This window comes from Frondihabitans sp. 4ASC-45, from assembly GCF_049472575.1.
Taxonomy (GTDB): Bacteria; Actinomycetota; Actinomycetes; order Actinomycetales; family Microbacteriaceae; genus Frondihabitans.
In genome coordinates this window covers 228,381-286,051 of sequence record NZ_JBCEBN010000002.1, presented here as the reverse complement: position 1 = coordinate 286,051, position 57,671 = coordinate 228,381, and the positions used below count along the sequence as shown (strand labels likewise).

Sequence of the window (57,671 nt, the reverse complement as noted above, 5' to 3'; positions counted from 1 at the left end):
GCCTCGGCAGCTCTGCGGTGCGTTTCGCGCCGACCTCTCGGGAAAAGCAAAAACCCCCGACGAATCGGGGGTTTGTGGTGGTGAGCGATACTGGGATCGAACCAGTGACCTCTTCCGTGTCAGGGAAGCGCGCTACCGCTGCGCCAATCGCTCATATGTATTCAGTTGTCCGTCTGAGGCTTTGAAGAGACTCAAACCGGTGGATCTGGAGGTGGGGACGGGATTTGAACCCGCGTGAACGGCTTTGCAGGCCGGTGCCTCGCCTCTCGGCCACCCCACCCTGATCGGGTGAGCTTTCACTCGAGCGGATGACGAGATTCGAACTCGCGACCCTCACCTTGGCAAGGTGATGCGCTACCACTGCGCCACATCCGCAAAGTGTCTGACGTACGACACCTGGTTGTTGTTTCTGCCGCATCTCTGCGACCTCAGGAACTCTATCCGATGGTTTGCCCGAAGTACAAACTGAGATTGATTCGTGTCTCGACGAGTCTCCCGCGGGGCCGACGAATAGGTTCGAACTCGATTCATCCAGTAGTATCGACGAGTCCCACGGGCGATTGGCGCAGTTGGTAGCGCGCTTCCTTCACACGGAAGAGGTCATCGGTTCGAGTCCGGTATCGCCCACTGTATTTATTGTTCGCCCTCGAGGCGACACCTCTGTGACTTCTCCGGGCGAGGCCGCCATTTTGCGAGCGATCCGGAGTCGTAGGGCCCCGACACGCCGCAATCGTGAGGCAGGCGCCGCGGATCACTCTCAAATTCGCACCACACCGTTGCGAAAGAACACAGCGCTGCGCCAGACCACACCCACAGTCGCGTCACAGAGCGTCACACCCCGTCACCCCGCGACGTACAGCGGTGCGGCGCCTCGAGACGCTCTACCGTCGCCGCATGATCCGAATCGACCAGCTCAGCAAGGTGTACGAGCACGGTGGCACACGTTCCGTCGTGCTCGACCGCCTCGACTTCGAAGTCGGCCCGCGCGAGATCGCCGCCGTGGTCGGCAAAAGCGGTGCCGGCAAGTCGACGCTCGCGCAGTGCGTCACCCTCCTCGAACGACCCACCTCGGGGTCCGTCGTCGTCGACGGCGTCGACCTGACCGCGGCGTCGGAGAAGGGTCTCCGCACCGCCCGCCGGGCGATCGGCACGATCTTCCAGTCTGACGGCCTCTTCTCGCGTCGTACGGCCGCCCAGAACGTCGCGCTCCCCCTCGACTACCTCGGAGTCACCCCGGCTGAGTCGAAGGCGCGAGTCGCCGAGCTGCTCGACCGGGTCGGTCTCAGCGACAAGGCTGACCACTACCCGCACCAGCTCTCGGGCGGGCAGAGGCAGCGAGCCGGTGTGGCGCGCGCTCTGGCGCTCCGCCCCCGGATCCTGCTCTCCGACGAAGCCACCTCGGGCCTCGACCCCGAGTCGACCCGTTCGATCCTCGGGCTCCTCCGCGAGCTGCGCGACGACCTTGACCTGTCGATCCTGCTGATCACCCACGAGATGGACGCCGTGCGCGAGATCGCCGATACCGTCGCCCGTCTCGAGGTCGGCCGGTTCACCGAGTCGGGCCGGGTCGTCGACCTGCTTCAGGATCCGACATCCCGTCTCGGCGTCGACCTCCAGCCGCACCGCGCGTCGGCCCGTGCGGCCGACGACCAGGAGTCTCTCGTGGTCACGTACGGGCGCGCCGATGTGCCCACGGATTGGCTGGTGCGCGCGTCCGCCGAGCTCAGCGCCCCTCTGGCGTTGCTCGGGGCGGCGGTCGAGGTCGTCGACGGCGTGACCGTCGGAACGGTGACGGTGGGGGTGGTGGGCGATGTCGAGCGGGCCCGACGCGTGCTCGCCGAGCTGGGGCTGCTGCCCCGGGGCCCGGTCGGTGCCGCGAGCGCCGAGCCCGAGCGGGGTGCCGCCGGATCCTCGGCTTCGGAATCGATCGACACGGCGCCCGTCGACCCGACCCTGGAGGTCGTCGCGTGAGCAACTCGAATCTCGTTCCCGTCGATCAGATTGCAGGCCTCGTGCTGCCTGCCCTGGGCGACACGATCGTCATGGTCGGCATCACGATGGTGGTCGTCGTGGCCGTGGGGGTGCCGATTGGCGCGCTGGTGCACAACACCGGCCGCGGGGGGCTGTTCGAGCAGCCGCTCGTGCACACGCTGACCGGCTGGATCGTGAGTCTCGGGCGGAGTCTGCCGTTCCTCATCCTGATGGCCGCGATCATCCCGTTCACGCGGCTGGTCACGGGCACGAACATTGGCATCGCCGCGGCCGTCGTTCCCATGTCGGTTGCGGGCATCGCGTTCTTCAGCCGAATCGTCGAGAACGCGCTGCGCGGTGTTCCGCCCGAGTTCTCGCGGGTGGCTCGCGCTGCCGGGGCGTCGAGGCTGCAAGTGATCCGGACTGCACAGCTGGCCGAGGCGCTGCCCTCGATCGTCGGCGGCTTGACGATCAACACGATCGCGATGATCGAGTACTCGGCGATCGCCGGCACGATCGGCGCGGGCGGCATCGGCTACGTCGCCGTCACCTACGGTTACCAGCGCTTCGACACGCGGGTGATGCTCGCGACCATCGTGATCCTCGTCGTGCTCGTCGCCCTGGTGCAGTTCGCCGGCGATCGGCTCGCCCGTCGTCTGACGCCGCGGCTCCGATTCGCCAGCAGGGTCGCCCGCGACGCTTCTCCGGCCCGGCGTCCGCGCGTCGCCGCCTGACCCTCCCTTATTCACGCCCCTCTCACCCGAAAGCAGCACAGCCATGTCTTCCTCCGAGACCACTCCCCCCACGTCAGGCGGCCCCGACCACGGCTTCACCCTGACCAAGCGCCGCCGCTGGCCCTACGTCGCGGGAGCGGCCGTGGCCATCGTCGCCGTGGCAGCGGGCCTGACCGTTCCGCGCCTTCTCCCCGAGGCCAGCGCCAACGACACGAAGGGCGCCACGCTCTACGTCGCCACCGCCGAGGGCAACGCCGCCGAAGAGGCCCTCGTCGACTACGTCGCGAAAGAGGTCGCCCCCGACTACGGCATCAAGGTCGCCTTCAAGGGCCTCTCCGACTCGACCACTTTGAACCGCGCCGTCAGCGAGGGCGAGGTCGCAGGCACGGTCTACCAGCACAAGCTCTGGCTGAGCCAGGTGCTCAAGGCGAACCCCGACTTCAAGGAGACCGCGGCTACCCCGGTCTTCCGCTGGGGATTCGGCCTGTGGAGCTCGAAGTGGAAGACGGTCGACGCCATTCCCGACGGCGCGACGATCTCGCTCTACTCCGACCCCGCGAACGAGGCGCAGGGGCTCTGGATCCTCGACCGTGCCGGTCTGATCACCCTCAAGCCGGGTATCGACAAGGGCTACGCGACCCAGGACGACATCGCCTCGAATCCGAAGCACCTGAAGTTCACGCTGCTCGACTTCGCCGCCCAGTCGCGCTCGCTCGACGACCTCGACGCCGCCGTCGGCTACACCGAGTACTACCTCGCCGCGGGCATCCCGGTCTCGAAGCAGATCTACGCCCCCGCCGCCCCCGACCAGTTCGCCGGGCAGCTGACCGTCGGCACCAAGTACGCAAAATCGGACAACGTCAAGAAGCTGATCGCGGCGTTCAAGGATCCTCGAGTCCAGACCTTCCTGAGCACCGACTCGAAGGTCAAAAACATCCTGCTGCCGGTCGACGCGAAGTAGGCGCCCTGCGCGTGTGACACCGCGTTACGGACGCCCTGACAAACCGCCCCAACCCACGGAGGATGAGACCATGACCCGACAGATCCGCTTCAACGCCTTCGACATGAACTGCGTCGCCCACCAGTCGTCCGGGCTGTGGCGCCACCCGAGCGACCGTTCGCGGCACTACAACGACATCGACTACTGGACGAACCTGGCGAAGCTGCTCGAATCGGGCACGTTCGACGGCCTGTTCATCGCCGATGTGCTCGGCACCTACGACGTCTACGGCGGCAACAACGTCGCGGCGATCCGCAATGGGGCGCAGATTCCGGTCAACGACCCGGTGCTGCTCGTCTCAGCCATGGCGGCCGTCACGAAGCACCTCGGTTTCGGCGTGACCGCGGGCACGGCGTACGAGCACCCCTACCCGTTCGCCCGGCGCATGTCGACGCTCGATCACCTCACGAAGGGGCGCGTCGGCTGGAACGTCGTGACCGGCTACCTGCCGAGCGCGGCGCGGAACATGGGCCACGAGGATCAACTCGAGCACGACGCCCGCTACGACGTCGCCAGTGAGTACCTCGACGTGCTGTACAAGCTGTGGGAGGGGTCGTGGGAAGACGACGCCGTCGTCGAAGACCGCGAGGGTGGCGTGTTCACCGACCCCGCCAAGATCCACGAGATCGGTCACCGCGGCGAGAACTACACGGTGCCCGGCATCCACCTCTCCGAACCGTCGATTCAGCGCTCCCCCGTGATCTACCAGGCTGGGGCCTCTCCCCGCGGCGTCGCCTTCGCCGCAGACAACGCCGAGGCGATCTTCGTGTCGGCTCCCACGGCGGCCGTGCTCAAGGCGACGGTCTCGAGGATCCGCGACGCCCTGGAGAAGGCCGGCCGCGAACGCTACTCGGCCAAGATCTACACCCTGCTCACGATCATCACCGACGACACCCACGAGAAGGCCGTCGCCAAGCACGAGGAATACCTCCGCTACGCCAGCGAGGAGGGGGCTCTCGTCTTCATGTCCGGCTGGACCGGCATCGACCTCTCGGAGTACGACCTCGACCAGCCGATCGGCGACGTGCAGGGCAACGCGATCCAGTCGGTGATCGAGAACTTCAAAGAGTCGGCGAAGCTCGACGGCCGGGAGTGGACTGTGCGCGACATCGCGCGGTTCGGCGCCATCGGCGGACTCGGGCCGATCTTCGTCGGCTCAGGATCCGAGGTGGCCGACCATCTCGAACAGCTTGTCGCCGAGACGGACGTCGACGGGTTCAACCTCGCGTACGCCGTCTCGCCGGGCACGTGGGAAGACGTCATCGAGCATGTGATCCCCGAGCTGCGGGCCCGCGGCGCCTATCCGACGGAGTACGTGGAGGGGTCGCTTCGCGAGAAGCTGTTCGCGCGCGGCGACCGGCTGCCCGAGGAGCACCGCGGCGCGTCGTTCCGGCTTGGAGGCGCGCGCTCGACGTCGACCGGATCCGTGGCAGACAAGGCATCTGTCGACGCCTGACGCCTGACGCCTGACGCCAGCCGCGAGACGTCGTGCGGACCCACGGACGTGCCGCGGCGCGTCTGCGAGTCCGTGCGACGTCTCGCGGCGCCCGCGGCCTCAGGCCGAATGCACGTCGCGCGCCTTGCCCGACAGGTACCAGCTCGATCGCGCTCCGCTCTCAACGGGTTGCATGCCGACGACCACCTTGCCGCGCGAGTGCTTCTCGCCCAGGTCGGCGAACGCCTGCACGATGTAGTCGAAGGGGTAGAACCCGGAGATGAGCGGTTGGATCCTGCCCTCTTCGATCATCGTTGCGAGCTCGCTCAATATCATGGCCGGTTCGGTGTCGTCGCGGTCGACCGTGATGAAGCGCATCTCGGTCTCGAGGCGGTCTTCGCTCGACGAGAAGCGGCTGGGGATCACCTTCAGCGACTTCGCCAGGGCCGGGTTGTCGCCGCCGAAGTTGTCGATGAAGGCGGTGACGGGGCCCTTTGCGGCCTCGCGGATGCGCTCTTCGAGGCCGTCACCGTACGTGATCGGGATCACGCCGATCGAGCGGAGGTAGTCGTGGTTGCGCGGGCTGCAGGTGCCGATCACGCGGGCTCCGGCAACCAGAGCGAGCTGGCATTCGAGGTGCCCGACGCCGCCGGCAGCTGCGGTGACCACGAGAACGTCGTCGGAGCCGAGAGCGAGCCCGCGGACGACGTCGTAGGCCGTGGCACCGGCGAGGTACAGGCCCCCCGCGATCTCCCACGAGACTCGCTGGGGCTTCGGCACCACGGCGGTGCGGGGCACGGCGATGTAGGTGGCGTGGGCTCCTCCGCCGACGGCGTGGCCGATCACTTCGGCGCCGACGGACAGGTCGCGAACCGCTCTGCCGCGCTTCTTGACAATTCCGGCGAAGCAGGATCCTTGATTGGCCGGAAACGCCAGCGGCAGGCGACTCTGAAAGTCGCCCTGCCGGATGTAGTTCTCGATGTGGTTGAGGCCTGCGGCGACGATCTCGACCACCACCTCGTCGTCGTCGGGGGCTGGGAGCTCTTGGGTGACGAAGTGGAGCTCATCGACGTCGCCGTAGCGATCGAACTGAACCATTTTACCTGAGCGAGCCATCACGACCTCCTGGTTCGGCCCCTCATCGGGCCTTTGCTCGATCGTGCTCCTTTTCGGCTTCGAGTGCACACCGGGCCCTCAACCGACGAAATCGGGCAGATCTCCCGCGAGTGCGGCGGATCTGCCCGATTCGGCAGGCCGAGGGCCCGGCGGGGAGTGAGGGCTAGGCGCGCTCGTCGAGGAGCACGTAGCCCTCCTCGCCGTGCACGGCCGTGTCGATGCCGGCGACCTCGTCTTCGCTCGTGACGCGGAAGCCCATGGTCTTCTCGATCACGAGGCCGATGACGAAGGCGAAGGCGAACGAGTAGACCATGACCACGACGGCCGCGAGAGCCTGGACGCCGAGCTGGTGGAAGCCGCCACCGAAGGCGAGGCCGACGTCGTTCGCGAAGAAGCCGATGTAGAGGGTTCCGACGAGACCGCCGACGAGGTGGACGCCGACGACGTCGAGCGAGTCGTCGAAGCCGAGCTTGAACTTGAGGTCGATCGCGATTGCACAGATGGCACCGGTGAGGATGCCCAGCACGATCGCCCAGAACGGCGTGAGGGCGGCGCACGCCGGGGTGATGGCGACGAGACCGGCGACGGCACCCGATGCGGCACCCACGGAAGTGGCCTTGCCGTCTTTGACCTTCTCGACGATGAGCCAGCCGAGCACTGCGGCGGCGGGAGCGGCGAGGGTGTTGACGAACGCGAGGGCGGCGACGCCGTCGGCAGCGAGCTCCGAGCCGGCGTTGAAGCCGAACCAGCCGAACCAGAGGAGGCCGGCACCGAGCATCACGAAGGGAGGGTTGTGCGGCTTGTAGGCGCCCTTGGCGAAGCCGACGCGACGGCCGAGCACGAGTGCGAGAGCCAGACCGGCGGATCCTGCGTTGATGTGGACCGCGGTACCGCCGGCGAAGTCGATCAGGCCGAGACCGGCGAGCCAGCCGCCGTCGACGACCGAGCCGTCTTTGCCGAGGGTGAAGTTGAACACCCACGAGGCGACCGGGAAGTAGACAATCGTGGCCCAGACGCCGGCGAAGACCATCCAGGCGCCGAACTTGGCACGGTCGGCGATCGCACCCGAGATGAGGGCGACGGTGATGATGGCGAACGTCGCCTGGAAGGCGGCGAAGGCGAGCTGGGGGAAGGCGGCCTCCTGGCCGATCAGCGAGTTGAGGCCGAACATGGCCGGGTCGAAGCCGAGGAATCCGTCGATGCCGATGAACGTGTCGGTTCCGTTGGAGCCGGTTGGGCCGTTCGAGAAGGCGATGGAGTAGCCGTACAAGACCCACAAGACGGCGATGAGGCCGATTGCGCCGAAGCTGAGCATCATCATGCTGATGACGCTCTTGGCCTTGACGAGGCCACCGTAGAAGAAGGCGAGGCCGGGGGTCATGAGCAGGACCATGGCGGCCGTGATCAGGATGAAGGCGGTATTGCCTTGGTCGAGCATCTGGTGTCACCTCTCAGTTGTGCAGTGCAGGGTGTCCCGGACCGAACGTCGCTGGAAAGTGCAGGGGCGACGACCGGTGCTGACTCGGGATACGGCTCATACTGGCGTCCCGACGTTTCGGTTCGTGCGCACGTATGTTTCCCGGATGTAACACGGTTCGCCCGTTTGTAAACAACACGTTTCGCGAATCTGGCCTTTGGGCCCGAAGGTGCCGTGAGAGCGCGAAGCGCCGGGAAAGCGGGAGCCGGGGCCTAGAGAAGCGTGAGCGCGACCAGTCGCGACATGGCGCGGAGGTACTTCTTGCGGTAGCCGCCCGCCAGCATCTCGGCGCCGAAGACCTCGTCGAGCGCGAGCCCCGAGGCGACGACGCGCACCTGGGCGTCGTACAACCGGTCGACGAACGCGACGAAGCGGAGCGCCTCCATCTGATCATGGAGGGGGCCGACGTCGCGGAGAGCGACCGTGTCGATGCCGTCGATCAGCTTCACGTACTTCGACGGGTGCACTGTCGACAGGTGTTCGACGACGGCCTGGAAGTCGTCGACCGACACGACGCCCCGAGCGGATGCGATCGCACGGTCGAGCTCCTCCGTCACGATCGCGTGCGCCTCGATCTCGCGGCGTCGATAGTCGGTGCCGTCGATGCGCAGGGTGCGGAAGCGATCGCTCAGCGCCTGGATCTCGCGCAGGAAGTCGGCTGCGGCGAAGCGGCCCTCCCCCAGAGCGTTCGGCGGAGTGTTCGATGTCGCTGCGATCCGGGCTCCCTGGTCGGCGAGTTCGCCGAGGAGTCTCGTCATGATCATCGTGTCGCCCGGGTCGTCGAGCTCGAACTCGTCGATGCAGATGAGAGTCGCGCCTTCGAGCTGCGCTACCGCTCCGCGGTAGCCGACCGCGCCGACAAGGGCCGTGTATTCGATGAACGTGCCGAAGTATTTCGTGCCAGAGCCGGCTGCCCCCGGGGTCTGGTGCCAGAGCGCCGCGAGCAGGTGGGTCTTTCCGACGCCGAAGCCGCCGTCGAGGTAGAGACCGAGCTTTTTCGGCACGGCCGCCTTGCGGCGGAAGAAACCGGCCCGCGCGGGCGTGGCCTGGTCGCCGAAGGTGCGGACCGCTTCGACCGCCTCCGCCTGCGACGGGTAGCCGGGGTCGGGGCGGTAGTTGTCGAGCGAGGCGCCGTCGAACTGACGGGGAGGAACGAGGTGGGCGACGATCTCAGCGGCGGTGATGGAGGGAGAGCGGTCGGTGAGAGAGACGGTGTCTCGGATCCTGGTGTCCGCCTCGCCCGCGGTGGGGCTGCTCTCGTCGGTCATCCGGCAGCGCCGTCCTCTCCGTGTCAGATTTGTGTCAGAGTTTTGCGCGGGCTCCGCGCGGCATACATGGCGCCCGTCTAGCGTTGTCGACGGAGACGGCGAAAAAACACTGCTGCCGCAGACGGCGAAGTGAAACTCTACGCCGCACGCCGTAACCGTACGTGTCGCCTCCGGGCGACGTCTGGAGGAACCATGCCTGTCGATCGCGATCCGTCCGCTCAGTTCAGCGACTACGCCCACCCCGAGCGCCTCGTCTCGACCGAGTGGCTCGCCGAGAAGCTCGCCGGCGACCCTGCCGCACGGGCCGGCCTCGTCGTCGTCGAGTCCGACGAAGACGTCCTGCTCTACGAGACCGGCCACATTCCCGGCTCGGTCAAGGTCGACTGGCACACCGATCTCAACGACCCCGTGCAGCGCGACTACATCTCGGGGGAGAAGTTCGCCGAGCTGATGAGCGAGCGCGGCATCTCGCGCGACTCGACCGTCGTCATCTACGGCGACAAGAACAACTGGTGGGCCGCCTACGCCCTCTGGGTCTTCACGCTCTTCGGCCACGAAGACGTGCGCCTGCTCGACGGCGGTCGCGCGAAGTGGGAGGCCGAGGGCCGCGAGTACACCCTCGACCAGCCCGCGATCACCCCGGTCGAGTACCCCGTCCCCGAGCGAGACGACACCGGCATCCGCGCCTACAAAGAAGACGTGCTCGCCCACTTCGGCAGCCCGCTGATCGACGTCCGCTCCCCCGAGGAGTACAACGGCTCGCGCACGACCGCGCCCGCCTACCCCGAGGAGGGCGCCCTGCGCGCCGGTCACATCCCGAGCGCGCAGAACGTGCCGTGGGGAAAGGCCGCGGCCGACGACGGCACCTTCAAGCCCCTCGCCGAACTCGACTCGATCTACCGCGACGGCGCCGGGCTGAAAGACGACGACGAGGTGGTCGCCTACTGCCGCATCGGCGAGCGTTCCAGCCACACCTGGTTCGTGCTGCACCACCTGATGGGCTTCGAGAACGTCCGCAACTACGACGGCTCGTGGACGGAATGGGGCTCCGCCGTGCGCGTGCCGATCGTCACGGGTGCTGAGCCCGGTGAGGCTCCGGCGGCCACCACCCGATGAGCACGGTTCCGACGAGCAACGGCGAAGGATCCAGCCCGGCCCTCCCCGAGGCCCTGGCCGAGATCCAGCGCGACTTCCTCGACCTCTCCGTGAAAGACCGCCTGCAGCTCCTCCTCGAGTTCTCGAACGAGCTGCCGGGGCTGCCGGAACGCTATGCGGATCACCCCGATCTGCTCGAGCAGGTCGTGGAGTGCCAATCGCCGGTGTTCATCTTCGTCGAGGTGACGGATGGCCTCGTGCACCTGTATGCGACCGCACCGCGCGAGTCGCCGACGACTCGCGGCTTCGCGTCGATCATCGCGCAGGGCCTCGAGGGTCTGACGGTCGACGAAGCTCTCGGCGTGCCCGACGACTATCCGCAGACCATCGGTCTCGTGGAGGCCGTGAGCCCGTTGCGGATTCGAGGAATGACTGCGCTGCTCGGGCGGGCCAAGCGGCAGATTCGCGAGAAGACCGCCGCGTGATCCTGCGCCTTCTCCACCGGTCGAGAGAAGCCGGCCCCGATGTCGCCACGCGTCTCGAGGTCGGCGCCGACGACACGCACGAGGTGCTCAAGGGCTGGTACGCGCCACCGACGACGCCGTGGCTCCGGCTCAACCTGATCGCCGCCGTGTCGGGTGACGCGGCGGGTACCGACGGCACCTCCGACACACTCAGCAACCCGGCCGACCGGGCCATCCTGCGGGCCATCCGCGATGTCGCCGACGCCGTCATCGTCGGGGCGAAGAGTGTTCGCGCTGAGGGGTATCGGGTGCCGTCCACCGCAAAGCTGGTCGTCGTGACGAGCTCGGGTGACCTCAGCGGCCACCGCATCGACGCGGAGCGCGCCGATCGGGTCGTCGTCATCTGCCCCTCGTCGGCCGTGGCGCGCGTGACGGAGTCGCTCGGCGATTCGCTCTGCGGGCTCGCGACCATCCTGGTCGCCCCCGACACTGAGGGCCGTCTGGCTCCGGCCGCGATCGTCGAGCGCCTCCACGCCGAGGGGCTGCGCTCGCTCGTCTGCGAGGGCGGGCCGTCGCTCGCCGGGCAGTTTTTACACGACCGTCTCGTCGACGAGCTGTGCCTCTCGACCTCGCCGATCGTCATCGGCTCGGGCCTGCCCGTCTTCGGCACCGAGCGGTTCGATGCGTCAGCTCTGACTCTCGATCAGCTGCTCATCGACGACCAGTCGTCGCTCTACGCGCGTTGGAAGGTGCAAGCCTCCTGAGCCCGGGTGACGCAACCGACACGGCAGGGGTCGACGAGAATGCCCGGTCGTGCGCCGGCTGGCCATGAGCGACCGAGGTCACCTACGGCGTGCCTCGGAGCCACGGTTCTGCCGGGAGCCTAATCTTCATCTCGTGTCCGATACTCCCTCACGTCCTCAGGAACCGGCTGTGACCGGCCCCCGGGCCTTCGTCGAGGCCGTGGAGGCCATTCGCGCCATCGACGCGCGCGACGACCTCGTCGTGACGGAGATCCCTGCGCCGAGTGGGCTGGCCCCGTCGGCCTTCGCCCTCGCCGCCGACGTCGTCGGCGTCGGCGAGAACGCCGACCCCGAGCTCGGCACCGGACGTTTCATCGTCCTGTACGACCCGGAAGAGCCCGAGCCCTGGGGAGGACCCTGGCGCATAGTCAGCTTCGCCCAGGCCCCGCTCGAGACCGAGATCGGCCTGGACCCATTCATCGCCGACGTCGCCTGGAGCTGGCTGATCGAGTCGCTCGGTGCCAACGGCGCCGCCTACTCGTCGGCCTCGGGCACGGCGACGAAGATCCTGTCGAGCGGCTACGGGGAGCTCTCGTCTCAGAGCGACGGGGCGTTATTGGAGCTCCGCGCGTCCTGGTCGCCGAGCGATACCGACCTCGCCCCGCACGTGCGGGCCTGGGCCGAGCTCATCTGCACCCTCGCCGGTCTCCCGCCGACCGCGGAGGGCGTCACGCTCCTAGCCTCTCGAAGGGTCGGGCGTGACAAGTAGGATCGAAGAAGAAACCCCGCCCCAGGAGGCTCCCGTCGACCACGTTCCCGCCGCCGACGACGACCACGCGTTCGTCGACGTCATCACGACCCGCGAGGCCTACCTCGACGCCATCGACGCCATCGCGAAGGGGCACGGCCCTGTCTCCGTCGATGCCGAGCGTGCCTCCGGCTACCGTTACTCGCAGCGCGCGTATCTGATCCAGGTCTTCCGCCGCGGTGCCGGCGTGTTCCTCTTCGACCCGCCGGCTCTCGGATCCTTGCGCGAACTCAACGACGTCATCAAAGACGAGGAGTGGATCTTCCACGCCGCCTCGCAAGACCTCGCCTGCCTCCGTGAGGTCGATCTCGACCCGGTGCGGATCTTCGACACCGAGCTGGGTGCCCGCCTGGCAGGCCTTCCCCGAGTCGGGCTCGGCGCCGTCGTCGAAGAGCTCCTCGGCATCCACCTGGCAAAAGAGCACTCGGCCGCCGACTGGTCGACGAGGCCACTCCCCCAGAGCTGGCTCGTCTACGCCGCCCTCGACGTCGAGTTGCTCGTCGATCTCCGCGACGCGATGTACGACGTGCTCGTCGAGCAGGAGAAGGTCGAGATCGCCGAGGAGGAGTTCCAGGCGACCCTGCGACGCGAGGCCAAACCTCCCCGCCAGGAGCCATGGCGTCGCACGACGGGTCTCTCCACCCTGCGTGGGCAGCGTGCTCTTGGCCTCGTTCGCGAGCTCTGGGAGGCGCGAGACGACTACGCCCAAGAGGTCGACACCGCTGCTGGTCGCCTCCTTCCCGACTCGTCGATCATCGCGGCCGTTCGCGAGAACCCCGCCACGAAGCGCGATCTCGGCGCTCTGAAGTCGTTCGTCGGTCGAGCGAGCCGCACCGAGCTGAGCCGCTGGTGGGCCGCTCTCGAACGGGGCCGTGCGTCGACCGATCTTCCCTCGCTCCGCGGGCCGTCGACCGACCAGCTCCCCCCGCCCCGCTCGTGGGCCGACCGCAATCCCGAGGGTGACGCCCGCTACAAAGCCGCTCGGCCGCGCCTTCAGCACATGTCCGAGGCGATGTCGATCCCGGTCGAGAACCTCCTCACTCCCGACCACCTGCGACGAGTCGCGTGGGAGGCGCCCGAGGTTCTCGACCTGGCCCACATCGGCCAAGGTCTGCGCGAGGCCGGTGCGCGCGAGTGGCAGATCGCGGCCACAGCCCCCGCCATCCTGCAGGCCTTTGTCGAGGCTCACCAATCGCTCGCGCAGGGCTCCGAATCGGCTTCGTAGATAAGCGCAGTCGATTACTGGCCCACAGGTGCCGCTTCTAGGATCGAGCCGTTGGCGTCTGCAACAGGCGCAGTCGATTCAGGAGGCAATGTGGCCATCAGAACAGAAGTCGTCTTCGTCGACGGGGTTCGCACCCCGTTCGGGCGAGCCGGCGAAAAGGGAATGTACTGGCAGACCCGGGCCGATGATCTCGTCGTCAAGGCCATGCGGGGGCTGCTCGACCGCAACCCGGGGCTCGACCCGGCCGACATCGACGACGTCGCCATAGCCGCGACGACGCAGACGGGCGATCAGGGGCTCACTCTCGGCCGCACGACGGCCCTGCTGGCGGGACTGCCGCGATCCGTGCCGGGGTTCGCGATCGACCGCATGTGCGCCGGAGCGATGACGAGCGTCACCTCCGTCGCGGGTGCCGTCGCCTTCGGCGCCTACGACTTCGCGCTGGCCGGCGGCGTCGAGCACATGGGCCGCCACCCGATGGGATTCGATGCCGACCCGAACCCCCGCTTCGTGGCAGAGAAGCTTGTGAGCGGCGAGGCCCTCAACATGGGCAACACCGCTGAGCGCATTCACGATCGGTTCCCGTCGCTGACCAAGGAGCGCTCCGACCACTTCGCGTTCCGGTCGCAGCAGAAGCTCGCTCAGGCCTACAGTGACGGGCACATCCAACCCGACCTCGTTTCGGTCGCCGTCCGCTCCGCAGCCGGATGGGGGCTCGCCGACCGCGACGAGGCTCCTCGACCCGAGACGACTCTCGAGGGTCTCGCGACGCTCCGCACGCCCTTCCGTCCGCACGGCCGCGTCACTGCCGGCAACTCGTCCGGCCTCAACGACGGTGCCACGGTCTCGCTAATCGCGTCAGAAGACGCAGCCAAGCGTGCCGGTCTGGCGTCCAAGATGCGGCTCGTCAGTTTCGCCTTTGCCGGAGTCGAACCCGAGATCATGGGAATCGGTCCCGTTCCCTCGACCGAGAAGGCTCTTCGCAAGGCGGGCCTCACGATCGACGACATCGGCCTTTTCGAACTCAACGAGGCGTTCGCGGTGCAGGTGCTGTCGCTCCTCGACCACTTCGGCATCGACGACGACGATCCGCGGGTGAACCCGTGGGGTGGCGCCATCGCGGTCGGCCACCCGCTGGCTTCCTCGGGGGTTCGCCTGATGATCCAGCTCGCCCGCCAGTTCGAGCTGCACCCCGAGGTCCGCTACGGGCTCACGGCCATGTGTGTCGGCCTCGGTCAAGGCGGAAGCGTCATCTGGGAGAACCCGCACTTCGACGGAAAGAAGAAGACCAAGTGACCGACACCTCGCTCCTTCTCGACCTCTCGCGCGACGAGGTCGTCACGCACTCGTACGTGCGCGACGTGGCTCTGCCCTCCGGCGGCATCCTGGCCCTGGTCACTCTCGACAACGATCGCGACCACCGGCGCCCGTCGACGCTCGGGCCGGTCACTCTCGTCGAGTTTTCCGAGACGCTCGATGCCCTTCGGGCCCGTGCGGCTTCCGGAGAGATCCGGGCGATCGCCGTCACCGGCAAGCCCTACTTCCTCGCCGCCGGCGCCGACCTGTCGAAGGTCGGCCAGATCCCCTCGCGCGAGGCGGGCCGGCAGATGGCCCGGCTCGGCCACGACGCTCTCGGCAAACTTCACGATGCCGGGGTGCCCACGTTCGTGTTCATCAACGGGCTCGCCCTCGGCGGTGGTCTCGAGGTCGCCCTCAACGCCGACTACCGGTCGGTCGACTCGGCAGCACCGGCCCTCGCGTTTCCCGAGGTGTTTCTCGGCATCATCCCGGGCTGGGGCGGCGCCTGGCTCCTGCCGAACCTGATCGGCATCGAGAACGCCCTCAAGGTGATCGTCGAGAACCCGCTCAAGAACAACCGCACGCTGAAACCCGCACAGGCGCTCGAACTCGGAATCGCCGACGTGATGTTCGGCTCGGCAAGCTTCCTCGAAGACAGCATCCGCTGGGCGGACGGCGTCATCAGCGGGGCGGTCAAAGTCGCCAGGCCCCACGTGCCGGGCAAGATCGAGCGTGCCGTCAAATGGGACGCGGCGATAGCGATCGCTCGTAAGACGCTTCAGAAGAGGATCGGCACGGTCGCGAAGGCTCCGTATGCCGCGCTCGACCTTCTTGCCGGGGCGAAGAAGGCCACCCGCGATGAGGGGTTCGTCGCCGAAGACGAAGCGCTGGCCGATCTCATCTCGGGCGACCAGTTCCGTGCCTCGATCTACGCCTTCGATCTGGTGCAGAAGCGTGCCAAGCACCCGGCCGGCGCGCCCTCCCCCGACCTGGCCCGGAAGATCACCAAGGTCGGCATCGTCGGCGCCGGGCTCATGGCCTCGCAGTTCGCCCTGCTCTTCGTGCGCAAGCTCAAGGTTCCCGTCATCATCACCGACATCGACGAGGCCCGTGTCTTGCGGGGTGTCGCCGGCATCCGATCGTCCATCGACGAACTGCAGGCGAAGGGCCGCGTCTCGCCCGACGAGTCGAACCGCCTCAAGGCCCTGATCTCGGGAACAACCGACATCGCCGACTTCGCCGACTGCGACTGGGTGATCGAGGCGGTCTTCGAAGAGCTGGGTGTCAAACAAGACGTCTTCTCGCGCGTGGAGAAGGTCGTGTCGGAGTCGTGCGTGCTCGCGACCAACACGTCGTCGCTCTCGGTGTCGGCCATCGGATCGGTGCTCACTGAACCGGCACGCCTGGTGGGTTTCCACTTCTTCAACCCGGTGGCCGTGATGCCGCTGGTCGAGGTCGTGAACACCCCCTCGACCGACGACGAGACGCTCGCGACCGCGATGGCCGTGGCGAAGACGCTGGGCAAGAACGCCGTCATCACAGCCGACGCACCGGGGTTCGTCGTCAACCGCGTGCTCGCAAAGCTGCTCGGCGAGGCGATGCACGCTGTCGAGACCGGCACGCCCTTCGAAGTCGTCGATCGTGCGACGGCCCCGTTCGGACTGCCGATGACGCCGTTCGAGCTCCTCGAACTGGTCGGGCTGACGGTGGGCGCGCACGTGCTCGACACGCACCACGCCGCTTTCCCCGAGCGCTTCTTCGAGAGCGAGGCCCTGCACCGCCTCGCCGAGTTCGGTCACATCTTCGAGCGTGACTCGAAGGGCAACCGCAAGGGCTTCGACCCCAAGGCTGTCAAGCTGGTCGGCGGATCCAGGTCGGGTGAGAAGCGCGAAGCGCTGACCGAAGAGCAGCTCCGCATCCGCATCGAAGACGGCCTGGCCGACGAGATCGGTCGCATGCTCGACGACGGTGTTGTCGCGGCGCCCGAAGACATCGACCTCTGCTTGATCCTCGGCGCTGGATGGCCGTTCCAGATGGGCGGCGCGACACCCTACCTCGACCGGGTCGGTGCGTCCGAGCGTGTTCGAGGCCGGGCGTTCCACGACCCGCTCATCCGCGGGGTCGGTGCGGCCTAGGCACCTGGAGCCTCCAGTCGAAAGTGCCCGAATCGTCGCCGATCATCAGATCGGACGGCGATTCGGGCACTTTGGTGTGCGGGCTACTCGGCGTCGGCCGAACTGCGCTGGGCCGATGTGACCGAGGCCGACGAGCCAGTCGACGGCGACGCCCCCTCGGGTCGGGCGACAGGCAGCTTCGACCCCAGCACCATGGCCGTCACGTCGCGCGCGACGGCCTGGGCCGTGAGGCCAGCCGCGTCGAAGATCTGGGCGCGCGAGGCGTGGTCGATGAACTCGTCGGGCAGACCGAGCTCCGTGACCGCGGTGTCGACGTCGGCGGCGCGCAGATCTTGACGCACGCGCGTGCCAATTCCGCCGACCCTCACGCCGTCTTCGAGAGTGACGACGAGGCGGTGCTGGGCGGCGAGGTCGACGACGCTGCGAGGCACGGGAACGACCCAGCGCGGGTCGACGACCGTGGCGCCGATGCCCTGCGAGGCGAGTCGGGCTGCCACGTCGAGCCCCAGCCGGGCCATCGGGCCGACGGCCATGATGAGAACGTCGGGTCGGTCGCCGCGGGCGAGGACGTCGACGCCGTCGTCAAGACGCTCGACGGCGTCGATGTCGTCACCCGCCTCGCCCTTGGGGAAGCGGATGACGGTGGGAGCGTCGGTGACGGCAACGGCCTCGCGGAGCTCTTCGCGAAGGCGGGTGCCGTCGCGGGGCGCGGCGATGCGGATGCCGGGGACGACCTGCAGGATGGCGAGGTCCCAGATGCCGTGGTGGCTGGGCCCATCGGGGCCGGTGACCCCTGACCGGTCGAGCACGAACGTGACTCCGGCCTTGTGCAGGCCGACATCCATGAGTACTTGGTCGAAGGCCCGGTTGATGAAAGTCGCGTAGAGCGCGACGACCGGGTGCATTCCGCCGAAGGCCAACCCGGCGGCTGAGGCGACCGCGTGCTGCTCGGCGATTCCGACGTCGAGCACCCGCTTCGGATACTTCTCGGCGAAGCGATGGAGGCCGACGGGGCGCAGCATCGCCGCGGTGATGCCGACCACAGTACGGTCGCGATCGGCGATCGAGACGATCTCATCGGCGAAGATGCTCGTCCAGCCCGGAGCGCTCGACGTCTCGAGGGCCTCGCCGGTCTCGGGGTCGATGTGCCCAACGGCGTGGAACTGGTCGGCGACGTCTTTGAGCGCGGGCTCGAAGCCCCGGCCCTTCTGCGTGATGGCGTGCACGATGGCCGGAGCACCGTAGTTCTTCGCCTGCTGCAGGGCCTCCTCCATCGCCTTCTGATCGTGACCATCGATCGGGCCGATGTACTTGATGTCGAGGTTCGAGTAGAGGGCGTCGTTGTTGGTGAAGCGGCTGAGGAAGCCGTGGAGGCCGCCCCGGACGCCCCGGTAGAACGCGCGCGCCGGGGATCCTAAATGATCGAAAGCCGCTCTCGAGGAGACGTGCATATCGCGGTAGGCCTGAGCGGTGCGCACCGAGTTCAAGAACCGGGCCATGCCACCGATGGTCGGTGCGTACGACCGGCCGTTGTCGTTCACGACGATGATCAGGCGGCGGGTGTTGTCGTCGCTGATGTTGTTGAGGGCCTCCCACGTCATGCCCCCGGTGAGGGCGCCGTCGCCGACGACGGCGACCACATGGCGGTCGCCATGACCGGTCAGGGTGAACGCGCGTGAGATGCCGTCGGCCCAGGACAGCGACGACGAGGCGTGCGACGATTCGACGATGTCGTGCACCGACTCGCTGCGCTGCGGGTAGCCGGCCAGGCCGCCCTTGAGGCGCAGGTCGGAGAAGTCTTGACGCCCAGTGACGAGCTTGTGCACGTACGACTGGTGGCCCGTGTCGAAGACGAAGGCGTCTTTCGGCGAGTCGAACACCCGGTGCATCGCGAGCGTGAGCTCGACCACGCCGAGGTTCGGGCCGAGGTGGCCTCCGGTCTTCGACACCTCCGTCACCAGGAACCGGCGGATCTCGGCGGCCAGCACGAGCATCTGCTCGTCACTCAGCCCATCGAGGTCGCGGGGCTCGTGGATCGTCTCGAGGAGGCTCATGTGTCTCGCTTTCCGGGGGCACGGGTATAACCCCACCTGAAGTTTAGGCTTCGTCGCCTGGCAACGGACGAACGCCCCACCCTCCCAGAATGGGGAGTGGCGGGGCGTCCGTCGGGAAGACTACTGACCTACACCAGCGAGCGGAGCACGTACTGGAGAATGCCACCGTTGCGGTAATAGTCGGCCTCGCCCGGGGTGTCGATGCGAACGACTGCGTCGAACTCGACCACGGCCTTGCCCTCGGCGGAATGCGCCGTCGGCTTCGCGACCACGTGCACCGTCTTCGGGGTCGTGCCCTCGTTGAGGGCGGTGAGGCCGGAGATGCTGATCGACTCGCTGCCGTCGAGCCCGAGAGACTCCCACGTCTCGCCCGCCGGGAACTGCAGCGGCACGACGCCCATTCCGATGAGGTTGGAGCGGTGGATCCGCTCGAAGCTCTCGGTGATGACGGCTTTGACGCCGAGGAGCGATGTGCCCTTGGCGGCCCAGTCTCGCGACGAGCCGGAGCCGTACTCTTTGCCGGCGAGCACGACGAGGGGGGTGCCCTCGGCGCGGTAGTTCTCGCTGGCGTCGTAGATGAACGACTGCGGGGCGTCGGGCTTCGTGAAGTCACGCGTGTAACCGCCCTCGACGCCGTCGAGAAGCTGGTTGCGCAGGCGGATGTTCGCGAACGTGCCACGGATCATGACCTCGTGGTTGCCGCGGCGCGAACCGTAGCTGTTGAAGTCTTTGCGCTCGACGCCGTGGTCGGCGAGATACCGGCCGGCCGGGCTGTCGACCTTGATGGTCGACGCGGGGCTGATGTGGTCGGTCGTCACCGAATCGCCGAGTTTCGCCAGCACGCGGGCATCGGTGATGTCGACGACGGGGGTCGTCTCGATCGTGAGGCCATCGAAATACGGGGGCTTGCGAACGTAGGTCGACTCGCTGTCCCATTCGAAGGTCGCGCCCTCGGGCGTCGGGAGCGAGCGCCAGCGGTCGTCACCGTCGAAGACGGCGCCGTACTCGCGGGTGAACATGTCGGTGTCGATCGACTCGTCGATCGTCTTCTGCACCTCGGCGGCCTCGGGCCAGATGTCTTTGAGGAAGACCTCGGTGCCGTCGGATCCCGTGCCGAGCGCGTCGTTCTCGAAGTCGAAGTTCATCGAGCCGGCGAGAGCGTAGGCGATGACGAGGGGCGGCGACGCCAGGTAGTTCATCTTGACGTCGGGGTTGATGCGTCCTTCGAAGTTGCGGTTGCCCGAGAGCACCGCCGTGACGGCGAGGTCGTTGTCTTGCACCGCGGTGGAGATCTCGTCGAGGAGCGGCCCTGAGTTGCCGATGCAAGTGGTGCAGCCGTAGCCGACCGTGTAGAAGCCGAGGTCTTCGAGGTAGCTGGTGAGACCGGCCTTCTCGTAGTAGTCGGTGACGACCTTGGAGCCGGGAGCCAGGGTGGTCTTGACCCACGGCTTGGCCTTGAGGCCCTTTTTGCTGGCGTTGCGAGCGAGCAGCCCGGCCGCGAGCATCACCGAGGGGTTCGAGGTGTTGGTGCAGCTCGTGATGGCCGCGATGGCCACGGCGCCGTGGTCGAGCGTGAACTCGGATCCGTCGGCCAGGGTGACCGGCGAGGGCTTCGAGGCGTGCGACGGCGTGGCGGACGAGGCGTGCGTGTGGCTGTGCTCGTGCGCGGTGTCTTCGTCCTGGGGCGTGAGCCCGACGGGGTCGGACGCCGGGAACGTCGCCTCGACGGCCTCGTCGACGCCCGAGTGCGCTTCGGCGTCGGCGTAGTTGCCGAGGTCGATCTCGAACTGGCTCTTCGCGACGGAAAGCTCGATGCGGTCTTGGGGGCGCTTCGGGCCGGCGATCGACGGCACGACGGTCGCGAGGTCGAGCTCGAGGTACTCCGAGTAGCTGGGCTCGACCGAGGGATCGTGCCAGAGGGTCTGCTCCTTGGCGTAGGCCTCGACGAGAGCGACCTGCTCGTCACTGCGCCCGGTGAGGCGCAGGTAGTCGAGGGTGACGTCGTCGATGGGGAACATCGCGGCGGTCGAGCCGAACTCGGGGCTCATGTTGCCGATCGTGGCGCGGTTCGCGAGCGGAACCGCTCCGACGCCTTCGCCGTAGAACTCGACGAACTTGCCGACGACGCCGTGCTTGCGGAGCATCTGCGTGATGGTGAGCACCACGTCGGTTGCCGTGACGCCGGTCGGGATCGCGCCCGAGAGCTTGAAGCCGACCACCTTGGGGATCAGCATCGACACGGGCTGGCCGAGCATCGCGGCCTCGGCTTCGATGCCGCCGACGCCCCAGCCGAGCACGCCGAGGCCGTTGACCATCGTGGTGTGCGAGTCGGTGCCGACGAGCGTGTCGGGGTACGCGCGAAGCACGCCGTCCACGGTGCGGGTGAAGGTCACCTGCGCCAGGTACTCGATGTTGACCTGGTGCACGATGCCCGTTCCCGGGGGAACGACCTTGAAGTCTTCGAACGCGGTCTGGCCCCAGCGCAAGAACTGGTAGCGCTCTCCGTTGCGCTCGTACTCGAGCTCGACATTGCGCTCGAGGGCGTTCTCGCTGCCGAACAGGTCGGCGATGACGGAGTGGTCGATGACCAGCTCGGCAGGCGACAACGGGTTGATCTTGGTGGGGTCGCCGCCGAGATCCGCCATTGCCTCTCGCATCGTGGCGAGGTCGACGATGCAGGGCACGCCCGTGAAGTCTTGCATCACGACTCGAGCCGGGGTGAACTGGATCTCGGTGTCGGGGTCGGCCGACGGCACCCACGACCCGAGGGCCTTGATCTGCGACTCGGTCACGTTCGCGCCGTCTTCGGTGCGAAGGAGATTCTCGAGCAGGACCTTGAGGCTGAAGGGCAACTTGTCGAAGCCGGGAACCGCGTCGATGCGGTAGACCTCGTACGTCTTCTCACCGACGGTGAGGGTGCTCTTCGAGCCGAAACTGTTTACGTCTGACACGTGCCGTCTCCCTTGCGCTGACTCGCCCCATCTTCGCCGTGGAGCGAGGAGCTCCACCAGCAAGGCCAGCCTAAGTCCGTGCGTGTGGGGCGGACTGGCCGGAGGCTCAGAATCGAGCCCAACGATCTATCTTGATGTCAAGACAAATCTAGCACTCGAATCAGGATCCGGGCGCAGCGCCATCGGCAGCCACGTCAGCGGCCGACCGGGCCGAATACACCGTCCGCACCAGCAGCCACGTCACCCAGAGCATCGCGGCGTAGAACGGCACGCCGAGCAGGAGCTTGAGGGCACCGAGCAGCGCGACGTCGCCGGCGAGGAAGAGCGGCACCTCGACGGCGAGGCGGATGCCGAACAGGAGCACCCACAGCCACGTTGTCAGCGTCAGCACGCGGCGTTTTGCCCGGTCGGCACGCCAGGCCGAGCCCTCGTTCGTGAGGAGCCCGACGACGATTCCGATCAGCGGCCAGCGGGCGGCGAGCGAGACCAACAGCACCAGCGCCGACACGGAGTTGATCACGATGCCGGGAATGAAGTTGTCGATCGTGCGCCCCGAGATCAGGGCGAGAAGGGCGGAGAGCAGGATCCCGAGGAGCCCCGCGATTGCCTGAGGCACCGGGCCTCGCTGCACGGCCCTCACCACGACGAACACGACGCCGAGGGCGACGGGCGCCAGCACCGAAGGCAGGAGCTCGTGCGTGATCGTGTAGATGACCAGGAAGCCAAGACCGGGGAGGATCGACTCGATGAGGCCGCGGACTCCCCCGATGGCCGTCAGCAGAGCATGGCCGGTCGGCACCTCGCCCGGCGCGACCTTGCCGATGCCCGCTCGCTGCGCCGCGGCACGAAGCTGCTCGCTCAGCGTTGCCGCAGGAGCCTCGTCGGCACCCGTGCCGCTCGGCTCCGGCTGCACGCCGTGGGAGTCGCTCGTCACCGGATCAGACCGTGGTCGTGCCGGGGTCGCCCGGGGTCGACTTCGGCATGTGCAGCGGGATGAGGTCGCGGGGCGGCATCGGCTCGGTGCCGCGGACGACGACGACGCTGCGGAAGAGCTCTTCGATCTTCTCGGCGGCCTCCGGGTCGACTGTCGCGTCTCCGGCGATCACGCCACGGAGAAACCAGCGCGGGCCGTCGACGCCGACGAAGCGTGCGAGTCGAGTGGTCTGCCCGGGGACGGCGCCCTCGGAGCCGGCCGCAATCGGGATCTCGGCGCGGATCTCCGGCCCGAACGGACCGTCGACCTCGGCCGTCGTGCCACCCTGCTTGCGGATCTGGTCGGCGATCTGCTCGCGGATCTCGTGCCAGAGGCCCGTCGACCGCGGGGCCGCGAACGGCTGGACCTGCAGGGTCGACTTGGCGAAGTCGAGCCCAACGGCTACGACGCGCTTGGAACCCTCCTCGACCTCGAGGCGAAGATGGAGCCCCTCGCGGGGAACGATCTTGACGCCGCCCAGGTCGACGTATGGGCGCACCGGGTTGGCTTCGCTCTCGTCGAGCGGGCCCTCCTCGGCGCGGTCGTCGGGGGCGGACTTGTCTTCGAGGATGAGGTCGGTCTCGGCTTCTTCGGCCTCGACGAGGTCGACTACCTCGTCACCCTCCGTGACCTCGGTCGTCTCGAGCTCGACGGCGTCGACCGACGACGTCTCTCCGAGTGCTGCTGCCTCGCGGCGGCTCTTTCTGCTCACTTGGTGCCTTCCGTAGTCGTGTCGGTGGTGCTGCCGGTCGTGCCGGCGTCATTTGCCACACCGTAGGCCGTTGCGGCGACGCTGAACCCGCTCCTACCCGTCGAACCGAATCCGCCTTCTCCGCGGACGCTCTCGGGGAGGGTGTCGACCGGAACGAATGTGGCTCGGACGACCGGCATAACGATGAGCTGCGCGATCCGGTCTCCTATGGCGATGTCGAACGGCGTGCGGGCGTCGGTGTTCAGGAGGGTCACCTTGATCTCACCGCGGTAGCCGGCGTCGACCGTGCCGGGAGAGTTGACGACTGTGATGCCGTGCTTCGCCGCCAGACCCGAGCGGGGTACGACGAAGGCCACGTGCCCTTCGGGGAGGGCGATCGAGACGCCGGTCGAGATGAGCGCCCGCTCTCCGGGGAGGAGTGAGAGAGCCTCTCGACTGGTGAGATCGGCCCCGGCGTCGCCCGGGTGGGCGTAGAACGGGGCTTCGACCTCGCCCAGAGGGGCAAAGGGAACGTCGAGGCTCTGAGTCACGTGTCGAGGGTAGTGCAGAAGTCTGGTCGAATAGTCTCATGACCTCGTACCGCGAACGCCTCTCCCCGCCCCCGCAAGTCTTCGTGGCTTTACTGCTCGTGGTGCCGGCGTCGGTGCTGGTCTTCCTGCCCATCAACGTGCCCGTCGGCTGGGGTGTCGGAATCGCCCTCTTCGTCGGATTCGGGCTGGCGCTCTGGTTCGGCTCCCCCGTGCTGACGGTCGCGGAGGAGGGCTTCCGGGCCGGCCGGGCCATTCTCTATCCCGGTGAAATAGGAGCGGCCGCCGCTTTCTCGGGTGAGGAGGCGACGGCCGAACGCGGTGTGCGTCTCGATGCTCGTGCGTGGACCTTGTTTCGCGGCTGGGTCAAGCCGGTGATCAAGATCGGGCTGACCGACCCCAGCGACCCGGCTCCTTACTGGCTCGTCTCGACGAGACACCCGGAGCGGTTGTCGCTGGCGATCGATGCAATCAGGCCGCGCACTCCAGGCAGATAGGCCCGAGTTTGGTCTCGTGGTCGAGCTGCGAGCGGTGCTTCACCAGGAAGCACTCGACGCAGGTGAATTCGTCGGCCTGAGGGGGCAAGACGACGACCTCGAGGTCGAGGTCGCTGAGATCTTGCCCGGCGAGTTCGAAGCTCCCGGGGTTGTCGGCGTCGTCGACGTCGACCACACCTGACATCTTGTCGGGAACCCGCTCTTTCAGCGCCTCGATCGACTCAGAATCGTCGTCGTTCTTTCGAGGTGCGTCGTAGTCGGTGGCCATGCCCATCCAGTTCTGTACTCATATTCGCCCGAAGATCAGGGTCTGATACCCAAATCGGCGGGCACAGTTTGCACCAATCGATGATCAATAGCAAACCAGCCCGCGCGGCCGTCTTTGTCGTCTCACGCCGCAGCAAATGAACTTGCGGCGCGCCCGCGTTATTCCCCGGAATTCCGGGAGTTCCGTGGCATCCTCACTGGTGAATCGCGACGGCGGAAGGCGTGAGGCATGCAGGAGTTAAAGGTCATCGGAGTGGAGAGCGGCGCGCTGCTCGTCGCCACCGACGCCGGGAGCGAATTCCGGTTGCCCGTCACGCAGTCCCTGCAGTCGCAACTGCGGCAGGCCGGGCCCGACCAGGCGCCCGTCGTGCAGAAGGTCTCGCCCCGTGAGATCCAGTCGAGCATTCGCGCCGGCCGTACCGCCCAGCAGGTCGCCGACGAGACGGGTGCCGATGTCGTCTATGTGCGTCGTTTCGAAGGCCCCGTCCTCGACGAGCGCAATTTCGTGCTCGAATCGGCCCGATCCGTGCCGGTGAGCGTCGCCGGTGGCGTGGACGCCCTCGGTGAGTCCTCGCGGTTCGGCGAGGTCATCGATTCGCGCCTCGACGAGTCGAGTGCCACTGACCGCGAATGGACGGCGTTCAAAGACGCCTCGGTCGGCTGGATCATCCGTGTCACCTACACGACCAGCGAGGTGGAGCGCGACGCCGCCTGGCGTTTCGAGCCCAAGAAACAGTCTCTCGCCCCGCATGCCGGAGACGCCCACACTCTTTCCCGTCAAGACGCCGACCACTCGAGTCTCGTGCCCCGCCTCCGCGCGGTAGCAGCCCAGGCCGAGCCGCAGACCCGGGGTTCGGTTGACACCGACGCCGCGGCCGGCTCCGACGAGCACACCGGAGACACGGGGCGGTTCGACAGCGGCGCCTTCGAGCCTCTGCCGGATGTGCCCGAGACGGTCGTGCCGGATCCTTCGGTCGGTTCTGCTTCTGCGCGCGCCCGCGATGGCTGGAGCGCCGCGTCGGTGGCTGCGATGAACCGCGCCCCCGAGAGCGAGTCGTCTCACAATCAGACCGCCGACCTGCTCGAGGCCCTGCGTCGACGCCGAGGCGAACGCGAGGCCGCGCGCTTTGACGACGACTCTCCGTCTCGCGCCGCTCATCCGTCGACCGGCTCGATTCGGGTCGTGGACGTTCCGCTTGACGAGTTCGACGACGGTACCGAGTCCGAGACGTCGAGTGAGCCCGTGCGCCCTGCGGTTCTCCGCCCGAAGGTCGTGCCCGATGGACGACGAGGATCCGAGGCGCCGGCCCCGTCTTCGTCGCCCGAGCCTCGGCAGAAGTCGATCCAGTCGCGCGGCCGCAAGGGTCGCGCGTCGATGCCGAGTTGGGACGAGATCGTCTTCGGTGCCCGCTCGGACGACGACCCGGCCTGATTGTCCCCGGGTCGTCCTTTGGCAGGATGCCGACGTTGAGTGGCGTGCCTGCCAGTCGTGGTCGACTTCGTGTCTCCCTACGGTGAGGGCATGACCGATCTCCTCACGCCGCCTACGCCGATCGCAGCGGCTTCCCTCGATGTCGCCCGCCGCTGGCTCTCCCCCGAACTCGTGAACCACTCCGTGCGTTCGTGGGCCTGGGCATCGCTGTTGGCCCGCGCCGAGGGGCGCACCTTCGACGACGAGCTCCTTTTCGTCGCGGCCATGCTGCACGATGCCGGTGTCGCGCCGCACTTCGATGCGCACGAGGTCGCATTCGAGGAGGCCGGAGGTGCAGTCGCGGCGGTCTTCGGGACAGGAGCCGGCTGGTCGCCTGCGCGCTCGGAGCGGGTGCGCGAGATCATCGAGCGGCACATGTGGCGTTCCGTCGACCCTGCGCTCGACGTGGAGGGCTACCTGCTCGAACTCGCGACCACACTCGACGTGCGGGGAGACGGTGCCTCACGGTGGCAGAAGTCCGACCTCCGCTCGATCACGGCCCGGGTGCCTCGCCTCGACTTCGGTCGAGCCTTCGACGCGTCGATCGCCGCGCAGGCGGCGCGCAAGCCCGAAACGGCTGCCGTGCGGCTGCACGCGAGCGGTGGTGTGGCGGCGGGGACGGCGTTCTGGGACGCGTTCGCGGCGAGGTCGTGATCACCGACGCTGCGGACATGCTGTCGGAGCCGCTGTGTTCTAGGCGTCAGGATCCGCCCACCCGCCGCATCGCCCCGACGATCCGCACGAGCGCCTCGCGGTCCTCAGCTGTGGCCGCTGCCAGCAGCTCCCCCACGCCGCGATCCACTTCGGCTTCCAACTCAGCGCCCAGCTCGCGTCCGGAGTCGGTGAGTCGCACCGTCACCACTCGCGCGTCGTGCTCCGCTGTGCCGCGGACCACGAGCCCGCGCTTCTCGGCTCGGTCGATCAGGCCCGAGACCGACGAGCGATCGAGCCGAAGGTGGTCGGCCAGTTCGGCCATACTCGGGGTCCGATCGCGAAGGATCCCAAGGACCCTCAGCTGCGTTACCGACAGCTGCTGTGTGGAGGCGACGCGGGTGAGTGCCTCGTGGACGGCGAACGTGAAAACCGCGGCAGCGTCGATGAGTGAATCGGCCATGACCGAGATGCTACTTGACTTAGTTGGTAACACCACGCATATGATTGGCGGCACCAACTACTTCACATCAAGGAGACACCATGCACGCGGCACTCGTCACCGATTTCGACCACAATCCCCGATACGCCGATGTCGATGAGCCCCAGCCGGTCAGGCCCCACGAGGAAGTCTTGGACGTTCTCGCAGCCGCACTCCACCCACGGGTTCGATCGCAGGCCGACGGTTCGCACTACACGTCGACCGACGCGCTCCCCCTCGTGCCCGGTGTCGACGGCGTCGGGCGCCGAGCCGACGGCTCGCTCGTCTACTTCGTCGTCGGCGACACCCAGCTCGGAACCCTCGCCGAGAAGACGATCGTCGACCTGCGCCGATCGGTGCCACTCCCCGCCGACGCCGATCCCCTCCTACTCGCGGCTGCGATGAACCCCGCGATGTCGTCCTGGGTCGCTTTGACCAAGCGCGTCTCGTTCCGGCCGGGGCAGTCGGTGCTCGTGCTAGGTGCCACCGGGGCCGCTGGTCAGCTCGCGATACAGGTGGCCAGGCGCCTTGGTGCCGGCGACGTGGTGGCGGCCGGTCGCGATCGGGCCAAGCTGGCTCGCGCCGGATCCTTCGGGGCTTCTGCCACGGTCGACCTCTCGGCCTCCCCCGACGAGGTCGCGGCCGACCTGGCCGCGAAGGCCGCCGACGTGGACGTCGTACTCGACTATCTCTGGGGCGAACCGGCGCAGAACGCAGTTATGCCGCTGCTGCTCGCCCGTGCCGATCGCAGTCGTGCCCTCGACTGGATTCAGATCGGGTCGAGCGCCGGCGCCGAGATTGCTCTTCCGTCGGCGGCCCTGCGACAGGCGAATCTCCGCTTTCTCGGCAGCGGCCAGGGCTCAGTGAGCACCGCGGGCATTGTCTCGGTGCTACCGGATCTCGTGGCCGAGGTGATGCGCGGTGGTCTGACGGTCGAGGTCGACGAGCGTCCCCTCTCGGAGGTCGAGGCGGCGTGGTCGGCGACGGGGGCAGCGCGCGTGGTGTTCGTGCCGTAATGGCCGCCACTCCCTCCTTAGTGGTGACAGCGCACCTCAATTCAGGAAGCAGGCGATGCGCCGCTCACCGCCTTAACGAACTGTGCCGACCTACGCGAACGCCCCGAAACGCGCCAAGGGCACCTGCGACTCTTCCGCCGACCACGACCCGTGCTGCCCGACCATCCCGCGGCCACGCACGTCGGCGTCGGCGTAATAGGCGATGCCCTTTCGTGCGGCGACGAGCAGATCACCGATCCGGGGTCTCACCGAGGCATCAACCGGGCCGAACCATCCGGCCTCGATCGCCTCGTCGCGCGTGACCACCCACGAGCGGGCGTCCTCCGACTCGTGCCAGGCGGCAACGAGCCTCGAGCGAGCTTCGTCGTCGAGGCCTGGCTCGAAGTGCAGCTGAAGGCAACGCGGCTCTCCCGCGAAGTGCCGCACGCCCTCGACCAGCTCGGGGCGGTGGCCGTAGAGAACGTGCTTCGCCGGATTGATGTCGACCATGCCGTGGTCGGCCGTGACCACAACAGCCTGATCGCGCTTGAGGCCCGACACGAGGGTGCGTAGCTGCGAGTCGACGAGCTCGAGGGCGGCCGACCACTGCGGCGACTCCCACCCGTACTTGTGACCGGCGACATCGAGCTCGGGAACGTAGACGTACGACAGCGAGGGCGCCGCCTCGCGGAGCACCGCGCCCGCCGCCTCGAACCGTGCTTCGACCGATTCGGCCGAGCGGTATTCCGCGCCGCGCAGGATCGCCTTCGTGAGACCGGAGTGTGCGTAGCGGGAGGGGCCGATCGCGAACGCTCGGATGTTCTGCCCGGGCGAGCCGTCGGATCCTGCGCTCGTCTCCGTGCTCTTCTCAGCGGTCGCCCGCTCGAAGATGGTCGGCACGCGCTGCCAGGTCGCCGGATCCATCCGCGAATCCCAGCCCGACAGCTGCTTGACCACCCGATCGTGCTCGGGGTCGAGCACGCTGTAGCCGACCAGGCCGTGCTCGCCGGGCAGCACACCGGTGGTGATCGTGGCGATCGACGAGGCGGTGGTCGTCGGAAAACCACAGAAGAGAGGTGTTGCGGCCGCCGCGAGAGTGCGCGCGTAGCCGGCGCGCTGTTTCAGAGCCGAGGATCCGAGCCCGTCCACGATCAGCACGACCACCTGGCGCGCCGGCGCGAACCCCAACCTGTTCTCCACACCCCGGAGGGCCGCTACGCAGCTGGGGAGAACGTCGGCCAGGCTCCAGGCCGAGGGGTCTCTCGCCGGTACCATGGTGCTCATCGGCCCCAGTCTGGCACAGCGCTCGGCCGCCGGTTTCGCCCCCGATCCCCCTGCAGTGAGAGTTCATGACGACGACCGACAGCACCGGCTCCTCCCCCACGGGCGAGCGCATCGAAGAGATCGATGTCTCGAGTGAGATGCAGGGGTCGTTCCTCGAGTACGCATACTCGGTCATCTACTCCCGCGCCCTGCCCGACGCCCGTGACGGGCTCAAGCCGGTGCAGCGCCGCATCCTCTACATGATGAGCGAGATGGGCCTCCGTCCCGAGCGCGGTCACGTCAAGAGCGCTCGCGTCACCGGCGAGGTCATGGGCAAGCTCCACCCGCACGGCGACTCGGCGATCTACGACGCCCTCGTGCGACTCGCCCAAGACTTCACGATGCGCCTGCCGACCATCGACGGGCACGGCAACTTCGGTTCGCTCGACGACCCGCCCGCCGCCGCCCGCTACACCGAGGTTCGACTCGCGCCCGCAGCGATGGCGATGAACGAGGGGCTCGGCGAAGACGTCGTCGACTTCGTTCCCAACTACGACAACCAGCTGATGCAGCCCGAGGTGTTGCCTGCTGCATTCCCGAACCTTCTCGTGAACGGCGGCTCGGGTATCGCGGTGGGCATGGCCACCAACATGGCGCCGCACAACCTCGTCGAAGTGATCGGAGCCGCGCGGCACCTCATTGAGCACCCCGAGGCGACCCTCGACGACCTAATGGCCTTCGTGCCCGGGCCCGACCTGCCGACCGGAGGCACCATCGCCGGGCTGGCCGGAGTCCGCGACGCGTATGCGACCGGGCGCGGCAGCTTCAAGGTCCGCGCCAAGGTCTCGATCGAAAACCTCACGGCTCGCAAGAAGGGGCTCGTCTTCACCGAGCTGCCTTACATGATCGGCCCCGAGAAGATCATCGAGAAGGTCAAAGACGGCGTCAACGCGAAGAAGCTCACGGGCATCTCCGACATCAACGACTTCAGCGACCGCCACCACGGCATGCGCTTGATCATCGACATCAAGACCGGGTTCAGCCCCGAGGCCGTGCTCGAGCAGCTCTACCGGCACACGCCGCTCGAAGACGGCTTCAGCATCAACAACGTGGCGCTCGTCGAGGGGCAGCCCCGCACGCTCGGTCTGAAAGAGCTCCTCGAGGTCTACGTTGCGCATCGACTCGAGGTCGTCACCCGCCGCAGCCGCTACCGCCTGCAGAAGCGCGAAGACCGCCTCCACCTCGTCGAGGGCCTGCTCATCGCGATCCTCGACATCGACGAGGTCATCCAGGTCATCCGCACCAGCGACGACTCCGAGGCCGCGAAGACGCGGCTCCGCGAGGTCTTCGATCTCTCCGACCTGCAGGCCGAGTACATCCTCGAGCTCCGTCTGCGTCGCCTCACGAAGTTCAGCCGGATGGAGCTCGAGGCGGAGCGCGACGAGTTGCTGGCCGCGATCGCGTCGCTTCGCGAGCTGCTGTCCGATCCCGCCAAGCTGCGGGCGCTGGTGTCGAGCGAACTGGCCGACATCGCCGACGAATACGGCACCCCGCGCCGCACACTCCTCACCGAGGCAGCGCCGTCGGTCGCCTCGACTCGCAAGAACGCCCCCGTCGTCGAGGTCGCCGATCTCCCGACGCGCGTGTATCTGTCGACGACCGGTCGTCTTCTCCGAGTCGACCTCCAGGATCCCGCGGCCGCCGACACCGAGTCCGGCGCCGGGCCCGTCCCCCCGTCGCGCCGCACCAAGCACGACGCGATCCGGTCCAGCGTCACCACGACGACGCGGGCCGAGATCGGCGCGGTCACCTCGACCGGTCGTCTCATTCGCTTCTCGCCCGTCGACCTGCCGGCCGCTCCCCCGACGTCGGTGCAGCTGGGCGCGGGCGTGCCGGTCAAAGATTATCTGGGCCTCTCATCGGCGAGTTCTCCCGCCTCCGAGAAGGTGCTCGCCCTCGTCTCGCTCGACTCCGCCGACCCGGTCGCTCTTGGCACGGCTCAGGGCGTCGTGAAGCGAGTCACGCCGGGGGCCTGGCCGTCGAAGCCGGAGTTCCCCGTGATAGCGCTCAAGCCCGGCGACTCCGTGGTCGGCGTGGCACAGGGCCCCGACTCCGACGAGCTCGTCTTCGTCACCACCTCAACGCAGCTGCTGCGCTACCCGGCTGCCCTCGTTCGCCCCCAGGGCACGGCCGGTGGCGGTGTCGCCGGTATCTCGCTGGCGGCCCGGGCGACCGTGCTGTTCTTCGGCGCCGTCCCCGCCACGGCATCGGCCGTCGTCGCGACAATCTCGACGTCAGCTGCGACCATCGCCGGGGCCGACCCGGGCCGGGCCAAGATCAGCGACTTCGCCGACTACCCCGCGAAGGGTCGAGCCACCGGTGGCGTTCGGGCCCATGCTCTGCTCAAGGGCGAAGACGGTCTGTCCGTGGCGTGGGTCGGGGTGGCTCCCGCCATTGCGGTGGCCGCCGACGGCGGTGTCCGTAAGCTGCCCGAGACGCTCGTGCGGCGCGATGCCTCGGGCACACCGCTCGACACGGTTGTCGGATCGATCGGCGGCGCGGTCTCGTAGCTTCGGCTTCGCGTCGATTCTGCGCTGCAGCAGGGCTGCGCGCCGGGCGAGGTGACGTGAATCGGCCGGTGTCACACCGCCGCGGCGCGCGAGGTCGGCCGATTCGCGTCGGTTTGATGTGCGGCGGAGGTCGGCGCCGAGTGAAGTGACGCGGTTCGGCCTTTGCGACGTGGCGCGCCGCGTCGGGTTGGCCGATGCGCGTCGGGTTGGCGTGCGGCGGTGTTGGAGCCGCGCGAGGTGACGTGAATCGGCCGATGCACACCGCCGCGGCGCGCGAGGTTGGCCGATCCGCGTCGCTTAGCCGTGCGGCCGAGGTCGGCGCCGGGTGAAGTGACGCGGTTCGGCCTTTGCGACGTGGCGCGCCGCGTCGGGTTGGCCGATCCACGTCGGTTAGCCAGCCGCAGCCGCAGCCGCAGCCGCAGCCGCAGTCGCGGCCGCAGTCGCGGCCGCAGTCGCGGCCGCAGCCGCAGCCGCAGCCGCAGCAGCCGCACCAACCCCTACGTGTCGATTCGCTCCCGCGCCAGCCCGGCACCCTCGATGATGAACTCCTTGCGGGGCGCGACGTCATTGCCCATCAGCAGCTCGAAGACCCGGCCGGCGTTCTCGGCGTCTTCGACCTTGACGCGTCGGAGCATGCGGCCGGCGCGGTCCATCGTGGTGGTGGCAAGCTGCTCCGCATCCATCTCACCGAGGCCCTTGTAGCGCTGGATGGGATCCTGGTATTTCTTGTTCGTTCTCTTCAGGCCGGCGAGAACGCCCTGCAGCTCTTGCTCGGAGTACGTGTAGATCGTCTCGTTCGGCTTCGACCCGGGGTTGATGACGACGACGCGGTGCAGCGGGGGCACGGCGGCGAAGACTCGGCCGGCCTCGATCATCGGACGCATGTAGCGGAAGAAGAGGGTGAGTAGCAGGGTGCGGATGTGGGCGCCGTCGACGTCGGCATCGCTCATGATGATGACCTTGCCGTAACGTGCCTGGTCGAGGTCGAACGAGCGACCGGAGCCGGCGCCGATCACCTGGATGATCGACGCGCACTCGAGGTTCGACAGCATGTCGCTGACGGAGGCCTTCTGCACGTTGAGGATCTTGCCTCGGATCGGCAGGAGGGCCTGGTATTCGCTGTTGCGGGCAGCACGGGCTGTTCCGAGCGCTGAGTCGCCCTCGACGATGAAGAGCTCGCTGGTGCCGACGTCGTTCGAGCGGCAGTCAACCAGTTTGGCTGGCAGCGACGACGATTCGAGCGCGTTCTTGCGGCGCTGGGTCTCTTTGTGGGCGCGCGCGGCGATGCGTGACTTCATCTCGACGACGATCTTGTCGAGCACGGCCGCCGTCTGCGTTTTGTCGTCGCGCTTGGTCGAGGCGAACAGGTCGGCCATCGCCTTGGCGACGACGTTCGACACGATGGCGCGCACGGCCGGGGTGCCGAGCACCTCTTTCGTCTGGCCCTCGAACTGCGGTTCGGGCAGCCGGACGGTCAGCACAGCGGTGAGCCCCGCCATGATGTCGTCTTTCTCGAGCTTGTCGGTGCCGACCTTGAGGCGACGGGCATTGGCGTCGACCTGCTGCTTGAGGAACTTCAGCAACCCCGCGTCGAACCCGGCCTGGTGCGAACCGCCCTTGGGCGTCGCGATGATGTTGACGAAGCTGCGCGTGACCGTTTCGTAGCCGTCGCCCCAGCGGAGAGCGATGTCGACCTCGCACTCGCGTGCGACCTCGGTCGACACCATGTGGCCCTTGTCATCGAGCACCGGCACCGTCTCGGTGTATTTGCCGGTGCCCTGCAGTCGCCAGGTGTCGGTGATCGCCTTGTCGGTGGCGAGGAAGTCGGCGAACTCCGAGATGCCGCCCTCGTACGAGAACAGCTGCTCGACGGGCTCGCCGTCTTCGGTGGTGGCCGTCGTGATCGGGCGTTCGTCGCGAATGCGAATCGCGAGGCCCGGCACGAGGAACGCCGTCTGCTGGGCCCGGCTGACGAGGTCTTCGAGTCGGAACGCCGCGCCCTTGGTGAAGATCTGACGGTCGGCCCAGTAGCGCACCCGAGTGCCGGTCGCCCCCTTGGCGGCCTTACCGGCCACCCGGAGCACACTCCCCTTCTCAAATGGCGCGAAGGGGGCGTCGGGCGCGGGGGCGTTCGTACCGTCGTCGAAGGTGCCGGGCTCGCCCCGATGGAACGACATCGCGTGCGTCTTGCCCCCACGGTCGACCTCGACGTCGAGCCGCTCCGAAAGCGCGTTGACGACGGACGCGCCGACCCCGTGCAGACCACCGGACGCTGCGTAGGATCCGCCTCCGAACTTACCGCCGGCATGAAGCTTCGTGAAGACGACCTCGACGCCCGTCAACCCGGTCTTCGGCTCGATGTCGACGGGGATGCCTCGCGCCGTGTCGCGGACTTCGACGCTGTCGTCGGCATGGAGGATCACGTCGATCGACGAGCCGTGCCCACCGAGCGCTTCGTCGACGGCGTTGTCAATGATCTCCCAGAGGCAGTGCATGAGGCCGCGCGAGTCGGTGGAGCCGATGTACATGCCCGGCCGCTTGCGAACGGCGTCGAGGCCCTCGAGCACTGAGAGGTGACGGGCGGAATAATCGGATGCAGCGGCGGCCACGGGACTCCTTCTGGCGACAACGGCACGCGGCCCGAAAAGAAAAGACCCGGACACGCACCGATTCAAGAATACGGGGCTCAGTCTTCTCTCACCCTCCGACACCCCCTCCGACGCGGTCTGGGGGCCGCCCCCGGATTGGGGAGAAGAGATTCGCTTCGCGGCGAGCGAAATCGGCCCGAATCTCGCACAAACGAAACGTTCGCGTGTTTTGATGGCATCTACCTACCCACGCACCACCGTTCTGGAGGAGCATCACATGTCTCAGATGGCCACCGACCACAACGCCGTCGATGAGCTCGGCCCCCAGTACCAGCTGTCCGGCGCCGACCGTTGCGACAGCTGCGGAGCCCAGGCGTACATTCGCGCGACGATGGCGACGGGTGAGCTTCTGTTCTGCGCTCACCACGGCGCCAAGTTCAAAGAGAAGCTGCAGCCGAACGCGCTGGAGTGGCTCGACGAAACCGCCAAGCTCACCGCCCACTAGTCTTCGTTTCACCAAGAAGGCCCGCTCTCCTCTTCGGAGTGCGGGCCTTCTGCCGTGATCGACTCGACGCGAGCTTGCCGTTCGGCTACATCGCCTTGAAGGCGCGCTCCAAGTTCTTCTCGATCACGAGACGTGATTGACGGGCGTACTCGTCGAGGGTCGCGTGCGCGGGCCCTGCGTCATAGACACCGCCGATCCGCGAGACGGCCGAGGCGAGAACGCGATCCGTCAACTCCGGGTGGAGCGGGAGAACGGGGCCCTTCAGCTGGGTTCCGAACGAGGATCCGCGCGACACCCCCTCGGTACCGTCGCCGTTGCCGCCACCGGTGACGACTGTGCCGAACGCTGAGGCGCCGGCCGCGAGCTCGAACCGGGTCGCGTGGTCTTCGAACCCGAAGAGCGTGAGCGAGGGCCCCGAGTACGCCGTCTCGACTCGGAAGTAGTTGGCTCGACGCTTTGCTCCGCGGTGGGCTGAGGCATCGAAGAACCCGAGGCCTTCGAGGTCGGCACCCTCGCCGGAGATCCCCTGCGAGAGGAGTTCCATGCCGCCTCCGATGGCGACGACGGGCACACCGGAGTCGGCCCAATCGCTCAGCGCCTCACGGAACCGGAGGGCATCCGAGTGGATCGAACGCAGCGTCGACAGCGGCCCGGACCCGATCACGACGAGGTCGGCCCCCACGGGGAGGGAGTCGCCCGGCCGGTGCTCGACGAGCTCGACGTCGAGGCCGGCCCGCCGCGCGCGCTCGGCCAGAGCGACGACATTGCCGCCGTCGCCCGAGACGCCGAGCTGTTCCGGGTAGAGCTGCAGAAGGGAGAGGGTGGTCATGCGCGCTTCTCCAGATCGGGGTAGCCGAGCATTTTGCGGGCGATCATCATCTGCTCGTAGTTGACGATGAAGTTCTTGGTCTTGCTGGCGGGGGCCGGGAGCGCCTTCATCAGCTCGATGGCCTTCTCGATGCGAGGCTCGACGGTGCCGATCGGAATGCCGGCGTGCTCGAGGCGGAGCGCGATCTGCCAGGCCTTCTCCCCCGACACCACGTCGACGTGGTCGAGAGACGAGAAGTCGACGTCGTAGATCCACGAGATGTCGGGCGTGCCCTCGTCGATCGCCAGTAGCACCTGCTCGGGGGCATCAGCGAGGGCATCGAGGTTGAGCTGCAGGCTCGCCGCGTTCTTGAACATGACGAACTCGGCTTCGTCGGTGCCGATCTTGAGTCGCTCGCCACGCCCGTAGGCAGGCTTCATCGCGGCGAATGCCGCCACGGCTTTCGACTCGTCGAACTCGGAGCCGAGCGCGACACGCGCCGTCTGGATGGCCGCGGCCGCGTCGACCGCGTAGTGCAGGCCCTTGGCGGGGAGGCGGATGTCGAGGGACGAGGATCCGCCACCCGTCGCTCGGCTCAGCGCGATGGTGGCACCCTGCGCCGACAGCGCCCTGACCTCGGCCTCGGCTTGCAGTGGCGCGGATCCTTCGGTCTGGCCGCCGAAGGCGGAGGCGTTCTGCAGGCCGTGCGGCGCCTCGGCCACGAGCTCGGTGGACGCACCGAAGCGGGTGACGTCGAGGGTGCTGCTCGTGAACGGGCCGAGGTACTCGTCATCGCGGTTGGTCACGACGTGGGTGCCCGCTGTGGCGGCCGTGTCGGTCATCATGTCGGCGACGCGAGAGGTCTCGTAGAAGCGGTAGAGCTGGTCGACCTGCACGTTGAGCATCAGCACGGTCGACGGGTGGAGGTGCCCGGAGAGCTCGACGGCGAACGCCTCGTCGACCTCGAGCACGCCGACGTCGGCCTTCAGCTTGCCGAAGATGCTGACCTCGGAGAGCAGCGCCGACGCGATGCCCTGGGGCAGGTTGGCACCGGTCGGGTTGGTGAAGACGCGGAGCCCGTGCGCCCGCATGACGTCGGAGAGCATGTGCGTGGTCGTCGACTTGCCGTTCGAGCCCAGCACGAAGAGCACGCCGCGGTCGAACTGCTTCGTCACGTCGGTGAGGAACGAGGGAAGCAGTTTGAGCACTAGGTAGCCCGGATACGCCGACCCGCCCCCTCGGGCTCTTGCGATGATGCGGACGAGACGCCCGAGGAGGATGGGGAGAACGTACTTCATCGGATTCCTAGGGTCGTCGGCTTCGGTGAACGCGATGCCGGTTTACTCGAGGCGGTCGAACGCTTTCGATTTACTCGAGGCGGTCGAAAGCGGGAGCAGCGCCGGACGGCCGGAGCTTGTCGGAGGCCCGGTGCCGCGGACGCTTTCGGCCTATTCCAAATAGTCGCGCAAAGACTGCGACCGCGACGGGTGACGAAGCTTCGCCATCGTCTTCGACTCGATCTGACGGATGCGCTCGCGCGTCACGCCGAAGGTGTCGCCGATCTGGTCGAGAGTTTTCGGCATGCCGTCGCCGAGGCCGAAGCGCATGCGAATCACGCCGGCTTCGCGCTCGGAGAGGCTGTCGAGGAGCGACTCGAGCTGCTTCTGCAGCATCGTGAAGCCGACGGCGTCGGCCGGAACGACCGCTTCGGTGTCTTCGATGAGGTCACCGAACTCGCTGTCACCGTCTTCACCGAGCGGGGTGTGGAGGGAGATCGGCTCGCGGCCGTACTTCTGCACCTCGACGACCTTCTCGGGCGTCATGTCGAGTTCGCGCGAGAGCTCTTCGGGAGTGGGCTCGCGGCCGAGATCCTGGAGCATCTGACGCTGAACGCGGGCCAGCTTGTTGATGACCTCGACCATGTGCACGGGGATGCGGATGGTGCGCGCCTGATCGGCCATGGCGCGCGTGATCGCCTGACGGATCCACCAGGTGGCGTAGGTCGAGAACTTGAAGCCCTTGGTGTAGTCGAACTTCTCGACCGCACGGATGAGACCGAGGTTGCCCTCCTGGATCAGGTCGAGGAACTGCATTCCGCGACCGGTGTAGCGCTTGGCGAGGCTGACGACGAGGCGGAGGTTGGCGCCGAGCAGGTGGCTCTTGGCACGCTGGCCGTCTCGCGACACCCAGCGCAACTCGCGCTCGAGCTCTTTCGAGAGCCCGGTCGAGTTGGCCAGCTTGTCGTCGGCGAACAGACCCGCCTCGATGCGCATGGCGAGCTCGACCTCTTCGGCCGCATTCAGCAGCGCGACTTTACCGATCTGCTTCAAATAGTCTTTGACCGGGTCGGCGGTGGCGCCGGTGATGGTCGACGAGTAGACGGGGATCTCGTCGTCGTCGTCTTGCGAGATGACGAGCGCCCCGGTCGGCAGAACCTCTTCGGCGGCCTTGACCGCGGTGTCGGCGCTGTCGTCGGTCGACTCGGTGTCGTCGCCGTCGACCGCCTCGACGGCTTCGGCGGCAGGTTCGACGTCGGACTCGTCGTCGTCGCTCTTGGCCGTCTTCTTGGTCGCCTTGGCGGGGGCCGCCTTCGCGGTCGCCGCCTTGGCCGGTGCCTTCTTGGCGGGCGCCCGCTTCGCGGGTGCCTTCTTGACCGGGGCCGTAGCGGCGTCGGTCTCGGTAGTAGTGGAGGTCTCGACGGTTTCGTCGGCGACGGTGGCCTTGGTGCGAGTAGCCATTGGTGCACCTTTCACTCGGGCTTCGTAAAGCTGGGGAGGTGCCCAATGTCACTGATCCGGGTCGAAGACGCCCCCTGGCGCCATCAATTGGGCACTGTCTGTCTTTTCAGGCAGAACTCTGCTTTCAGGCAGAAGCCCGCTTTTCGGCAGAACTCCGCTTCTAGGCAGAACTAGGACCCATGTCAAGCCCTCGACATTTCGCCGAAGACAGGAAAGGGTCCGTGAGTAATTATTGCACGCCGCAGGGCGAACCGTTTACAGGGCCGCGGGATCCTGGTAGTGGAGCACTTCGTCAGCGCCCCGCCCGAGCGCGCATCCTTCGTGACAGTGCAACCCAGACCGGGCCCACTTCTATTCCTTCTTCGAGGTGCATGCGGCGCCTCGTGCGACGCCGATCGACGATGAGACCGGCGACGCCGAGCCCGATGACGACGTACTGCACCAGGAAGGCGATGCGGAAGCCCGACCACGAGAAGAGCGGTGACGGGTCGCCCATCGCGACACCGTGAGAGTGAACCGCGTCGAGTACGACCCCGATGAGGAACATCATCACGAAGCTGGCGAGGAATCCCCCGACATTGACGATGCCGTTCGCGACACCGAGGCTTCGCAGCGGATTGAACGTGCGCGCGAAGTCGAAACCGATCAAGGATCCTGGCCCACCGGCCCCGAGGACGACCACCAGCACGATCACCAGCCAGTGCGGCGGAACCCCCGGCCAGACCAGCACGGCCGTCCACACCAGGCCGATGATCGAGACGATGCCGAGAACGAGATTCGAGCGGCGAAGGGGGAACCGCGCGCTCAGGAGGCCGAGGATCGGCCCGGCCACGACGCCGGTGATGACGAGCAGGGCAAGAAGCCCGGACGCCTCGCCCCTCGAGAATCCGAGACCGCCGACCAGCGCGGGAACACCCCACAGCAGACTGAAGGTCGTGCCCGACGACTGGGTGACGTAGTGCGACCAGAATCCGAGACGGGTGCCCGGCCTCTTCACGCTCTCGACGAGTTGCCTGCCCGCGGTGGCCCACGACGAGACGACCGGCTGCCCGACCTGCCCCGCCGGTGCGTTGCGCACCACGCCGAGCAAAACGATCACCGAGAGCACGGCGACGGCCGCGGCGCTGAGGAACGCGGGAGACCAGCCGCGCGAGTGCAGCACGACCGCGAAGGGGACGGCGGAGAGGATCTGCCCCACCTGGCCGATGTTGCCGGTCCACTGCGAGACCTGCGGCAGAATCGGGCCGCGGAACCACGACGGGAGCAGCCGGATCACCGAGATGAAGGTGAGCGCATCACCGGCACCGACGAGCATGCGTCCCACGATGGCGAGACCGAGATGGGGCGGCGAGACGCCGACGACGGTCTGGCCGAGAGCCAGCACCGCGGCGCCGACAACCAGCAGCGCGCGCGGCCCGACACGATCGAGCATCACGCCCACGGGAATCTGCAGAGCCGCGTAAACCACGATCTGGGCGACGGCGAGAGTCGAGAGGGTCGACGCCGAGATGTCGAAGACGTGCTGGGCGTCGACGCCGGCGACTCCGAGGGACGAGCGCTGGAGCACGGCCACCACGTAGGCGAAGACGGCTGCGCCCCAGACGAGCCAGGCGCGCTTGGAATTCACCCGACCAGGTTACCGACCCGTCAGGTCACGCCTCGTCGTCGCGGGGGCGCGAGGCCAAGAACTTCTCAAGCTCGGCGGCGATCGAATCGGCGCTCGGCACCTGCCCGTCGAGGCCGACGAGCGGCGACGGCAGCGGGTTGCCCTCCATGTACGTGTCGTGGCGCTCTTCGAGCGTCTCGACGAGACGGCTCAGCTCGGTGTTGCCGGCGACCTGCTCGTCGACCTTGACCAGGAAGTCGCGGCCCTGCTCACGCAGGTCGTCGGTCGGGAAGATGAGGCCGGTCGCTGCGCTGATGCTCGAAAGCGCTGTCACCGCGGCGTCGGGGAACTCCGTGTCGGCGAGGTAGTGCGGCACGAGCAGCACGAACCCGGCGGTGGGGTGACCACCCGAGGTGAGCCGGTGCTCGACGAGATGAAGGGCGTTGGCCGGTGCCTGCGTCGTGGGGCGCCAGACCGACAGCGACTCGATGAGATCGGTCCGATTGCCGGAGACGGTGACACCGAGTTCGCGCGTGTGCGGCACCGGCATCGGGATCGCCTGCACCCAGGTGGTCGTCGCCATCTCGTAGCGCTGGATCAGCTGGATGACTGCACTCGTGAACTGGTTCCAGCGGAAGTCGGGTTCGAAGCCGGAGAGAAGCAGGAAGGGCTGCCCGATCTCGTCTTTCATGAGGCGGAGCGTCAACGTCGCCGCCTGGTAGTCGGAGATGTGATCCTGGTCGAACGTGATGATGGGGCGCCGGGCCCGGTAGTCGAGGAGGACGTCGGCGTCGAAGGTCGCCACGATCTCGCCCTCGAGCGACTCGGTCAGGTACTGGGTCAGCTGTGCGACCGTCGATCCGGCGTCGGCGAAGCCGGTCAGGCCCGCGACCAGCGGCAGGCCGGTCGGGATACCCGTGGCACCGGGAGAAAGCTCGTACAGGTCTGCGGGTTCGGACATCCTTCAATGCTAGGCACGGGTGGTCGACGCCACGCCCTTCGAGGGAATGCTGACAGCGAACGTGCCGCCCGGACTCCCATAAAGTGGCTGGTATGACCGTTCCGAAGCTCTCCGTCTCATCCGAACTCACCGCAGCCGACGTCTTCGTCATCGGCGTCGTTCCCGGCACGGGCGACGACGCTCCCACCCTGCTGTGGGATGCACCCGAGCTGGCCGATGCGCTCAAGGGTCTCGGCGTCTCAGGCGGACGCGACGAGGTAACGAGGTTGCCGGCCTCGTCTCTCGGATCCTCGTCGTCGTCGGTCTCGCCCGTCGCGACCATCGCGCTCGTCGGGCTCGGCGCCGCCGTCTCGATCGAGACGCTCCGGTACGCCGCAGGTTCTGCCGCGCGCCAGCTCACCGGCCGCACCCGCGTCGCCTTCGGTCTCCCCGTCGCCGACGACGCCGAGGCCCTGGCCGTGCTCGAGGGTGCCGCCATCGGCGCGTATGCCTTCGACTCGTACCGCCACTCCTCCGCGAGCGATGCCAAGAAGGCCGTCGCCGAGGTCGATCTCGTCACGGCCACCACCATCGATTCCGCAGTGATCGCCAAGGCGGCAGCCGTGGCCCAGGCCGTCCACACCGTTCGCGACCTCGTCACCACTCCCCCGATCGACCTCTCGCCGGCTGCTCTCGCCGGCGAGGCCGTCCGCCTGTCGGCCACCAAAGACGTCACCGTCACCGTGCTCGAGGGCGACGAACTCCGCGAGGCCGGCTTTGGGGGCATCATCGGAGTGGGGCAAGGATCCGCGCGCCCGCCCCGCTTGGTCAAGGTGCAGTACGCGCCCGCCGGGGCCGCGAAGCACCTCGCCCTCGTCGGCAAGGGCATCACATACGACACGGGTGGGCTGTCGCTCAAGCCCGCCGGCGCGATGGTCGGAATGAAGTACGACATGACCGGGGCGGCCACCGTCCTGGCCGTGACGCTGGCAGCTGCCGAACTCGCCCTGCCGGTCCGCCTCACCGCGTGGCTCTGCATCTCCGAGAACATGCTCGGCGCCGACCCCATTCGCCCCGACGACGTCCTGACCATCAAGGGCGGCACCACCGTCGAAGTGACCAACACCGACGCCGAGGGTCGCCTCGTGTTGGCCGACGGCCTCGTTGCCGCCAGCGAAGAGCAGCCCGACGCCATCGTCGACGTCGCCACGCTGACCGGGGCACAGGTCGTCGCACTCGGCATGCGCTACGTCGGCGTCATGGGAACCGACGACTTCGCGCCCCGAGTGGTCGAGGTCGCCGACGCCGCCTCCGAGCCGTTCTGGCGGGTGCCGCTGGCGCCCGAGCTTCGCACCCGGCTCAACTCCGACGTGGCCGACCTGGTGAACGCGACGCCGGGCAACACGGCCGCCGGCATGCTGCTCGCAGGCGTGTTCCTGAAGGAGTTCGTAGGCAAGAAGGAGGGCACCGACGAGCTCATCCCGTGGGCGCACCTCGACATCGCCGGGCCGAGCGAGAACAAAGCGGGCGGGTACGGCTTCACGACCAAGGGCGCGACTGGCATTACCGTGCGAACCCTGATCGACCTGGCCGCCTCGTTCTAGGTGGCGTACTAGGCTGACGGAGGCGGGAGAAACCCGCCTTCTTGCAGGGCCAGACCGGTGTCGCCATCGAACGACGCGGTTTCGGGCACTGAACGAATGCACGAAGGAGTTGCTGGGTGTCGGAACAGAATTTTGACCTTGTAGTTCTCGGCGGCGGTAGCGGCGGGTATGCCGCTGCGCTGCGAGCGAGCGAGCTCGGCCAGTCGGTCGCGATCATCGAGAAAGACAAGGTCGGTGGCACCTGCCTGCACCGCGGCTGCATTCCGACCAAGGCCCTGCTCCACTCGGCCGAGGTCGCCGACGTCTCGCGCGAGTCGCTGAAGTACGGTGTCGACGTCGACTTCCAGGGCGTCGACATCGCCCGGGTCACGACCTACCGCCGCGACATCGTCGAGCACAAATACAAGGGTCTCCAGAGCCTGGTCAAGGCCCGTGGCGTCACGACGATCGCGGGTGAGGGGCGACTGACCTCGCCGTCGACCGTTCAGGTCGGCGACGACACGATCACCGGCAAGAACATCGTGCTGGCGACCGGCTCCTATTCGCGCAGCCTTCCCGGTCTCGAAATCGGCGGCCGCGTCATCACCAGTGAGCACGCCCTCGAGCTCGATTACATCCCGAAGAAGGTCGCGATCCTCGGCGGCGGCGTGATCGGCGTCGAGTTCGCCAGCGTCTGGAAGTCGTTCGGCTCCGATGTGCAGATCATCGAGGCTCTCCCCCACCTCGTACCCAACGAGGAGGAGTCCGTCTCCAAGTCGTTCGAGCGGGCGTTCCGCAAGCGCGGCATCAACTTCTCGCTCGGCATCCGCTTCCAGAGCGTGTCGCAGAACGACGACGGGGTCGTCGTCACCCTCGAAGACGGCAAAACCTTCGACGCCGACATCCTCCTCGTCGCCGTCGGTCGCGGCCCGGTCACTCAGGGCCTCGGCTACGACGAGGTCGGCGTGAACATGGATCGCGGCTTCGTCCTCACCGACGAGCGCCTCGCGACCAACGTTCCCGGCGTCTACGCGATCGGCGACATCGTTCCCGGCCTTCAGCTCGCCCACCGCAGCTTCCAGCACGGCATCTTCGTCGCCGAAGAGATCGCGGGGCTGAAGCCCGTCGTGATCGACGACGTCAACATCCCCAAGGTCACGTATTCCGACCCGGAGGTCGCCTCGGTGGGTCTCAGCACTGCGAAGGCCACCGAGAAGTACGGTGCCGACAAGATCGCCGCCTACGACTACAACCTCGCAGGCAACGGCAAGACGTCGATCCTCGGTTCTGCCGGGTCGGTCAAGGTCATCCGCGTCGTCGATGGTCCGGTCGTCGGCATCCACATGATCGGCGCCCGCGTCGGCGAGCTCATCGGAGAAGCGCAGCTCACCGTCAACTGGGAGGCCTACCCCGAAGACGTCGCTGGCCTCATCCATGCGCACCCGACTCAGAACGAGGCACTAGGCGAGGCCATGCTGGCCCTCGCGGGTAAGCCCCTCCACGCGATGTAGCGCGGCGGTGCATCCCGCACCGGCAGTCGTCAGCACCATCCCCGCACCACCACAGTTTTTATAACAGAACCGCAGAAGGAGCCCCCCTGATGAGCGAATCCGTCAACCTCCCGGCACTCGGCGAGAGTGTCACCGAGGGCACGGTCACCCGCTGGCTGAAGAACGTCGGCGACCGCGTCGAGGTCGACGAGCCGCTGCTCGAAGTATCGACCGACAAGGTCGACACCGAGATCCCGTCCCCCGTCGCCGGTGTGATCGAAGAGATCCTCGTTGCCGAAGACGAGACGGTCGAGGTGGGTACCGCCCTCGTCAAGATCGGCGATGGTAGTGGTTCCGGCGCTCCTGCCGAAGATGCACCCGAGGCCGAAGCGCCCGGAACGGGCCCCGCGTCGACCGACGACACCCCCGCGACCGCTGCGGCCGGCGGCTCCTCCGAGTCGTCCGAGGGCTACGAGGGCCCCGCTGACGACGTGGAGTCCGTCTCGGCCGAATCCGCGGCTGACGACGACTCCTCTGAGGGGCTCGAGGCGGAGGTCCCCTCCGACTCCGCTCCCGCTCCGGGTGAGGGTGCGCCCGCCGAGGCGCCCGCTCCGGCAGAGTCGGTCGACCCCGCCCCCGCGGCCGCTGCTCCGGCACCTGCCGCTGCCGCGCCGGCTGCACCGGCTCCGGCCGCTCCCGCCGCGTCTGCCCCCGCGGCCGCTGCTCCCGATTCCGCCCCCAGTACCGGCGCGCCGGTCGGGTACGTGACTCCGCTCGTTCGCAAGCTCGCCGGTGAGAAGGGTGTCGACCTGTCGACCGTCTCCGGCACCGGAGTCGGCGGACGCATTCGCAAAGAAGACGTGCTGTCAGCTGCCGCTGCGGCCGAAGAGGCCGCCAAGGCCGCTTCTGCACCGTCGGCCTCCGCTGCCCCGTCCGCTCCTGCCGCTTCGTCGAAGTACGAGCCTCTGCCGGTCTCCGACCTCCGCGGCACGACCGTGCCGATGACCCGCCTCCGCAAGGTCGTTGCTCAGCGCGCCGTCGAGTCGATGCAGTCGACCGCACAGCTCACCAGCGTCGTCGAGGTCGACGTGACGAAGGTCGCGAAGTTCCGCGACGCCGTCAAGGGTGACTTCCTTGCCAAGACCGGCAACAAGCTGTCGTTCCTGCCCTTCTTCACCCTCGCGGCGGCGGAGGCTCTTCAGGCCTACCCGAAGCTCAACGCGACCGTCGACGGCGACTCGATCGTCTACCCCGACACCGAGAACGTCAGCATGGCCGTCGACACCGAGCGCGGCCTTCTGACCCCGGTCATCAAGAACGCCGCATCGCTCGATCTGGCCGGTCTCGCCGCCTCGATCGCCGACCTCGCCGGTCGTACCCGCGACAACAAGCTGACCCCCGACGAGCTCTCCGGTGGCACCTTCACGGTGACCAACACCGGTTCGCGCGGCGCCCTGTTCGACACCCCGGTCGTGTTCCTTCCCCAGGTTGCGATCCTCGGCACCGGCATCGTCGTGAAGAAGCCCGTCGTTGTCACGGCAGACGGCTCGGAGTCGATCGCGATTCGCTCGATGGTCTACCTGGCCCTCTCGTACGACCACCGCATCGTCGACGGTGCCGACGCCGCCCGCTTCCTCGTCGCGGTCAAGAACCGCCTCGAGGGCGGCGACTTCCAGGGCAAGCTCGGCATCTAACGGCATCAGCCCCGACACCGACTTTCGGGCCGACCACCACCGTTCGGCGGTGTTGTGCTCGGAGACCGGTGCCGCTGGCATCAGCCCGAGTCGATCGACCGCACTCGCCAACCGGCCTCCTTCTTCACTACGAAGACGGAGGCCGGTTTGTCGTTGCTCGACGTGGCGTCGAAGAGCACAACTCCACCCAGCCGGTTGATGGCCGTGCCGACGACGAGCTCTGGCACGGATTCGAGAAGGGCAGGATCCGCCACGACCCGCTCATCCTCCGCCAGCGCAGCTGACCCGGGTTCGTCGACACCCGCCAGGCACTCGGCGTCGAGCGCTCGGAAGCAGTCCGCGCGGAGCCGGAGCAGGAGACGAACGGCTCTGTCGGCGTCATCGCCGGCCAGGACAGCCTCCACCCGATCGAGTCGATCGGCTCGGGGGCCAGGCGGCGGCGACGTCGTAGGCATCGGGGTCGCTGTCACCATCCCCCCAGGCATCGTCGTTCCTGCGGCCCGATCCGGCGGGCCCGAGCTTTCAACGGACGTCGCGGCTAATCCTTGATCGTCGCTGGCACTACCGGCACCTCCACCACCGGAACCTCCACCATCGGCACCTCCACCACCAGCACCTCCACCACCGACTGCGAGTCCGATCGCCGCGCAGCCTACAACGGTGCCGGCCAGAACCCACACGCGCTTCCGCACCTGTCGCGCCGCTGCTCCGGCCTGGGCAGCGAGCTCGAATGCGTGGGCTCCCGCGGTCGAGCGGTGGGCCCAGGTGCGAAGCGTCGCCAGCCCCGGAACGAGATCATCGAGCGGGTGCATGGTCTCCACCTCGTCGTGCACCGGCACCATCTCGAAGGGAGCCTCGTCGTCGAGCGCGACGGGGGCGGCGAGATCGAAGAGCGCCTCGACGAGTTCGTCGAGCGTTGTCGACTCGTCGCAGAGTTCCGTGAAGCGCCGCCGCTGGTCAGCCCCGATGCCGGAGCAGACGGGCAGCACCTGCTCAACCGCGCGACGCCCGGCAGCCGTCGCCCCTCCGGGTGGGCGGGCGAGCCGCTGCGGACCCCGCGCCGGGGCGGCGCGTACACCCACGACGACGGGTGCGCCGTGTCGATCGAGCAGCACGTTGCCCAGGCCGACGCCACTCACGAGGTCGACGTGGCGTGCCAGGGGTGACCGCTCGAGATGCTGGAGCGCCATAAGCACCGGAACGAGGAGCGTCACGGCCTCCCCCGCCGCGAGCACCCCGCGATCGGCCACGAAGGTCGAGGCCGACCGGGTGCCGAGTCGAGGCAGGATCAACCCGGGAGAATCGGCACCCGCCACGAGGGCGACGTCGATCAGAGGAACGATGTGCCGGTGGGTCGCCCCCGAGAGCGCCACGGCCTCGGCCAGCGCGCGCGAGGCGGCACCATCGCCACGATGGATCTTGACGACGAGCGACGAGGATCCGACCCCACCGAGCCACTCGTACACATCGGCACTCACGCCCGCGGCGACGAGCTCGCCGAGGCGACTGTCGCGGGAACGGGGTGAGGTCATCCCTCGATCGTGACCGCCTCGGATCCTTCGCTGACCGGTGGTCGCCGGTCTGGGGAGAGGACGCTCGGCCGCCCGGCCTGGGGAGACAAGGCCTCGGGAGGTGCGGCGAGGCCCGAAGACCGTATCCTAGACAGCATGGCACGTAGCAAGTCCGCGGAGAACGCATCTCCGACCCCCGCAAAAGAGCCCGGTCGCATCAAGCAGATGTACCAGGTCTTCACCATGACCCGAAAGCACGACCCGAAGTCGATCTGGCTGATGCTGGCCGCCTTCGTCGTCCCCGTCGTCGCCGGTGTCGTGCTCGCGCTCGTGGCGGGCGGCAACATCCTCGGGCTGATCCTCTACATCGTCGTCGGCGTTCTGCTCGGTGTGCTGCTGTTCATGATCGTGCTCGGCCGTCTCGCCGAGAGGGCCGCGTACTCGCAGATCGAGGGCCAGCCGGGTGCGGTCGGTGCCGTGTTCAAGAGCGGTCTCCGTCGCCAGTGGCGTGCCAGCGAGATGCCCGTCGCCGTGAACGGTCGCAGCCAGGCCGCCGTCTACCGCGCCGTGGGTCGCCCGGGAGTCGTGCTCGTCACCGAGGGCACCAAGGGCCAGACCCAGCGCATCGTCGACGAAGAACGTCGCAAGGTTGCGCGCATCACACCGGGAGTGCCGATCACGGTCTTGAGCGTCGGCCCCGACGGCGACTCGATCCCGCTGCACCGCCTCGCGGCCCGGATGAACAAGGTCAAGAAGGCGATCGACCGCAACGAGGTGCTTGCCGTGTCGAACCGGCTCGACTCGCTCGGCCAGAACAAGCTCCCGATCCCCAAGGGCGTCGACCCGATGCGCGTGCGCTCCGGCCGACCGCGCTGACCTTCACGTCGCGACTGCGAAAGGGCACCCGACCGAGTTCGTCTCGGTCGGGTGCCCTTTTGGCTGGCGCGAATCTAGATGCGTACGAGCAGCGTGCCGGCGGCTCGATCGTGCAGGCCGCGCTGATCCTGGTCGTAGATGACAGCCGGGATCACGAGGCACAGCAGCACCGTCCGCACGACCGGACGCCACCAGCGCACGGCACCGCCCGTCTCGGGCACCACGCGCATCCGTGTCGCGAGGTGGCCGATGCTGCCGCCGACGGTGAGGGTGAACCCGATCTGCATGACCGCGAAGACCGCGAGCGTCGCGAACTCGTTGTAGTGGAAGAACGCCACCGAGACGATCACCGCGAGGAGCCAATCGATGATCAACGCCACGACGCGCCGACCGAGGCGGCCGACCGAGCGCGGGCCCGTCTGCGGCAACCCGAGGTCGAAACCCGGCCAGGGCGTCGACTTCTTCGGTTCGGGCGGCAGAGGCGGAGGGGCGGAGCTCGACATGGAGACGAGCCTATCGAGGCGCGGATGCGGGGGTGCCGGGAGCGGTCGGGCCGGATCCTGACGCCCTCTCGGAAGCGACGCGTAACATGCCGGAAACATTTTGGTCACCGCGGCGAAACGGCCCGTCAATAGCCTCATGACTGGAGGCGTCCCGCTTTCGCCCACGTTCCACGCCCATTGGAGACCTTCGCGTATGTTCAAAGATTCTTCCGAGGTGCTGAGCTTCATCAAGGACACTGACGTCAAGTTCCTTGATATCCGCTTCACCGACCTTCCCGGTGTGCAGCAGCACTTCAACATCCCCGCATCCACGGTCGACGAGGAGTTCTTCTCGGTCGGTCAGCTCTTCGACGGCTCCTCGATCCGCGGCTTCGCGTCGATCCACGAGTCCGACATGCAGCTCATCCCCGACGTCACCACGGGCTACGTCGATCCGTTCCGCGCCGAGCGCACGCTGATCCTCGTCTTCGACATCTTCAACCCGCGCAACGGCGAGCTCTACTCGCGTGACCCGCGTCAGGTCGCCAAGAAGGCCGAGCGCTACCTCGCCTCCACCGGCATCGCCGACACCGCGTTCTTCGCCCCCGAGGCCGAGTTCTACGTCTTCGACGACGTCCGCTACGAGGTCAAGCAGAACGCCTCCTTCTACTCGGTCGACTCCGAAGAGGGCGCCTGGAACACCGGCCGCGCCGAAGAGGGCGGAAACCTCGCCAACAAGACCGCCTACAAGGGTGGCTACTTCCCGGTCTCGCCCGTCGACAAGACGGCCGACCTCCGCGACGACATCAGCCTCAAGCTGATCGACTCCGGCCTCGAGCTCGAGCGTGCGCACCACGAGGTGGGCACCGGCGGCCAGCAGGAGATCAACTACAAGTTCGACACGATGGTCCACGCGGCCGACGACATCCTGAAGTTCAAGTACATCGTCAAGAACACCGCCGAGCTCTGGGGCAAGGTTGCGACCTTCATGCCCAAGCCGCTCTTCGGCGACAACGGCTCGGGAATGCACACCCACCAGTCGCTCTGGAGCGACGGCAAGCCCCTCTTCTACGACGAGAACGGCTACGGCGGACTCTCCGACATCGCCCGCTGGTACATCGGTGGTCTGCTGAAGCACGCCCCCGCCGTGCTGGCATTCACGAACCCCGCGATCAACTCGTACCACCGCCTGATCCCGGGCTTCGAGGCTCCCGTCAACCTGGTCTACTCGGCCGGTAATCGTTCGGCTGCCATCCGCATCCCGATCACGGGCACCAACCCGAAGGCCAAGCGCATCGAGTTCCGCGTCCCCGACGCGGCGTCGAACCCGTACCTCGCCTTCGCCGCGCAGCTCATGGCTGGCCTCGACGGTATCCAGAACCGCATCGAGCCTCACGAGCCCGTCGACAAAGACCTGTACGAGCTTCCCCCGGAAGAGGCGAAGAACATCCCGCAGGTTCCGGCCTCGCTGGACGCCGCCTTGATCGCCCTCGAAGAGGACCACGAGTTCCTCACCAAGGGCAACGTCTTCACCGAAGACCTCATCGAGACCTGGATCGCGTACAAGCGTGAGAAAGAGATCCTGCCGATGGCGCAGCGTCCTCACCCGTTCGAATTCGAGATGTACTTCGGCGTCTAAGTCGTCGTGCCTCCGGGGCCCGCACTCTTTCGAGGGTGCGGGCCCTTTCGCGCGCGGGGCCGGCGCATTTCGTGGGCCTGTTGCAAATTTGAAGGAGAAACAGGCCAGCCCGGGCCAGTTATCGCCGATCCCGGGCCGTCGCGGCGAGTTTTTCCTTCAAATTTGCAAGTGAGACACGAAGGCGGGGCCGGGACGAGGGCGCCACCGCAGAGGGCAGAGACGAAGACCCCGCCCCGACGCGAGTCGGAACGGGGTCTCACTGGCGTATCGGGTTGCGCCAGATCGGGCGGGTCCGCACGCATCACCGTGCAGCAGCCACCCGGGCTCGGGAACCTCTAGAGGGCGAGCGCGGCACTCTCGAACGCCTGGCGCTGACGCGGCACCGTGCGTCCGCCAAGGGGCCGGACCTCCCAGCCGGCGGCCGACCACACCTCGGTGTCGAGCGCGTTGCGGGCGTCGAGCACGATGGGGTTGGCAGCAAGCTCGGCCAGGTGCTCCGGGTCAGCGTTGACGAACACGGGCCACTCCGTCAGCAAGAGCACGGCGTCGGCGTCGGTCACGGCCTCGTCGAGGCTGTCGGCGAACGAGAGCGTCGGGAAGCTGCGCTGCGCTGTCGCGGAGGCCTCAGGATCCACCACGAGCACCTGGGCACCGCGCAGGTGCAGGGCCGCGGCGACGTTGAGGGCCGGCGAGTCGCGCACGTCGTCGGTGTCGGGCTTGAAGGCGGCTCCGAGAATAGCGAGCTTGCGGTTGAGGACGGAGCCGCCGCACGCGTCGATCGCCTGGTCGATGACCCGCTGGCGCTGCTGCATGTTGATCTCGTCCACCTCTTGCATGAGGCCGACCACACGGTGCGCGCCGAGCTCGTTCGCCCGAGACATCAGCGCACGGATGTCTTTCGGGAGGCAACCGCCGCCGAAGCCGAGGCCGGCGTTCAAGAACTTGCGGCCGATGCGGTCGTCGTAACCGAGCGCGTCGGCGAGAACGCGGACGTCGGCTCCCGCGACCTCGCACAGCTCGGAAATCGCGTTGATGAACGAGATCTTCGTGGCGAGGAACGCGTTGGCGCTGACCTTGACCAGCTCGGCCGTGGCGAGGTCACACGAGATGACGGGGGTGCCGGTCGCGATCGGCTCGGCGTACACCTCGCGCAGGATCGCCTCGCTCTTCGCGTCGGTGCCGCCGAACACGATGCGGTCGGGGCGCAGCGTGTCTTCGACGGCGTGGGCCTCGCGGAGGAACTCGGGGTTCCAGACGACCTGCGTCTCGACGCCGGCCGGCTTCGCGTCGGCGACGAGCTTGCGGAGCTTGGCTGCGGTGCCGACCGGCACCGTCGACTTTCCGACGATGATGCCGTCGTGGCTCAGCGACTCCGCGACAGCCTTCGTCGCGGCCTCGACGTAGCTCAGGTTGGCGGCATGACTCCCCCGGCGTTGCGGCGTGCCGACGCAGATGAAGTGCACGTCGGCCATCGAGACGGCGTCGGGCAGGTCGCTCGTGAAGCGGAGGCGGCCGGTGCCGACGTGCTTCACGATGAGCTCGGGCAGGCCGGGCTCGAAGAACGGCACGCGGCCGGCGCTGAGCGCCTCGACCTTCGAGGGGTCGGTGTCGACGCCGATGACGTCAAAGCCCATCTCGGCCATGGCGGCCGCGTGAGTCGCCCCGAGGTAGCCGGTGCCGATCACCGAGATGACGGGCTTGAGGCCCTTGCCCGCAGCCGCTGCGTCGGTCGACGGAGAGACGTCGCTGGTCTTCTTGGGAGTGCTCATGGTGATCTCCTAGGTGGGGCTGTTTCTGTCGAGGGGTGGGGCTGGCGGACCAACTGGGCGCCAGCCCCGAGGGTGTTGCTGAGCGAGTGACTCTAGGGAGTGGACTTCACCGGTCTCAGCGAGTATTTGATGTCTGAACGAGCAATGCCGGCAGAGAACGCCTGCAGAGCCGTCGAGGTCGAGTTCAGGCGCCAATCGTTGGTAACGAGCTGGTTGTTCAGAGTCGTGGTGACCGTCAGGCTGAACCAGGAGAATCCGATGATGTCTTTGTTCTCCGGCAGCGAGAGCGCGGTGAACAACTTGTCGATCCAGCCCGCCTTGAGGCCCCCGCCCTCGGTGGCTCCGATCTCCGCCAGGAAGATCGGCTTCGAGGTGTCGGGCACATTCCGGAGAAGAGCGAGCGTGTCGGCGAAGGTGTCTTCGAACGAGCCGTCCTGGGGCCCGTCGCCCGACGGACGTTCGTACCCGGACATCCCGATCCAGTCGACGTAGGCGTCTCCCGGATAAAGCGACTTCGTGTACTCGAGCGTCTTGTGCGTCTTGGTGAGGTTGTTGACGCGGTTCGGAGCCCAGATCCAGTTGACGTAGTCATTAGCGCCCTGGGCGGAGAAGATGTCGTGGACGTGCTTCCACATGTCGACGTACTGCCCGGCCGAATTGCCGTTGACGGAGTTTCCGTGGCCGTCGTCTTCCGACCAGGGGTACCAGGTCGCGTTCATCTCCTGATCGAGGCGAATGCCGACGGGTTGGCCGCTTGCGACGATGTCGGCGGCGTACTTCTTCAGGTAGGTGTCGAAGTCGCCTCGAATGATGTTGCCGAGGGAGTACTCCGGCTGATCGGCCTGGTTGTTGCCGGCCGTCGACGACTGGGATTCCCAGGTGATGATGGGCAGATCGCCCTTGGCCCATGAGCGCTGGACGGCGTCGGCGCGGAAGTCCTTGTCCCATCCCTGGAAGTAGCCGGCCGAGTTCGGCTGAACGCCGACCTTCGAGCTGACGTCGTCGAACTCCGACCAGCTGAACGGCGACTGCGCGGTGTAGAGGCCGAAGTAGCGGTTCGTGGGGTTCTTGATCGAGGCGAGGCTGGGGGTCGGCGTCACGATGGGTCCGATGGGTGTGTCTCCCCCGCCGGAACCGCCACCCGAGCCTGTTCCGCCACCGTTTCCTGCACCGGTTCCTTCTCCCGACCCGGCGCCGGTTCCGGCGCCGGATCCTGTTCCCGTTCCGGAATCGGTGCCCGTCGACGCTCCGCCGTTGATGCTGCCACCGCCGAGCGTGGCGGCACCGCTGTCAGCGGTCTTTCCTCCGTCTGCGGCGAGCTGGCTGGCAAGCGAGTCGGCTTTGCCCGACGTCTGAGCTTGGGCGGCCTTGGCGTTCGACAGCTTCGACGACAGCGACTCCGACTTACCGTCGGCCGCCGCCAGCTGCTTCTTGAGCTCGGCGATCTCGGTCGACTGATCGGTGAGCTGCGACTTCGACGACACGAGCTGCGTGAGCAGGTCGGCACGATCGTTTTTGAGAGCCATGTTGGTCGAGATCGGCTGGACGACGTCGCCGACGACCTTGCGCACAACGTTGTCGGTGGGCGACATCCAGACCATCCAGGAGATGAGCCCGAGGAGGACGACGATGGCGGTGGCGCCGAGGGCGGAACGGCGGGAGTTCTTCTTGCCGGTCGACCAGAAGGCCCCACCCGTGCTGAGCGGCGTGACTCCGCCGGATGAGTAGTCAGACAATGAAGAGAGCCTCCAGGATGATGATGACGGCACCGATCAGGTACGGCCATGCGGCTTTCGGGTTGAGCTTGCGTCGGGCGGGCGCCTTAGCGGTGGGAGCGGCCGAGACGGCCGTCTTGGCCCGGCGGCGGCTCTTGACGAGCACGGTGCCCGATTCGGGGGCGTCGGACGTGCCGAAGTCGAACAGGGTGTCGACGGTGGGCTGGCCGGGAGTATCGGTGAACTGAGCCTCGAGGGCGTCGAGGGGTGTCTCCATCGCGTCTTCGCGGCGATCCACCTCGTGCTGGACCTCCTCGGTGACGACTCCGCCGGAGTAGGCCCCGGCTCGGGTCCCCCAGCCGGCCGAGTGGCCCATGCGGAAGAAGCCGATGATGCGGATGGGCATCAGGAAGAACGTCGACACGATGATGAAGACGGGCAGGCGGATGAAATCGCCGGGCTTTTCGGAGAGGTGGCGCATCTGCCTGATGGCCATGCTGAGCACCGACGAGGCGACCATCAGAACGACGATCGCGACGACCCCCGATCGGAATCCGTATTCGTGGAGGATGCCCGTGTAGAGGTTCGTGCCCTGGTGCGTGGCTGCGTTGTAGATCCAGCCGCCGACGACGCCGAGGAGGACGAACGGCAGGACGATGTCCATCGCGAAGAAGAACGCGAGCATCGGGGCGTGCCCCAGCATCCACGGCATCATTCGGAGGGTGTTGTACTGGCTACCGCGAGCCCAGCGGAGCTGCTGCTTGAACAGCTTCTTGATCTGGAGCGGTGCATCCGTGTAGACGAGGCTCGTGTACTGGTACACGGTGCGGTAGCCCTCTTTGAGCGTGAGGTTCGTGAGGGTGCGGTCGTCACTCACCTCGAGGAAGACGCCCATGAACTTCTCGGTCATGAACTTGTCCATGACGCGGACGAGGATCTCGCGGCGGAACGCGATGGTGCGACCGGGAAGGCACCCGATCTGGCCGAGCACGCTCTGAGCGGGCATCGAGTAGAGCGCGCGGCTGTTCTCGAGCCAGTCGGCCCAGCGGGTGATCCAGGAGCGCTCGGGCTCGAGGATGCGCTGGCGCGTGGTCACTCCACCGACGTTGGCCTGCGCGAACGGCTTGAGCAGCTCCTCGAGCGTGCCTTCCGTCCACACGGTGTCGGAGTCGACCAGCACGGTGATGTCGCCGGTCGAGAGCTCCGTGCCGATCATGACAGCGTTGCGCTTGCCGGGGATCGGGGTGTGAGTCCACTGCACCAGCGGCGCGAACTCCTCGCAGATGCCCTGCAGCACCGGGTTCGGCTTGCCGTTGATGACGACGATGATCTCATCGGGTTTCTGCTCGACCATGCGGCCGATGACGTCGCGGAAGAGGTCTTCCGGTTCGTCCACGACGGGAACCACGACGCTGGTCGTGCCGGTGTAGTGCCCGGTGAAGGGGCGGTAGTTGCGCGAGATCACGACCTTGATGATCCAGAGGACCCAGATCATGATCGAGTAGACGGTGAAGAGGTAGACCTCGGGGTGACCCTGGATCTCATGACGGATTTGAAGGATGAACGTGAGCACGATGCCGCCTGCTGTGGTGGAAAGGGGGTGGCTTCCGCGTCATCGGGGAATCGGTCGTTCGGGTAGTGAATTTCTAACCCATGGCCGGGGGCGTTTCAAGCTGTCCCTCACAGTGGGGTGGCATCGGCCGGATCGGGGTACGTCGAAGTCCCCCGAAACGTGTCGCCCAAAGTGCTGACAGGTGATTGGTCGGTATCGGGGTGCGAGGGGTCTCCACCGCGGGGTCGAGCGGATCGTGGTAGGGCGGATCCTGGGGTGTAATAAAAGTGCTGATCAGAGCCAAGGATCCGGGTGTGTTTCGAGGGGTCTTTCTCAGTGGCCCACTATTACGGTTGCATTTCGGGCCTCTCACCACCGGGTGATCGGGCGACTCACGTGCGTAACCTCCCCGTCATCTTGTTCGGGGTACAAGGGGTGGTTTCGGGGTACGGATTAATCCGGTGAGAGCAATCCTCACGCAGAGTGCATCTCGGGCGTGTCGAGCTCGGAGGAACGCGTCAGCTCGTCGGTCGAGGCGACTTCTCGATGCCGTAGAAACCCGCCTCGAACACCTGACGCGACCGACGCGTGACCGCCAAATAGTCTTCTTCGAGGTCGGATGCCGAGCCCGCGGGATACTCGAGCAGTCGGGCGACGGCCTCGAGCTGCCGACGGTCGGAGGGCAGCAGGTCGCTGGTGCGGGAAGTCCAGAGCATGACGGCGGATCGGGCCCGGGAGGCGATCAGCCAGGCCTCCCGGAGGCGCTCCGCGTCGGTCTCCGCGACGAACCCGGTGTCGACAGCAGCCTGCAGAGCGCGGAGCGTCGAGGTCGTACGCAGCGCCTCGACGGAGCCCGCGTGCTGCAACTGGATCAGCTGCACGAACCACTCCACGTCGCTGAGAGACCCACGACCGAGTTTCAGGTGCCTGGTCGGGTCGGCGCCCTTCGGCAGGCGCTCCGATTCGACCCGGGCCTTCAACCGTTTGACCTCGCGGACATCCTGCTCAGAGAGCGATTGGGGGTACCGGACCGTGTCGGCGAGGGCCTCGAAGGCGACGCGCAGGTCGTCGTCGCCCGCGACCGATCGGGCGCGCAGAAGGGCCTGGGCCTCCCAGGTCAGAGCCCAGCGGGCGTAGTAGGCGGCATAGCTGTCGAGCGATCGGGCGACGGGGCCGTTCTTGCCCTCGGGGCGGAGATCGGCGTCGAGGTCGAGGGGCACGAGAGGGTCGTCGGTGAACCTCTTGAGATCGGCGACGATCTGCGCCGCTCGCTGCTGCGCCGAGGGGGTGCCGGGATCGGATCGGAAGACGTAGAGCACGTCGGCGTCGGAGCCGAACCCCAGCTCTTCTCCGCCGTACCTCCCGAGCGCGATGACGGCGAACTCGAGGTCGTCTCCCCCGTGTCGGAGTCGATCGTCGCGTCGGGCGAGGGCAAGTGCACCCGAGATGGCCGCCGACATGATGTCGGACAGGCCCTTGCCGAGCTGTTCGACCGTGATGACACCCACGATCGCCCCGAGCGCGAGACGGAGGATCTCGCGGCGACGGGCGGTCCGCAGGACGGTGGCTGCCTGGAGCGAGGTGTCGTGACGCGCCACCGTCGCCATCGCCTCGTCGAGCAACGTCGGCAGGGCCCGGGGATGCAGATCGGCGTCGTCTTCGAGCCAGGACGCGGCCTCGGGGATGCGCTCGAGCAGATCGCCCGCAAAGCGCGACGACGACAAGACCGTGGTGAGTCTCTTTGCGGCGCCCGACGAGTCGCGGAGCATGCGGAGGAACCAGTAGCTCTCACCCAGTCCGTCGCTCAGGCGGCGGAACGCCAGCAAGCCCAAGTCGGGATCGGTGCCCTCGGCGAACCACTGCATCATGGCCGGCAGCAGGTGCCGCTGGATGCTGGCGCGGCGCGAGACCCCCGCACTCATCGCCGCGATGTGACCCAGCGCGCCCTTGGGGTCGCGGAAGCCGATCGCCTGGAGTCGAGCTATGGCCGACG

45 protein-coding genes and 4 tRNA genes (1 of these 49 only partly in view) are annotated in these 57,671 nt (G+C 67.4%); 23 read left to right on the top strand and 26 right to left on the bottom strand.

The window, feature by feature from the left end; translation table 11 throughout:
• Window positions 1-78 precede the first annotated feature (78 nt).
• The 3 genes from VH571_RS04910 to VH571_RS04900 all read right to left on the bottom strand — a co-directional run bounded on the left by VH571_RS04910 (window position 79) and on the right by VH571_RS04900 (window position 375).
• A tRNA-Val gene (locus tag VH571_RS04910) sits at window positions 79-153 on the bottom strand.
• Between the two features lie 53 nt (window positions 154-206).
• Window positions 207-280, bottom strand: a tRNA-Cys gene (locus VH571_RS04905).
• A 23-nt stretch (window positions 281-303) separates the two neighbouring features.
• Window positions 304-375 (bottom strand) — tRNA-Gly (locus VH571_RS04900).
• 179 nt (window positions 376-554) lie between these two features.
• Here VH571_RS04900 and VH571_RS04895 point away from each other — a divergent pair.
• The 5 genes from VH571_RS04895 to VH571_RS04875 all read left to right on the top strand — a co-directional run bounded on the left by VH571_RS04895 (window position 555) and on the right by VH571_RS04875 (window position 5,161).
• Window positions 555-627, top strand: a tRNA-Val gene (locus tag VH571_RS04895).
• A gap of 267 nt (window positions 628-894) precedes the next feature.
• Entirely contained in the window at window positions 895-1,971 is a 1,077-nt protein-coding gene (locus VH571_RS04890) for a methionine ABC transporter ATP-binding protein (RefSeq protein WP_423263574.1), read from the top strand.
• A complete protein-coding gene (locus VH571_RS04885; RefSeq protein ID WP_423263573.1) occupies window positions 1,968-2,705 on the top strand; it encodes a methionine ABC transporter permease in 738 nt (245 codons plus the stop codon). Before VH571_RS04890 ends, VH571_RS04885 begins: the two co-directional genes overlap by 4 nt.
• 43 nt (window positions 2,706-2,748) lie before the next feature.
• Window positions 2,749-3,666 (top strand): MetQ/NlpA family ABC transporter substrate-binding protein, encoded by a 918-nt coding sequence (locus VH571_RS04880; RefSeq protein WP_423263572.1) that lies wholly within the window; start codon window positions 2,749-2,751, stop codon window positions 3,664-3,666.
• Window positions 3,667-3,736: 70 nt separating this feature from the next.
• On the top strand, window positions 3,737-5,161 hold the full coding sequence (locus VH571_RS04875; RefSeq protein ID WP_423263571.1) for an LLM class flavin-dependent oxidoreductase: 1,425 nt from the start codon (window positions 3,737-3,739) through the stop codon (window positions 5,159-5,161).
• Between the two features lie 99 nt (window positions 5,162-5,260).
• Here the strand turns inward: VH571_RS04875 and VH571_RS04870 are convergent, their stop codons facing one another.
• The 3 genes from VH571_RS04870 to zapE all read right to left on the bottom strand — a co-directional run bounded on the left by VH571_RS04870 (window position 5,261) and on the right by zapE (window position 9,001).
• Window positions 5,261-6,256, bottom strand: coding sequence for an NADP-dependent oxidoreductase (locus VH571_RS04870; RefSeq protein WP_423263569.1), 996 nt, complete (start codon window positions 6,254-6,256; stop codon window positions 5,261-5,263).
• A gap of 163 nt (window positions 6,257-6,419) precedes the next feature.
• Entirely contained in the window at window positions 6,420-7,694 is a 1,275-nt protein-coding gene (locus VH571_RS04865) for an ammonium transporter (protein ID WP_423263568.1), read from the bottom strand.
• Between the two features lie 251 nt (window positions 7,695-7,945).
• Complete coding sequence (gene zapE / locus VH571_RS04860) at window positions 7,946-9,001, bottom strand: cell division protein ZapE (protein WP_423263566.1); 1,056 nt, start codon at window positions 8,999-9,001, stop codon at window positions 7,946-7,948.
• Between the two features lie 192 nt (window positions 9,002-9,193).
• Here zapE and VH571_RS04855 point away from each other — a divergent pair, with 192 nt between their 5' ends.
• The 7 genes from VH571_RS04855 to VH571_RS04825 all read left to right on the top strand — a co-directional run bounded on the left by VH571_RS04855 (window position 9,194) and on the right by VH571_RS04825 (window position 16,770).
• Complete coding sequence (locus VH571_RS04855; protein ID WP_423263565.1) at window positions 9,194-10,117, top strand: sulfurtransferase; 924 nt, start codon at window positions 9,194-9,196, stop codon at window positions 10,115-10,117.
• Window positions 10,114-10,581 carry a SufE family protein gene (locus VH571_RS04850; protein WP_055958077.1) on the top strand — a complete coding sequence of 156 codons (468 nt, stop codon included), beginning with the start codon at window positions 10,114-10,116 and terminating at the stop codon, window positions 10,579-10,581. The genes VH571_RS04855 and VH571_RS04850 overlap by 4 nt, the downstream gene beginning before the upstream one ends.
• A complete protein-coding gene (locus VH571_RS04845) occupies window positions 10,578-11,324 on the top strand; it encodes a dihydrofolate reductase family protein (protein WP_055958081.1) in 747 nt (248 codons plus the stop codon). Before VH571_RS04850 ends, VH571_RS04845 begins: the two co-directional genes overlap by 4 nt.
• 169 nt (window positions 11,325-11,493) lie before the next feature.
• Window positions 11,494-12,072, top strand: a complete 579-nt coding sequence (locus VH571_RS04840; protein WP_233573132.1) for a DUF3000 domain-containing protein — start codon at window positions 11,494-11,496, stop codon at window positions 12,070-12,072.
• The gene (locus VH571_RS04835) at window positions 12,062-13,336 is read left to right on the top strand and encodes an HRDC domain-containing protein (protein WP_423263564.1); all 1,275 of its coding nucleotides are present in this window, start codon (window positions 12,062-12,064) and stop codon (window positions 13,334-13,336) included. Before VH571_RS04840 ends, VH571_RS04835 begins: the two co-directional genes overlap by 11 nt.
• 90 nt (window positions 13,337-13,426) lie before the next feature.
• Window positions 13,427-14,632 (top strand): thiolase family protein, encoded by a 1,206-nt coding sequence (locus tag VH571_RS04830; protein ID WP_123943959.1) that lies wholly within the window; start codon window positions 13,427-13,429, stop codon window positions 14,630-14,632.
• Complete coding sequence (locus VH571_RS04825) at window positions 14,629-16,770, top strand: 3-hydroxyacyl-CoA dehydrogenase NAD-binding domain-containing protein (RefSeq protein ID WP_423263563.1); 2,142 nt, start codon at window positions 14,629-14,631, stop codon at window positions 16,768-16,770. The genes VH571_RS04830 and VH571_RS04825 overlap by 4 nt, the downstream gene beginning before the upstream one ends.
• An 83-nt stretch (window positions 16,771-16,853) precedes the next feature.
• On the opposite strand, the gene dxs is transcribed toward VH571_RS04825, so the two are convergent.
• The 5 genes from dxs to dut all read right to left on the bottom strand — a co-directional run bounded on the left by dxs (window position 16,854) and on the right by dut (window position 23,957).
• Window positions 16,854-18,824 carry a 1-deoxy-D-xylulose-5-phosphate synthase gene (gene dxs, locus VH571_RS04820; protein ID WP_423263562.1) on the bottom strand — a complete coding sequence of 657 codons (1,971 nt, stop codon included), beginning with the start codon at window positions 18,822-18,824 and terminating at the stop codon, window positions 16,854-16,856.
• Window positions 18,825-18,952: 128 nt separating this feature from the next.
• Entirely contained in the window at window positions 18,953-21,775 is a 2,823-nt protein-coding gene (gene acnA / locus VH571_RS04815; protein WP_055958097.1) for an aconitate hydratase AcnA, read from the bottom strand.
• Window positions 21,776-21,935: 160 nt separating this feature from the next.
• The gene (locus tag VH571_RS04810) at window positions 21,936-22,709 is read right to left on the bottom strand and encodes a DUF3159 domain-containing protein (protein WP_423263561.1); all 774 of its coding nucleotides are present in this window, start codon (window positions 22,707-22,709) and stop codon (window positions 21,936-21,938) included.
• Between the two features lie 4 nt (window positions 22,710-22,713).
• Entirely contained in the window at window positions 22,714-23,319 is a 606-nt protein-coding gene (locus VH571_RS04805) for a DUF3710 domain-containing protein (protein WP_055961857.1), read from the bottom strand.
• 137 nt (window positions 23,320-23,456) lie between these two features.
• A complete protein-coding gene (gene dut, locus VH571_RS04800; RefSeq protein ID WP_423263766.1) occupies window positions 23,457-23,957 on the bottom strand; it encodes a dUTP diphosphatase in 501 nt (166 codons plus the stop codon).
• A gap of 71 nt (window positions 23,958-24,028) precedes the next feature.
• On the opposite strand from dut, the gene VH571_RS04795 reads away from it, so the two are divergent.
• Window positions 24,029-24,484, top strand: a complete 456-nt coding sequence (locus VH571_RS04795; protein WP_055958100.1) for a DUF3093 domain-containing protein — start codon at window positions 24,029-24,031, stop codon at window positions 24,482-24,484.
• Here the strand turns inward: VH571_RS04795 and VH571_RS04790 are convergent.
• Complete coding sequence (locus VH571_RS04790) at window positions 24,459-24,752, bottom strand: DUF4193 domain-containing protein (protein ID WP_055961860.1); 294 nt, start codon at window positions 24,750-24,752, stop codon at window positions 24,459-24,461. The two genes, VH571_RS04795 and VH571_RS04790, sit on opposite strands and share 26 nt — an antisense overlap.
• 228 nt (window positions 24,753-24,980) lie before the next feature.
• Here VH571_RS04790 and sepH point away from each other — a divergent pair, with 228 nt between their 5' ends.
• Window positions 24,981-26,183: a septation protein SepH gene (gene sepH / locus VH571_RS04785; RefSeq protein ID WP_423263560.1), complete on the top strand. Its 1,203-nt coding sequence runs from the start codon at window positions 24,981-24,983 to the stop codon at window positions 26,181-26,183.
• Window positions 26,184-26,273: 90 nt separating this feature from the next.
• A complete protein-coding gene (locus VH571_RS04780; protein ID WP_423263559.1) occupies window positions 26,274-26,876 on the top strand; it encodes an HD domain-containing protein in 603 nt (200 codons plus the stop codon).
• Window positions 26,877-26,922: 46 nt separating this feature from the next.
• Here VH571_RS04780 and VH571_RS04775 read toward each other — a convergent pair whose 3' ends face one another.
• A complete protein-coding gene (locus VH571_RS04775; protein ID WP_423263558.1) occupies window positions 26,923-27,336 on the bottom strand; it encodes a MarR family winged helix-turn-helix transcriptional regulator in 414 nt (137 codons plus the stop codon).
• An 80-nt stretch (window positions 27,337-27,416) separates the two neighbouring features.
• On the opposite strand from VH571_RS04775, the gene VH571_RS04770 reads away from it, so the two are divergent.
• Window positions 27,417-28,370, top strand: coding sequence for a zinc-binding dehydrogenase (locus VH571_RS04770; RefSeq protein ID WP_423263557.1), 954 nt, complete (start codon window positions 27,417-27,419; stop codon window positions 28,368-28,370).
• Between the two features lie 90 nt (window positions 28,371-28,460).
• On the opposite strand, the gene VH571_RS04765 is transcribed toward VH571_RS04770, so the two are convergent.
• Window positions 28,461-29,633, bottom strand: a complete 1,173-nt coding sequence (locus VH571_RS04765) for an alkaline phosphatase family protein (RefSeq protein WP_423263556.1) — start codon at window positions 29,631-29,633, stop codon at window positions 28,461-28,463.
• A 65-nt stretch (window positions 29,634-29,698) separates the two neighbouring features.
• Between VH571_RS04765 and VH571_RS04760 the strand changes: the two genes are divergently transcribed.
• On the top strand, window positions 29,699-32,182 hold the full coding sequence (locus tag VH571_RS04760) for a DNA gyrase/topoisomerase IV subunit A (protein WP_423263555.1): 2,484 nt from the start codon (window positions 29,699-29,701) through the stop codon (window positions 32,180-32,182).
• A gap of 497 nt (window positions 32,183-32,679) precedes the next feature.
• On the opposite strand, the gene VH571_RS04755 is transcribed toward VH571_RS04760, so the two are convergent.
• On the bottom strand, window positions 32,680-34,791 hold the full coding sequence (locus VH571_RS04755; protein ID WP_423263554.1) for a DNA gyrase/topoisomerase IV subunit B: 2,112 nt from the start codon (window positions 34,789-34,791) through the stop codon (window positions 32,680-32,682).
• 256 nt (window positions 34,792-35,047) lie between these two features.
• Here VH571_RS04755 and VH571_RS04750 point away from each other — a divergent pair, with 256 nt between their 5' ends.
• Entirely contained in the window at window positions 35,048-35,275 is a 228-nt protein-coding gene (locus VH571_RS04750; RefSeq protein WP_055958115.1) for a DUF7455 domain-containing protein, read from the top strand.
• 85 nt (window positions 35,276-35,360) lie between these two features.
• Here VH571_RS04750 and VH571_RS04745 read toward each other — a convergent pair whose 3' ends face one another.
• The 5 genes from VH571_RS04745 to VH571_RS04725 all read right to left on the bottom strand — a co-directional run bounded on the left by VH571_RS04745 (window position 35,361) and on the right by VH571_RS04725 (window position 41,388).
• Window positions 35,361-36,104 (bottom strand): type 1 glutamine amidotransferase, encoded by a 744-nt coding sequence (locus VH571_RS04745; protein ID WP_423263553.1) that lies wholly within the window; start codon window positions 36,102-36,104, stop codon window positions 35,361-35,363.
• Window positions 36,101-37,381 carry a MurT ligase domain-containing protein gene (locus VH571_RS04740; protein ID WP_423263552.1) on the bottom strand — a complete coding sequence of 427 codons (1,281 nt, stop codon included), beginning with the start codon at window positions 37,379-37,381 and terminating at the stop codon, window positions 36,101-36,103. Before VH571_RS04740 ends, VH571_RS04745 begins: the two co-directional genes overlap by 4 nt.
• A 150-nt stretch (window positions 37,382-37,531) precedes the next feature.
• On the bottom strand, window positions 37,532-38,821 hold the full coding sequence (locus VH571_RS04735; protein ID WP_055958124.1) for an RNA polymerase sigma factor: 1,290 nt from the start codon (window positions 38,819-38,821) through the stop codon (window positions 37,532-37,534).
• A gap of 292 nt (window positions 38,822-39,113) precedes the next feature.
• A complete protein-coding gene (locus VH571_RS04730) occupies window positions 39,114-40,448 on the bottom strand; it encodes an MFS transporter (protein ID WP_423263551.1) in 1,335 nt (444 codons plus the stop codon).
• A gap of 25 nt (window positions 40,449-40,473) precedes the next feature.
• A complete protein-coding gene (locus VH571_RS04725) occupies window positions 40,474-41,388 on the bottom strand; it encodes a proteasome assembly chaperone family protein (RefSeq protein ID WP_055958130.1) in 915 nt (304 codons plus the stop codon).
• A gap of 92 nt (window positions 41,389-41,480) precedes the next feature.
• Here VH571_RS04725 and VH571_RS04720 point away from each other — a divergent pair, with 92 nt between their 5' ends.
• From VH571_RS04720 to sucB, 3 genes are all read left to right on the top strand, one after another.
• Entirely contained in the window at window positions 41,481-42,971 is a 1,491-nt protein-coding gene (locus tag VH571_RS04720; RefSeq protein ID WP_423263550.1) for a leucyl aminopeptidase, read from the top strand.
• A 116-nt stretch (window positions 42,972-43,087) separates the two neighbouring features.
• Window positions 43,088-44,461, top strand: coding sequence for a dihydrolipoyl dehydrogenase (gene lpdA, locus VH571_RS04715; RefSeq protein ID WP_055958135.1), 1,374 nt, complete (start codon window positions 43,088-43,090; stop codon window positions 44,459-44,461).
• Between the two features lie 89 nt (window positions 44,462-44,550).
• Window positions 44,551-46,134, top strand: a complete 1,584-nt coding sequence (gene sucB / locus VH571_RS04710) for a 2-oxoglutarate dehydrogenase, E2 component, dihydrolipoamide succinyltransferase (RefSeq protein ID WP_423263549.1) — start codon at window positions 44,551-44,553, stop codon at window positions 46,132-46,134.
• Window positions 46,135-46,214: 80 nt separating this feature from the next.
• On the opposite strand, the gene VH571_RS04705 is transcribed toward sucB, so the two are convergent.
• Complete coding sequence (locus tag VH571_RS04705) at window positions 46,215-47,666, bottom strand: hypothetical protein (protein WP_423263548.1); 1,452 nt, start codon at window positions 47,664-47,666, stop codon at window positions 46,215-46,217.
• Window positions 47,667-47,801: 135 nt separating this feature from the next.
• On the opposite strand from VH571_RS04705, the gene VH571_RS04700 reads away from it, so the two are divergent.
• The gene (locus tag VH571_RS04700) at window positions 47,802-48,521 is read left to right on the top strand and encodes a DUF4191 domain-containing protein (RefSeq protein WP_423263547.1); all 720 of its coding nucleotides are present in this window, start codon (window positions 47,802-47,804) and stop codon (window positions 48,519-48,521) included.
• 74 nt (window positions 48,522-48,595) lie between these two features.
• Here the strand turns inward: VH571_RS04700 and VH571_RS04695 are convergent, their stop codons facing one another.
• On the bottom strand, window positions 48,596-49,024 hold the full coding sequence (locus VH571_RS04695) for an RDD family protein (protein WP_055958147.1): 429 nt from the start codon (window positions 49,022-49,024) through the stop codon (window positions 48,596-48,598).
• Window positions 49,025-49,217: 193 nt separating this feature from the next.
• On the opposite strand from VH571_RS04695, the gene glnA reads away from it, so the two are divergent.
• A complete protein-coding gene (glnA, locus tag VH571_RS04690; protein ID WP_055958150.1) occupies window positions 49,218-50,642 on the top strand; it encodes a type I glutamate--ammonia ligase in 1,425 nt (474 codons plus the stop codon).
• 335 nt (window positions 50,643-50,977) lie between these two features.
• On the opposite strand, the gene VH571_RS04685 is transcribed toward glnA, so the two are convergent.
• From VH571_RS04685 to VH571_RS04670, 4 genes are all read right to left on the bottom strand, one after another.
• A complete protein-coding gene (locus VH571_RS04685) occupies window positions 50,978-52,411 on the bottom strand; it encodes a UDP-glucose dehydrogenase family protein (RefSeq protein ID WP_423263546.1) in 1,434 nt (477 codons plus the stop codon).
• A gap of 92 nt (window positions 52,412-52,503) precedes the next feature.
• Window positions 52,504-54,147 (bottom strand): glycoside hydrolase family 26 protein, encoded by a 1,644-nt coding sequence (locus tag VH571_RS04680; protein WP_423263545.1) that lies wholly within the window; start codon window positions 54,145-54,147, stop codon window positions 52,504-52,506.
• Window positions 54,140-55,699, bottom strand: coding sequence for a glycosyltransferase (locus tag VH571_RS04675; protein WP_423263544.1), 1,560 nt, complete (start codon window positions 55,697-55,699; stop codon window positions 54,140-54,142). Before VH571_RS04675 ends, VH571_RS04680 begins: the two co-directional genes overlap by 8 nt.
• A gap of 497 nt (window positions 55,700-56,196) precedes the next feature.
• Window positions 56,197-57,671, bottom strand: partial view of a bifunctional [glutamine synthetase] adenylyltransferase/[glutamine synthetase]-adenylyl-L-tyrosine phosphorylase gene (locus VH571_RS04670; RefSeq protein WP_423263543.1) — the 3' portion only. Its footprint extends 1,522 nt past the window's final position; the window shows 1,475 of its 2,997 coding nt (coding positions 1,523-2,997); its start codon lies beyond the right edge, outside the window — the gene reads right to left on this strand; the stop codon is at window positions 56,197-56,199.

Coding starts and splice junctions, on each gene's coding strand:
- VH571_RS04685 (WP_423263546.1), bottom strand. CDS start 52,411: ATGAGCACTCCCAAGAAGACCAGCGACGTCTCTCCGTCGACCGACGCA.
- VH571_RS04705 (WP_423263548.1), bottom strand. CDS start 47,666: ATGACCTCACCCCGTTCCCGCGACAGTCGCCTCGGCGAGCTCGTCGCC.
- VH571_RS04795 (WP_055958100.1), top strand. CDS start 24,029: ATGACCTCGTACCGCGAACGCCTCTCCCCGCCCCCGCAAGTCTTCGTG.
- zapE (WP_423263566.1), bottom strand. CDS start 9,001: ATGACCGACGAGAGCAGCCCCACCGCGGGCGAGGCGGACACCAGGATC.
- VH571_RS04735 (WP_055958124.1), bottom strand. CDS start 38,821: ATGGCTACTCGCACCAAGGCCACCGTCGCCGACGAAACCGTCGAGACC.
- sepH (WP_423263560.1), top strand. CDS start 24,981: ATGCAGGAGTTAAAGGTCATCGGAGTGGAGAGCGGCGCGCTGCTCGTC.
- VH571_RS04855 (WP_423263565.1), top strand. CDS start 9,194: ATGCCTGTCGATCGCGATCCGTCCGCTCAGTTCAGCGACTACGCCCAC.
- VH571_RS04870 (WP_423263569.1), bottom strand. CDS start 6,256: ATGGCTCGCTCAGGTAAAATGGTTCAGTTCGATCGCTACGGCGACGTC.
- glnA (WP_055958150.1), top strand. CDS start 49,218: ATGTTCAAAGATTCTTCCGAGGTGCTGAGCTTCATCAAGGACACTGAC.
- VH571_RS04765 (WP_423263556.1), bottom strand. CDS start 29,633: ATGAGCACCATGGTACCGGCGAGAGACCCCTCGGCCTGGAGCCTGGCC.
- VH571_RS04875 (WP_423263571.1), top strand. CDS start 3,737: ATGACCCGACAGATCCGCTTCAACGCCTTCGACATGAACTGCGTCGCC.
- VH571_RS04790 (WP_055961860.1), bottom strand. CDS start 24,752: ATGGCCACCGACTACGACGCACCTCGAAAGAACGACGACGATTCTGAG.
- VH571_RS04770 (WP_423263557.1), top strand. CDS start 27,417: ATGCACGCGGCACTCGTCACCGATTTCGACCACAATCCCCGATACGCC.
- VH571_RS04880 (WP_423263572.1), top strand. CDS start 2,749: ATGTCTTCCTCCGAGACCACTCCCCCCACGTCAGGCGGCCCCGACCAC.
- VH571_RS04720 (WP_423263550.1), top strand. CDS start 41,481: ATGACCGTTCCGAAGCTCTCCGTCTCATCCGAACTCACCGCAGCCGAC.
- VH571_RS04750 (WP_055958115.1), top strand. CDS start 35,048: ATGTCTCAGATGGCCACCGACCACAACGCCGTCGATGAGCTCGGCCCC.
- VH571_RS04760 (WP_423263555.1), top strand. CDS start 29,699: ATGACGACGACCGACAGCACCGGCTCCTCCCCCACGGGCGAGCGCATC.
- VH571_RS04865 (WP_423263568.1), bottom strand. CDS start 7,694: ATGCTCGACCAAGGCAATACCGCCTTCATCCTGATCACGGCCGCCATG.
- VH571_RS04700 (WP_423263547.1), top strand. CDS start 47,802: ATGGCACGTAGCAAGTCCGCGGAGAACGCATCTCCGACCCCCGCAAAA.
- VH571_RS04850 (WP_055958077.1), top strand. CDS start 10,114: ATGAGCACGGTTCCGACGAGCAACGGCGAAGGATCCAGCCCGGCCCTC.
- VH571_RS04775 (WP_423263558.1), bottom strand. CDS start 27,336: ATGGCCGATTCACTCATCGACGCTGCCGCGGTTTTCACGTTCGCCGTC.
- VH571_RS04725 (WP_055958130.1), bottom strand. CDS start 41,388: ATGTCCGAACCCGCAGACCTGTACGAGCTTTCTCCCGGTGCCACGGGT.
- sucB (WP_423263549.1), top strand. CDS start 44,551: ATGAGCGAATCCGTCAACCTCCCGGCACTCGGCGAGAGTGTCACCGAG.
- VH571_RS04695 (WP_055958147.1), bottom strand. CDS start 49,024: ATGTCGAGCTCCGCCCCTCCGCCTCTGCCGCCCGAACCGAAGAAGTCG.
- VH571_RS04740 (WP_423263552.1), bottom strand. CDS start 37,381: ATGAAGTACGTTCTCCCCATCCTCCTCGGGCGTCTCGTCCGCATCATC.
- dxs (WP_423263562.1), bottom strand. CDS start 18,824: ATGAGCCTCCTCGAGACGATCCACGAGCCCCGCGACCTCGATGGGCTG.
- VH571_RS04890 (WP_423263574.1), top strand. CDS start 895: ATGATCCGAATCGACCAGCTCAGCAAGGTGTACGAGCACGGTGGCACA.
- VH571_RS04780 (WP_423263559.1), top strand. CDS start 26,274: ATGACCGATCTCCTCACGCCGCCTACGCCGATCGCAGCGGCTTCCCTC.
- VH571_RS04745 (WP_423263553.1), bottom strand. CDS start 36,104: ATGACCACCCTCTCCCTTCTGCAGCTCTACCCGGAACAGCTCGGCGTC.